General features: G+C 27.0%; 35 protein-coding genes and 1 pseudogene (1 of these 36 cut by a window edge). 15 read left to right on the top strand and 21 right to left on the bottom strand.

The genetic code is table 11. The features are described from left to right. Positions 1-125 precede the first annotated feature (125 nt). The 4 genes from thiC to ERUM_RS01645 form a co-directional block, all read right to left on the bottom strand. The gene (gene thiC, locus ERUM_RS01630) at positions 126-1793 is read right to left on the bottom strand and encodes a phosphomethylpyrimidine synthase ThiC (RefSeq protein ID WP_011154979.1); all 1668 of its coding nucleotides are present in this window, start codon (positions 1791-1793) and stop codon (positions 126-128) included. Between the two features lie 349 nt (positions 1794-2142). Next, entirely contained in the window at positions 2143-2703 is a 561-nt protein-coding gene (locus ERUM_RS01635) for a Smr/MutS family protein (protein WP_011154980.1), read from the bottom strand. Between the two features lie 145 nt (positions 2704-2848). Then, positions 2849-3247, bottom strand: coding sequence for a DNA-directed RNA polymerase subunit omega (gene rpoZ / locus ERUM_RS01640; RefSeq protein WP_011154981.1), 399 nt, complete (start codon positions 3245-3247; stop codon positions 2849-2851). An 88-nt stretch (positions 3248-3335) separates the two neighbouring features. Next, positions 3336-3659, bottom strand: a complete 324-nt coding sequence (locus ERUM_RS01645; RefSeq protein ID WP_044148631.1) for a helix-turn-helix domain-containing protein — start codon at positions 3657-3659, stop codon at positions 3336-3338. Between the two features lie 452 nt (positions 3660-4111). Here ERUM_RS01645 and leuS point away from each other — a divergent pair, with 452 nt between their 5' ends. The 6 genes and pseudogenes from leuS (at position 4112) to ccmE (ending at position 13324) form a co-directional block, all read left to right on the top strand. Next, positions 4112-6604: a leucine--tRNA ligase gene (leuS, locus tag ERUM_RS01650; protein ID WP_011154983.1), complete on the top strand. Its 2493-nt coding sequence runs from the start codon at positions 4112-4114 to the stop codon at positions 6602-6604. Between the two features lie 183 nt (positions 6605-6787). Continuing rightward, positions 6788-7081, top strand: a pseudogene (locus ERUM_RS04860) (phosphomethylpyrimidine synthase ThiC); the annotation flags it as partial. 1162 nt (positions 7082-8243) lie between these two features. Continuing rightward, a complete protein-coding gene (locus ERUM_RS01655; RefSeq protein WP_011154984.1) occupies positions 8244-9029 on the top strand; it encodes a TatD family hydrolase in 786 nt (261 codons plus the stop codon). Between the two features lie 1215 nt (positions 9030-10244). After that, positions 10245-10940, top strand: a complete 696-nt coding sequence (gene pyrF / locus ERUM_RS01660) for an orotidine-5'-phosphate decarboxylase (RefSeq protein WP_011154985.1) — start codon at positions 10245-10247, stop codon at positions 10938-10940. Positions 10941-12030: 1090 nt separating this feature from the next. Beyond that, on the top strand, positions 12031-12789 hold the full coding sequence (surE, locus tag ERUM_RS01665) for a 5'/3'-nucleotidase SurE (RefSeq protein WP_011154986.1): 759 nt from the start codon (positions 12031-12033) through the stop codon (positions 12787-12789). A 130-nt stretch (positions 12790-12919) separates the two neighbouring features. Then, positions 12920-13324: a cytochrome c maturation protein CcmE gene (gene ccmE / locus ERUM_RS01670; protein WP_011154987.1), complete on the top strand. Its 405-nt coding sequence runs from the start codon at positions 12920-12922 to the stop codon at positions 13322-13324. 915 nt (positions 13325-14239) lie between these two features. On the opposite strand, the gene ERUM_RS01675 is transcribed toward ccmE, so the two are convergent. Next, the gene (locus tag ERUM_RS01675) at positions 14240-14815 is read right to left on the bottom strand and encodes an NADH-quinone oxidoreductase subunit C (protein WP_011154988.1); all 576 of its coding nucleotides are present in this window, start codon (positions 14813-14815) and stop codon (positions 14240-14242) included. Between the two features lie 299 nt (positions 14816-15114). Between ERUM_RS01675 and ERUM_RS05240 the strand changes: the two genes are divergently transcribed. Next, entirely contained in the window at positions 15115-15417 is a 303-nt protein-coding gene (locus ERUM_RS05240; protein ID WP_011256051.1) for an NADH-quinone oxidoreductase subunit C, read from the top strand. Between the two features lie 895 nt (positions 15418-16312). Here ERUM_RS05240 and ERUM_RS01685 read toward each other — a convergent pair. From ERUM_RS01685 to ERUM_RS01730, 10 genes are all read right to left on the bottom strand, one after another. After that, positions 16313-16831, bottom strand: a complete 519-nt coding sequence (locus tag ERUM_RS01685) for a NuoB/complex I 20 kDa subunit family protein (RefSeq protein WP_011154989.1) — start codon at positions 16829-16831, stop codon at positions 16313-16315. Positions 16832-16837: 6 nt separating this feature from the next. Beyond that, entirely contained in the window at positions 16838-17209 is a 372-nt protein-coding gene (locus ERUM_RS01690; protein ID WP_011154990.1) for an NADH-quinone oxidoreductase subunit A, read from the bottom strand. A 628-nt stretch (positions 17210-17837) separates the two neighbouring features. Then, on the bottom strand, positions 17838-20717 hold the full coding sequence (gene uvrA, locus ERUM_RS01695; RefSeq protein ID WP_011154991.1) for an excinuclease ABC subunit UvrA: 2880 nt from the start codon (positions 20715-20717) through the stop codon (positions 17838-17840). A 209-nt stretch (positions 20718-20926) separates the two neighbouring features. Continuing rightward, on the bottom strand, positions 20927-21451 hold the full coding sequence (locus ERUM_RS01700; protein WP_011154992.1) for a transcription antitermination protein NusB: 525 nt from the start codon (positions 21449-21451) through the stop codon (positions 20927-20929). A gap of 4 nt (positions 21452-21455) precedes the next feature. After that, complete coding sequence (locus ERUM_RS01705) at positions 21456-21905, bottom strand: 6,7-dimethyl-8-ribityllumazine synthase (RefSeq protein WP_011154993.1); 450 nt, start codon at positions 21903-21905, stop codon at positions 21456-21458. Positions 21906-21924: 19 nt separating this feature from the next. Next, positions 21925-23652, bottom strand: a complete 1728-nt coding sequence (yidC, locus tag ERUM_RS01710) for a membrane protein insertase YidC (RefSeq protein ID WP_011154994.1) — start codon at positions 23650-23652, stop codon at positions 21925-21927. A 1064-nt stretch (positions 23653-24716) separates the two neighbouring features. Next, on the bottom strand, positions 24717-26102 hold the full coding sequence (locus ERUM_RS01715; protein WP_011154995.1) for an alanine/glycine:cation symporter family protein: 1386 nt from the start codon (positions 26100-26102) through the stop codon (positions 24717-24719). A gap of 24 nt (positions 26103-26126) precedes the next feature. After that, positions 26127-26909: a CDP-alcohol phosphatidyltransferase family protein gene (locus ERUM_RS01720; protein ID WP_011154996.1), complete on the bottom strand. Its 783-nt coding sequence runs from the start codon at positions 26907-26909 to the stop codon at positions 26127-26129. 2 nt (positions 26910-26911) lie between these two features. Beyond that, positions 26912-27595, bottom strand: coding sequence for a phosphatidylserine decarboxylase (locus ERUM_RS01725; protein WP_011154997.1), 684 nt, complete (start codon positions 27593-27595; stop codon positions 26912-26914). Positions 27596-30099: 2504 nt separating this feature from the next. Beyond that, positions 30100-33504 carry an FAD-dependent oxidoreductase gene (locus ERUM_RS01730; protein WP_011154998.1) on the bottom strand — a complete coding sequence of 1135 codons (3405 nt, stop codon included), beginning with the start codon at positions 33502-33504 and terminating at the stop codon, positions 30100-30102. Positions 33505-34063: 559 nt separating this feature from the next. Between ERUM_RS01730 and efp the strand changes: the two genes are divergently transcribed. From efp to ERUM_RS01745, 3 genes are all read left to right on the top strand, one after another. After that, positions 34064-34633 (top strand): elongation factor P, encoded by a 570-nt coding sequence (efp, locus tag ERUM_RS01735; protein ID WP_011154999.1) that lies wholly within the window; start codon positions 34064-34066, stop codon positions 34631-34633. Positions 34634-34794: 161 nt separating this feature from the next. Continuing rightward, the gene (locus tag ERUM_RS01740) at positions 34795-35565 is read left to right on the top strand and encodes an inositol monophosphatase family protein (RefSeq protein ID WP_011155000.1); all 771 of its coding nucleotides are present in this window, start codon (positions 34795-34797) and stop codon (positions 35563-35565) included. A gap of 1002 nt (positions 35566-36567) precedes the next feature. Then, positions 36568-37485, top strand: coding sequence for an RluA family pseudouridine synthase (locus tag ERUM_RS01745; RefSeq protein ID WP_011155001.1), 918 nt, complete (start codon positions 36568-36570; stop codon positions 37483-37485). A 378-nt stretch (positions 37486-37863) separates the two neighbouring features. Here the strand turns inward: ERUM_RS01745 and ERUM_RS01750 are convergent, their stop codons facing one another. Genes ERUM_RS01750 through ERUM_RS01760 form a run of 3 tightly spaced genes read right to left on the bottom strand, consistent with a single transcriptional unit; the run spans position 37864 to position 44284 of the window. Then, positions 37864-39249 carry a PleD family two-component system response regulator gene (locus tag ERUM_RS01750; RefSeq protein WP_011155002.1) on the bottom strand — a complete coding sequence of 462 codons (1386 nt, stop codon included), beginning with the start codon at positions 39247-39249 and terminating at the stop codon, positions 37864-37866. Further along, positions 39246-39527: a Sec-independent protein translocase subunit TatB gene (gene tatB, locus ERUM_RS01755; RefSeq protein WP_011155003.1), complete on the bottom strand. Its 282-nt coding sequence runs from the start codon at positions 39525-39527 to the stop codon at positions 39246-39248. Before tatB ends, ERUM_RS01750 begins: the two co-directional genes overlap by 4 nt. An 11-nt stretch (positions 39528-39538) precedes the next feature. Continuing rightward, positions 39539-44284 carry an NAD-glutamate dehydrogenase gene (locus tag ERUM_RS01760; protein ID WP_231837241.1) on the bottom strand — a complete coding sequence of 1582 codons (4746 nt, stop codon included), beginning with the start codon at positions 44282-44284 and terminating at the stop codon, positions 39539-39541. 624 nt (positions 44285-44908) lie between these two features. Between ERUM_RS01760 and ERUM_RS01765 the strand changes: the two genes are divergently transcribed. Together ERUM_RS01765 and cysS are read left to right on the top strand one after the other, a co-directional pair. Then, on the top strand, positions 44909-45541 hold the full coding sequence (locus ERUM_RS01765) for an exopolysaccharide biosynthesis protein (protein WP_011155005.1): 633 nt from the start codon (positions 44909-44911) through the stop codon (positions 45539-45541). Further along, positions 45538-46911 (top strand): cysteine--tRNA ligase, encoded by a 1374-nt coding sequence (gene cysS, locus ERUM_RS01770; protein WP_011155006.1) that lies wholly within the window; start codon positions 45538-45540, stop codon positions 46909-46911. The genes ERUM_RS01765 and cysS overlap by 4 nt, the downstream gene beginning before the upstream one ends. 967 nt (positions 46912-47878) lie before the next feature. Here the strand turns inward: cysS and ERUM_RS01775 are convergent. Continuing rightward, positions 47879-49825: a hypothetical protein gene (locus tag ERUM_RS01775; protein ID WP_011155007.1), complete on the bottom strand. Its 1947-nt coding sequence runs from the start codon at positions 49823-49825 to the stop codon at positions 47879-47881. A gap of 316 nt (positions 49826-50141) precedes the next feature. On the opposite strand from ERUM_RS01775, the gene ERUM_RS01780 reads away from it, so the two are divergent. Continuing rightward, positions 50142-51116, top strand: a complete 975-nt coding sequence (locus ERUM_RS01780; protein WP_011155008.1) for a ribonucleotide-diphosphate reductase subunit beta — start codon at positions 50142-50144, stop codon at positions 51114-51116. A 2023-nt stretch (positions 51117-53139) separates the two neighbouring features. Here ERUM_RS01780 and ERUM_RS01785 read toward each other — a convergent pair. Beyond that, positions 53140-53424, bottom strand: a complete 285-nt coding sequence (locus tag ERUM_RS01785; protein ID WP_011155009.1) for a DUF2610 domain-containing protein — start codon at positions 53422-53424, stop codon at positions 53140-53142. 5 nt (positions 53425-53429) lie between these two features. Beyond that, on the bottom strand, positions 53430-54014 hold the full coding sequence (locus ERUM_RS01790) for a hypothetical protein (RefSeq protein ID WP_011155010.1): 585 nt from the start codon (positions 54012-54014) through the stop codon (positions 53430-53432). A 70-nt stretch (positions 54015-54084) separates the two neighbouring features. On the opposite strand from ERUM_RS01790, the gene ERUM_RS01795 reads away from it, so the two are divergent. Further along, positions 54085-55104 carry a class I SAM-dependent methyltransferase gene (locus tag ERUM_RS01795; RefSeq protein ID WP_011155011.1) on the top strand — a complete coding sequence of 340 codons (1020 nt, stop codon included), beginning with the start codon at positions 54085-54087 and terminating at the stop codon, positions 55102-55104. 1105 nt (positions 55105-56209) lie between these two features. Continuing rightward, positions 56210-57671, top strand: the 5' portion of a protein-coding gene (gene dnaG / locus ERUM_RS01800) for a DNA primase (protein WP_011155012.1). Its footprint extends 317 nt past the window's final position; only the first 1462 of its 1779 coding nucleotides appear in the window; its start codon is at positions 56210-56212; its stop codon lies beyond the right edge, outside the window.

Consider the following 57671-nt stretch of genomic DNA (forward strand, 5'->3'; position numbering starts at 1 on the left):
TTATTCAGTATTTAATCGATTCATTAGAATGAAAAGTTGTACATTATATGTGTCTTGTATATTAAATTATGAGCATGGCTATTATAAGATTTATAATTAAAGGTATTGTATTGTCAAAGCTTTGTTTATTCGGTAGAGTTAAGTTGCAGCTGATGTGTTAATTTCATTGAGCAAAATTTTGGTCCGCACATTGAACAAAAATGTGCAGATTTTGCATGTTCAGAAGGTAGAGATTCATCGTGAAAAGATTTTGCTGTTTCTGGATCAAGTGATAAGTTGAATTGATCATACCATCTAAAATTAAATCTTGCATGACTTAATGCATAATCTCTTATATAAGCGGAAGGATTACCTTTTGCTAGATCAGCAGCATGTGCTGCGATTTTATATGTAATTACTCCATTTTTTACATCATTGAGATTTGGTAATCCAAGGTGTTCTTTTGGTGTGACATAACATAACATAGAAGTACCATACCATCCTATCATTGCTGCACCTATGGCACTAGTTATGTGATCATATCCAGGAGCAATATCTGTAGTGAGTGGTCCTAAAGTATAAAATGGGGCTTCTTTACAAAAGTATATCTGTTTTTCTACATTTTCTTTTATTAAATGCATTGGTACGTGTCCTGGACCTTCTATCATAACTTGACAATCATGTTTCCATGCAATATCTGTAAGTTCTCCTAGTGTCTTTAATTCTAAAAACTGTGCTTTATCGTTTGCATCTGCTATAGAACCGGGCCTTAGACCATCTCCTAAAGAGAAAGCAATATCGTAACTTTTCATTATATCACATATTTCCTCAAAATTTGTATAGAGAAAGTTCTCTTTATTATGTATAGAACACCATTGTGCAATAATAGCTCCACCCCTGGATACAATGCCAGTTAGCCGGTTGGTTGTGTATTGAATGTATTTTTTTAATACACCAGCATGTATAGTAAAATAATCCACTCCTTGTTCTGCTTGTTCAATTAGTGTTTCTTTAAAAATATTAAAATCAAGTTCTCCTACTATTCCATTTACTTTATTCAATGCTTGGTATATAGGTACTGTACCTATTGGTACAGGGCTGTTCCTAATAATCCATTCTCTAGTATTATGTATATGACTTCCTGTTGATAAATCCATTACTGTATCTGCACCATATATGATTGCATATATCATTTTATGTACTTCATTATTTATGTCTGAACTTACTGCTGAGTTTCCAATATTGGCATTGATTTTTACTAGGAAGTTCTTACCAATAATCATAGGTTCTGATTCTGGATGATTAATATTTGCAGGAATAATTGCTCGACCAGCAGCTACTTCTTGTCTGACAAGTTCTGGAGTTATTTCTGGAATTATGGTATTTGGTGTGTGTGATAGAAGTTTTTGTATTAAAGAGTTTTCTCGTATTGCAACATATTCCATTTCTGGAGTAATAATATTATTTTTTGCGTAAAACATCTGAGTTACAGGTTTATCACTTTTGGATTTTAAAGCTTTGTTATTTTGTAAAGGAAATGCTGTACTGGAATTTGTATTGATTGTATGTCTATCATAATATTCTACATCTTGCCTATCTGTTATCCAATTAAGCCGTAATTTTTTAATACCATTGTTTATATTGGTTTGTATATCTTGATCAGAATGTGGTCCTCCGGTATCATATATGAAGATTGATTCAGTATCATTGTTGAAAGAGACTTTGCGCATACCTATTTTAATATTTTTATAGATTTTACCTGGTATGTATTCTTTACGTGAAGATGGGAATATAGTATTAAGGTCAATTTTCATACTTAATTAGTCAAATGATATATACAAATATAGTATATGTCATTTTCATTTGATGTCTATAATTGTAAAAAGATTAAAGTTAATATAAAATATGTAAATAATCATGTGGTAAAATATATTGTAATTAGGTAAAAAAGTTAAGTCCATTAACTTTAATATATTATATCTTTATTTTTACTAGGCGTAATAGATCCTAAGGGTCTCTATAATATATAATAAGAATAGTTACAATATTTTCTCAATAATATTTAGATTGTTGAAGTTTAAAATAGCTGGTAAGTCAAATAAATATTTTATATGCTAAAGGATTTTTTGTGATAGTTGGTATTTACATATAAATGAATAAGTTTTATTTAGATTTCTTTTTACTTTTGATAAGCAGGTAAAATGCACCTTTTCCTCCATGTCTGCTAATAGCTTCTTTGTAGTATAATATTATTTCTGCTACTTGTTCATTATGTAACCATTTACTGAAGTTACTTTTTATACTGTTATTACCTTGATTTTTACTTCCCCATCCAGTGATAATTAGTAAACACTTTTTTGATTCATTGTAGTTTGTGATAATGAAGTTGATTAATGTACTGTAAGCTGTATCTAATGTGTATCCATGTAAGTCTAGTACATTGTCTATGTGATATTTTCCTTTGTCTATTTTCTTTTTAGTATTTTTATCTAGATTAATACCAGTTGTTATTGTTTGGTTATTGTTAAAGTCTAATGTACTATTTGTTAATAATCTATAGCTATTTATATGGTTATTATACTGTGATAACGCATTATTAGCGTAGAATTTGCTATGTTTTTCCTGTGGTTTTTTATAGGTAGTTTTATTATTGTTGATTGGAGTGATAGTTGCAACAATGTGACTCCACAATGCCATATCATCGTCATCTGAATAACTTGACATTTCTTAATAACTTTCTCATTATCATATACTTATTCTTATAAATGTTATACATAAAAAAATAAAAGAACTATAAACTTTTCTTCTTGTGTGTACTGAAAAACTTACATAATAAAATAGCATATGAGACAGTTTTTTTTGAGATAATTTATTCTTTTTGTGTTAGAAAAAAATTATCTCCATCCAAGAACTTAGAATTCTCAACATTTAACGAATTAGCTCCTAGTTCATCGAAGTTACTGGTTGCATTTTTTTGAAAAATATCTATATTATCCTTGCTCTTATGAACCACATATGAATCATCAGAGTTGATAAATTTTTCCATATATTTCCTGCATCTTTGTACTGCTAAGTTAAATAAAAGATGCACATCCAGCTGTTCATTTGCTATCTCTGTTAAGGCAATAATAGTATTCTTACTATTTTTATGCTTTACTACTGGAGATGCTCCAGAGTTTAAGTCATGAGCTCTCTGACTTGCTAAGATAACTAACTTAAACTTATTGTTAGTGCGTCCCATACACTCTTCAACTGTAAGACGTGCCATTAATATAATAACCCAACGTAAAACTAAAGCCTAATTATAACATGTATAGGGAATTATGCAATATTTAATAATCTATTAAATGTGCTAATTATTTATTTTGTAATATGACGAGATTAATAGATTCTAGAGATTTATCACTCATACTGTCTTTATTAATTAGTGCAATTTCTGAATTATTTACAGTTATTGTTATGTTTATGTCACATTTTAAGCGTAGTAAAAATATAAGTAAGCGTTCTAGAGAAAATCCTGCTGTTTTCCCGTTACTTATATGTGATATTTTTGGTTGATCTACTCCAAGAATTTTTGCAGAAGTTACCTGATTCCAATGATTATTATATGTGATATCTTTTATTAATTTAAGTATTCTGTACTTAATAGTGTAATCATTAGTTTTACTTATTGTTGTCATAATTTTGTACCATAAATTCGCAAAGACAAAATAACCTTGATCAATCAATCAAATTTAAAAAATAATACTTAGTTATTATATAAATCTAATGATATTACAGATCATATAATCTTATAATTTTTATATTATTATTTTATTTTTTATAAATAAATATTAATATTTTAAATACTTTATACTAATAAAACATGTTTATGCAGTTACAAGTTAGCAAATACTGTTTTTTCATATATACTTGATAAATTAATCCATATGTTAAAAATATTATATTAAATCACTTTATAATTTATTGATGATGAAGTATATATTTACACTTTTTGAGAGTTTATATATAAAAAAATACATTTTTTTATACGTTTTTTTAAGTAAGAGTATTTGTATTGCTTGAATTCTTGCATAAGATACTATAAAAAATTAAGTATAAATTTAATTGTCTCAATTATCAATGGTACATTATGCATTATAATTTCAAGGAAGTTGAACGAGATGTACAAGAGAAATGGGACTTTACAGTTAATGTAAAAGATGTACAGTGTTATGTTTTGGAGATGTTCCCTTATCCCTCTGGTAATATACATATGGGTCACTTACGTAATTATACGATAGGTGATGTTATTGCTAGATATAAACGTGCTTGTGGTTTACATGTATTTCATCCTATAGGATGGGATGCTTTTGGATTGCCAGCAGAAAATGCTGCATTGTCTTATAATATAAGTCCACAGGTTTGGACGAGGAAAAATATTGATAATATGAGGTCTCAGTTAAAATCTATAGGGTTATCTTATAACTGGGATAAGGAATTTGCTACTTGTGATGCAGAGTATTATAAGTATGAGCAAGAATTCTTTCTTGATTTTCTTAAATATGGATTGGCGTATCGTAAAGAATCATTAGTCAATTGGGATCCTGTCGATCAAACTGTTCTTGCTAATGAGCAAGTTATAGACGGTAGAGGATGGCGTTCTGGTGCTATAATAGAAAAACGGAAGTTATCTCAGTGGTTTTTGAAAATTACTGATTTTGCAGCAGAGTTATTGGATGATTTAAAATCATTAAATCAGTGGCCAGAAAAAGTAAAGTTAATGCAGGAGCGTTGGATAGGAAAGTCTGAAGGTGTGATCATAGACTTTCAAATTGTAGGCATTAATGAAGTTTTGCAGGTTTTTACTACATCTCCTCATACATTATTTGGAGCATCGTTTATTGCAGTATCTTTTGATCATCCTATATTAAAATATGTTAATGATGTACAGTTGATTCAGTTGATTGATAATTTTGATAGAAAAGATTTAATAGATGAATCATCTATTAATACAGTGGAAAAATTTGGGATAAATTCTGGTTTGGTTGCAAGGCATCCTTTATTGGATGTGGATTTGCCTATATATGTTGCGAATTTTGTTTTGATGAACTATGGAACAGGCGCTGTATTTTGTTGTCCAGCACATGATCAGCGAGATTTTGATTTTGCTAAAAAATATTCTTTGCCAATAAGGCAGGTAATTTTTCCTGAACAAAATGTTGATTTAGAGCAAGAAGCCTATGTTGGTTCAGGTATTATGGGATGTTCTGGGTTTTTAGATGGTATGACTGTCGATGATGCAAAGAAAAGCATGATTGAAAAACTGATATCTTTGGGAATATGTAAAAAACAAGTTTATTATAGATTGCATGATTGGGGAATATCTAGACAGCGTTATTGGGGATGTCCTATACCTATAATATATTGTAAAAAATGTGGTATAGTGCCTGTTGACAAGAAAGATTTACCAATTACTTTGCCTGAAGATATTGATTTTACAAAATCTGGTAATCCTTTAGATAATCATCCTACTTGGAAGTATACAAAATGTCCTTCTTGTGGTGCTGATGCTAAACGTGAAACTGATACTTTTGATACTTTTTTTGAATCTTCTTGGTATTTTGCAGCATTTTGTGGAATAGGTAAAGGTATAGATAAAGATGTATGTAATAAATTACTGCCAGTTGATTATTATATTGGTGGTATAGAGCATGCAGTATTGCATTTGTTATATTCCAGGTTTTTTTGTAGAGCGTTAACTAGATGTGGGTATTTTGATGTTAAAGAACCATTTTCTAGCCTTATAACACAAGGTATGGTTTGTCATTCTACGTATTTAGATAAATATGGTAACTATTTATTTCCTGAAGATGGGAAGAAGATGATACAGGAAGGTAAATATGTTACTGTTGGTAGAGCTGAAAAAATGAGTAAATCGAAAAAAAATGTAGTACACCTTGATGATATTATTGATAAATATGGTGCAGATTCTGCTAGATTATTTATATTATCTGATACTCCTCCTGAACGTGATATAGAATGGTTAGATGAGAATATAGAAGGTGTAAGTAGATATCTGAATAAACTATGGAAGATGATAGTTGATTATGATCAACTAGAGCAAAATTTTGTATGTGATAATATATCAAGTGATACTTTGGAATACAGAATTAACGTACATAAGATCTTAAATGACATTACAAATGATTTGGAATTTTATCGTTTTAATTGTGCAGTAGCTAAATTTCGTGAATTGAGTAATGTTATTTCTGAGATGATAAGATTATCAATTAATCATCATGTAGTAAGTGAAGCAATATATATTTTAATTAGAGTAGTGGAGCCATTTATTCCTCATATAGCAGAAAAGTTATGGCAAATTGTAGGGGGTCAAGGGATGTTATGTAACCAATTATGGCCTAAAGTAGATCCTCAATTGCTTATTAAGAAGAATGTTAATATTGTTGTACAAGTTAATGGAAAGTTTATAAAGGCAGTATCTGTGCCGAATGATATTGATGATGATACGTTGAAAAGTATTGCTTTAGAAGTAGCTCAGAGAAGAATAGGTAACAGTTCAGTAAAGAATATATATATAATACCAGGGCGTGTAATAAATATTGTGATTACAAAATCGTCTTAGAATATTTTACATAAGTTTTTTAATTGGAAGTTATTTTATAAGTGAAAATGAAGTTCTAGTATTCTGGTGATAATATATAGTAAAAATGTTATAAGAATAGTGTCGCAAGAAGATATATACTAAGTTTAATAAATGGTTTATATATAGTATCAAATATAACAAATATTATGCTTATAAAGTTATGTTAAAGATGTAAAAAATGGAGTAATTACATATAAAATCGCAGCACATGCTGCTGATCTAGCAAAAGGTAATCCTTCCGCTTATATAAGAGATTATGCATTAAGTCATGCAAGATTTAATTTTAGATGGTACGATCAATTCAACTTATCACTTGATCCAGAAACAGCAAAATCTTTTCACGATGAATCTCTACCTTCTGAACATGCAAAATCTGCACATTTTTGTTCAATGTGCGGACCAAAATTTTGCTCAATGAAATTAACACATCAGCTGCAACTTAACTCTACTGAATAAACAAAGCTTTGACAATACAATACCTTTAATTACAAATTTTATAATAGCCATGCTCATAATTTAATATACAAGACACATATAATGTACAACTTTTCATTCTAATAAATTTTTTTGTATAGAGTTCATTTATAAGTAATTTTGTTAATAATAATGAGTTATATTGTCAAAAATGGTGTAAAAAATAGGTACACATTAAAAAAAAATGTTATTAGGATTTTGCTAAATATTATTATCTATCCAATTAAATTTCTCAGCATATCATTTGTAAGTAAAAAATAAATTTTTTATTACTTAGTAATATATTAGAAAATGTTACTTTAAATAATTTACTGAAAAATATGTATACTAAAATGGTATATGTTATTTAAAACGATAGGTTATATATGATTTGGTATTAGATAGTCATAATTGTTTTGCAAAAAAGATAAGATAAATTTTAGTATTACATAGTGAGTTTTTTATGATTATCTACTTGGTGAAACAGTTTTTTTATATTAAGTGATTATGTTAGTCTGGACTATGTAATTTTGGTATTGTGAAAATGTTGTTTTGAAACTAAAAAATGCTGAATAAAATATATATAAATCTCATATTTAGATATATAGTTGATTTATTTTTGATATAAGTTGCTTATTTTAACTGTGTTGTTTATTATCATATTAATTTATAGCTTTTTAGCTTGTGTTAATGTTGTAGTGTGATTGCTTGTGTTTTTAAGCTATAATTACATAATATAAACATGTTGTAAATGATATATTAGTAAGTTATGGATGAATTTCATTGTGTTGGAATAAATGTTTCTACTTTACAATTCTATCTTTATGAACAACGAAGTAGTAGACATGGGTAAAAAGATGAAAAGACTGTATTTTCTATTTTTATATTTCTTGCATGGTTTTATAAAAATGTACTTGGAGTTTGTTATATGACAGCAGAAATCTATTAGCAGCAGTTATATCCTTAGGAATGAACTTAAAAAATAATAATAGTTGTAATTAGTTTTGTAGGTCATAGCATTTAATATATATTATTGTTTAGGTATGAGTGTTTTTTTATAATTGAAAGCTTATTGTGTAGTGGTGAATAATTAATTTTGTACTTGTAATGTGCGTTGATATTTGACTAAAGCGGTTTTCTTGATAGGTATGGTATAGAGATATATATGATTGTAGATTCACATTGTCATTTAAATTATTTTAATGTAGAAGAATTACCAGTTATAATATCTAATGCTGAGGCAAATGGTGTGAAGCTGATGCAGACTGTATGTACTACTCTTAGTGAATCTACTAGTCTAATGGCAATATCAGAAAATTATAAGCAGGTTTATTTTTCAGTGGGTGTACATCCTACTAATAGTGCTGGTGGTGAACTTGTATCAGTAGATGAGCTTGTAGGTTTATCACAACATTCAAAAGTTATTGGTTTAGGTGAAACTGGTTTAGATTTTTACAAATGTGGAGAAATTGTAAAGCAAGAGAAGAATTTTTTAGCTCATATTGATGCATCTAGAAGGACAGGGTTACCAGTAATTATTCATTCGAGAGATGCAGATAAGAGAATGATAGAAGTCTTAGAATCAGAAATGAATATAAAACCTTTTTTAGGGCTTATGCATTGTTTTGCATCTTCAAAAGAATTAGCAATAAAAGCTGTAGAACTAGGTTTATATATTTCTTTCTCTGGAATAGTAACTTTTAAAAATGCAAAAATTGTGCAAGAAGTTGCATGTTTTACTCCTAAGAATCGTGTATTAGTAGAAACAGATTCTCCATTTTTATCTCCTGAACCATACCGTGGACAAAAAAATGAGCCCGCTAAAACAAAGTTTGTTGTTGAATATTTAGCAAAATTATGGGATATCAGTGTTGAAGAAGTAAGTAGTTTAACAACTGATAATTTTTTTAGGCTTTTTAGTAAATGTTCTGCTCATTTTCATGCATTATAATTTTGTAATTTATGTCTTAAATTTATGAAAGTATTATCATTATAATTAAGAATTTTGAGCTTATGTTTATAGAGTATTATTTCTATTTTCATATGTAATCACTCTAAGTCTATAGGCTTATATAATGAGATAGTTATATCTATATTATCTATATTATCGAGGATCTTATGTTTAAGATGGTGTAATATTGATAAATTTATAAGTATATTTTTTATGGTTATAGATCATAAATATGAAAGTTGTGTAGTAAATGTTTATTTCAAAATAGTTGTTTGTTATTTGTAAAATTATTATGTAACTACTTTACTGTGTTTTATATTTATAAAAGCTATGTGTAATATATCTGAATATTTTGAAGAATTAGTTGAGAAAAAATTGTGTAGTCAAATAGTATAAAAAAGGTGTATATAAATTACCAATTAAATATATGTATCATATAATGTAGGATGATACAAAATATTATGTAAGTTTTATATTTATATAATATGTGATGTTTCGTAAATTTTTAAGAGGTAATAATAATTAATATATACTTTTATCGATTTCTGTGATTTTTTATAAGTTTATAGTGCTGTTTGTATGTTTTTTTAATTATAGTAAGTACGATTATTTGTAAAGTAGTTATATAGTAAAGATTAAGGTTGATATTTGATATATTATCTTGAGAACATATTTATTTTTTATGAAGATAATCTAGTGAAATTATTTTTGTATTATGTGTAATTTTTGTAAGTATTATTTGGTAACGTTTTACAACAAATGAAAGATTAAGTTTATATCTTGTTATTGTAAGTTTTAAACTATGTGATAGTTGGATATTCAAGTAGTTTGTTTTTTATATGTAACTTTAGTAATGTTATTCTTAATGTAGAATATAATTGATATAAATATTATTGAGTAGCAGACTGGAATTAAATTTATGTATTATTTATCAGTATCAAATTGTGTAATAGTTAAGCTTTCGAATGTTATTTAAAAGTGTACTTATTTTTTTGAAATGTTAAGTTGCATATTAATGCTATATAATTAAATATAGAGTATTGTGTAATAATAGAATTGTCAAATTATTTCTTGTTTGAATATTAGGTTCATGTTTTAAGTAATTCACTAAATTTGTTATTATTGTTATTATAGGATATGTTTAGTGATTTCAGATGTTAGAAGTGTAAAATATTTATAACTGTTTGTACTTTTTTATATATTTAGAGAGTTTTTATGAAGCATAATCCAATTATTTGTGCATTGGATACTCATGATATACATAAGGCATTGCGATTGACAAAGATGTTATATGGAAAAATATCTATGGTGAAATTAGGATTGGAATTCTTTGTAGCACATGGAATATCTGGTGTACAGAGAATATCTGATTGTGGAATTCCAATATTTCTTGATTTAAAGTTACATGATATTCCTAATACTGTGAGTCGTGCTGTATCAGTAATTAAGTCTTCAAATATTGCTATGCTTACTATTCATATTAGTGGTGGTCAAGAAATGATAAAAAGAACCATGGATGTTATATTTGATAGTATGCTTAAGATAATAGGTGTGACTGTACTTACAAGTATTGATGTTTGTGATTTAAAGGAAATAGGTATTGGGAATTCTACAGTGCAACAAGTTATTTTATTATCAAAACTTGCTCAAAAAGTAGGATTATATGGTATAGTTTGTTCTCCTCTTGAAGTGAAGGAGGTTCGTGCACAATGTGATAAAGATCTAAAAATTATAGTTCCAGGTATAAGATTAGGAGATAATATTGATGATCAGAAAAGAACTGATTCTCCTAAAAGTGCAATATTGTCTGGAGCAGATTATTTAGTGATAGGGCGCCCAATTACTGAAAATACTGACCCTGTAAAAGTAGTTGATATTATTCTTTCATCAATAGCGGATTTACACAATTAAGAGTTGCGATTTATTCCACTGTAGTGTGTTATGTAATAAACAGAATGTCTTAATAAGTTGCTTACTATTCTATAATAATAAATTATTATTTATGATATCTAATATCAATAGAAATTTAATCATATGATCAATTCATTAATTAAATTATTTATTCAGTAATTCAATGATAGTTTTTAGTTGTTATGTATTTTGTTGAATAAAGATAAGCCTTTGTTGTGTTGAAGTTTGAGAATAAGCATATATTGCAGAATATGTTATTAAATGTAATTTTGATTTTTTTATATTACATAATAATCAGTATATCTAGTAATAAATTAGCTATAGTATATAATAGCTTGTTTATATGCTTTTTATTGTGATAAAATAGACTATATAATTAACATGTTATTATAATATACAGGTGTTTTATCATTGAATATCTTGATAAGCAGTGTGTATTTTTTTGATAGATTTACAGAAAGTAAACTATAAAGTTAAAATTAGCCGATAATAAATTAGTAATAGTATATAATAGCTTGTTTATGTACTTTTTATTATGATAAAGTAGACTATATAATTAACATGTTATTATAATATACGGGTGTTTTATCATTAAATATCTTGATAAGTATTGTGTATTTTTTTAATAGATTTACAGAAAGTAAACTATAAAGTTAAAATTAGCCAGTAATAAATTAGCTATAGTATATAATAGCTTGTTTATATGCTTTTTATTATGATAAAATAGACTATATAATTAACATGTTATTATAATATACAGGTGTTTTATCATTGAATATCTTGATAAGCAGTGTGTATTTTTTTGATAGATTTACAGAAAGTAAACTATAAAGTTAAAATTAGCCTTTGTAGTTTTAAGTATTGAATTTGTTATTAGTTATATCGTTTTCTGTGATAAGTAGTGATTATTTAAATATGTTGTAGAGTTATTAAGTTTTTTTATTGTATATTAGTATTTATGATCAGTTTGGACAAAAGTATATTTATCTAGATATATATTGAGAACTAATTATAATAGAATCATTTTATGTAACATTCTATAGTAAATGTTATATTTATAATCTTAATTTAATTGAGGAATAAAGGTACCATGAGGGTATTATTGAGTAATGATGATGGTTTTCATGCAAATGGCATAAAAGCACTAAAGGAAATAGTAATAAAATCTGGTATTGCATCTGAGATATGGGTAGTTGCTCCATTAAATAATTGTAGTGGTTCTGGAAGATCAGTAGGATTAAATGTTAAAGTGCAGGTTTCTAAGGTAAGCGATACTGAATTTATTGTTGATAGTACTCCGTCTACAAGTGTTTTTCTTGCATTAAGAAAAATCATGAATTATAAACCTGATTTAATTTTATCTGGTATAAATCATGGGGTCAATATAGGAAATGATGTCTGGTATTCTGGAACTGTGGCGGCTGCAGCAGAAGGGGCTGCTATTAATATTCCATCAATTGCTATTAGTCAGGAATATGATAACAAGAGTGGAGAAATAAATTGGGTAAATCCACAAAGATTTTTAAAACAGATTATAGAAATGTTAATGAATGTTTCATTTTGGAATAAATCTACTGTTATGAATGTAAACTTTCCATTAATGCCAGCAAAGGGAATCAAATTTACGGATCAGGGGAAATATGTACCATGTAATGAAATAGAAAAAAATGAAAGTTCTGATGATAGCAATGTCTCTTATACAATTACTAGAATAACCCCAAATAAAAAAAATAGAGCACAATGTGATGGTAGTATTAAGGCTATTGATGAAGGATATATCACAATTACACCATTAAAATTTGATATGACAGATTTTGATGTTTTAACATCTTTGAATTCACTTAAATAAGAGTTATAGTACATGATTTTTCTAATTCTTGCATACATTATAAGTTTTAGCTTGTTACTTGGGTTAAGTACTTTTATAATTCTTGGTTATAGCAAAAGTAAAAAAGATTTAGAAGGTATAACTCACAAAGATGAAACGAAAATATAGGAGGTTGTTTGTTGTTATTATAACACTTAGTATTTTTGCTGGGTCAGTTGTTCTTGTATTGGGTAAATTAAAAAATAATGTGTCGTTTTTTTATACACCCACTGAGTTATTGTCAAGTAGCTTAATTAATAGACCTAATATTAGAATAGGTGGTATGGTAGTAAAAGGTACTGTACAAAAATATGATGATTCTATTGTTTTTCATATCACAGATTTAAAAAATTATATTAAAGTAGTATATAAAGGAATATTGCCTCCTTTGTTTTCAGAGGGTAGTTGGATAGTAGCAAAAGGAAAAATGGTAAATGGTAAGTTTATTGCAAGTGAGATTTTAGCTAAGCATGATGAGAATTATATGCCTAATAAATATAAGACCAATGATTTGTAGAAATGTTATTAATTGATCTATGAATTACTATTTTACAAGCTTTAGGATTTTGCATTTATGATTGTATATAAGAAAGTAGTAATATAACCTAATTTGAATATTTATTTGTAATGATCCAAATTATGATGAGTTATTGATAATTATCATATTATGTGGATATTAATTTATGAAAATGTAGTGTTTATATAAAGTAAAAGTGATATTTTTTACATTAATGTAATTCTAATCTACTGTAGTTACAATGTTTATATTATTATGGATATATTGGTGATTATTATGCTTATTTCTGTGTATTGTGTTGAATGATATCACTATGTTTATGGTAGTGTTAAACTTATGTAGCGATTATGTTGTTAATTAGTAAATAGGCATGCTATAAACATGTAATACAGATATCTAAGATTAATTAATATGATACTTGATATTGTGTACTCATCAATAAGTTACTTTTTTATATACCTGATTATTTTGATATTAGTTAATGCTTATAATAATTCTACCTTTATGATAAAAATTAAATAATAGTGGTATTACAAGTTTTATGATGTTAAGCATGATAAATATAATACTTTATGTAGTGCTTGATAAAAGTATTATAGATTAATATTCAAAGCTATAAAATAATTAATTCTTTATGTTTAACTATGTATCTATGGAATTATTTATGTATTTCTTAGAGTAGCTTTTGGGGTTATTTTAGTTATTTTGAAAGTATAATGATTATATAGTATTGAAATTATGTTCTAAATAAAGAATGTATTTGTATAATATTATTTATGTATTATTGTAGTTATTGGTAGTGTGTATAATATAATTTTTAAATTAATTTTCATTAACATAACACTGTTAAATAAAATTTGTACTACAATTGTGTTGTAATATAGACAAAAATATATAAATGTAGAACTACTTATATTAGGGTTTGTGTTCTTTCCATGGAGATAGAAAATCAAATGAGCGAAAATCTTGTTGTAGGTTTACAGGTTCATATATTACTTCTTTTTTTGCTATGTCATATCGTACTTCTTTATATCCACTTAAAGGAAAATCTTTAAGCATAGGGTGACCAGAAAATCCATAATCTGTTAAAATTCTTCTTAAGTCTGGATTGTTAGTAAATAATATCCCATACATATCGAATGCTTCTCGTTCAAACCAACCTGCAGCATTAAAGATATTAGTAATGGATGTGATATTTTCATTTTCATGTAATGAAACCTTACAAAAGATTCTTATATTATTAGCTATACTTAATAATGAATAGATTATCTCAAATCTAGCTTCTCTATGTGGGTAATCAACTATAAAAATATCAATAAGAATTTGAAATTTACATATTCTGTCGTTACATAGAAATAAAATATGATTATGAATATCTTGTGGTGTTGAGTAGAATTCTAATGTTGTACTATCTTGTGCAATGCATTTTACGTTTAAACATGTATTAATATGTGTCATAATCTCTTCAAGAGTATTATCTATATCTGACATTATATACCTATTTGATAGTTAAATTTATACAGATGTAAGTTTACTATACCTTATTTTTCTAAATTAAGATATTACATAGTGTTTATATTTAATTATTTGATATGCCTTGTGTATTTTAGTAATCAATGTAATGGTCAAGATATTATGATAGGATATCATTAAATCTACTACAACAAGAATAGTTTTGGATTGTGATTTAATTATGTATTTATTTTATAGAGCAGATAGTTATGAGTTATTTATTGTATACCTATATATGGTTAATAATAATGTTTTAATTTAGATGATGTGTAGTCAAAATGATAGCTAATAATATAAGAATCTTTTGTAAGGTTTCATTACATGAAAATGAAAATATCACATCCATTACTAATATCTTTAATGCTGCAGGTTGGTTTGAACGAGAAGCATTCGATATGTATGGGATATTATTTACTAACAATCCAGACTTAAGAAGAATTTTAACAGATTATGGATTTTCTGGTCACTCTATGCTTAATGCTTTACCTATTTACAAGTATTGTTGGATACTAGACTTATATTTATATAGTTATTTTAAAATTTATTGTATTACGTGGTTGTATATTAGGGCTATATTTTAATGTCTGTATTATATAAGATATTATGTTAGTAAAAGTATTATGGATTAATATTCAAAACTATCAAAAAATTAATTTTATGTTAACTATGTATCTACAGAATTATTATGTGCTTGGTTTTAGAGTAGTTTGTGGAGCTGTTTAGTTATTTCAAAAGTATCATATTGTATAGTATTGAAATTGTGTTTTAGAAAAGAATGTTGTAATAGTACGTATTGTTTGAGAAGAGCTGTTATTTTGTATGGTATGAATTCAATTTATATATAGTGAGAAATTTTATGTTGAATAGTATTATTACTTTAATACTTTATCTAGTATACATTTATAGAAATTACTGTAACAGGATTACATTTATGCATTACCAGAACTACTAGTTCGTTGATGTAATATCAATAGTTATTTTATTGCCTATATGGGTAATATTGTGAAGTATTTGTAGTTAATTATGTCCATTATCTCAATCTTCTGATTTTATTATGAATATTTATGATCATTGTTTAAGAAGAATTACAGTAATTTTGTTACTAGGTAGTATTTTGAAGTAATTAATGATTATTATGACTTCAGTACTTTAGTTTTATGTGTATTTATTGTTTAATAGACATTGTATTATAGAATATTATTCATACAGTAAAGATTGAAAAATTTGTACTTTATTTATCTGTAGTCCAACTTTATACATTATATTTAATAGTAATGTATCTAAGTGGGTAGATTATTACTTATGGTAATCTGATTATACAATAAGTTTTCTGGAAATAATCACTAATTGTTAAGTTGTTATATAGTGTTTTGATGATTAAATTTTAAGATTAGTAAACTTATGAAAAATTTTTATGATATAGCTTTTTCTATTTAAAAAGGTATATGTTTAACTATTAATTAATAAGTACTTTTTTTAAGTGGAAGTAGCAGTTCTATTGATTTTTTGTTGTAAACATAATATTCCATATAATAGTGCTTCTGCTGTAGGTGGGCATCCTGGAACATAGATATCTACTGGTACAATGCGATCACATCCTCTTACTACTGAATATGAGTAGTGGTAATATCCTCCACCATTAGCACAACTTCCCATTGAGATGACATAGCGAGGTTCTGTCATTTGATCGTATACTTTACGTAATGCAGGTGCCATTTTGTTTGTTAGTGTTCCTGCAACAATCATGACATCTGCTTGTCTTGGACTTGCACGAAACATTATGCCATATCTATCTAAGTCATATTTGCTTGCTGCTGTGTGCATCATTTCCACTGCACAACATGCTAATCCAAATGTCATTGGCCATAAGGAATTTGATCTTGCCCAACTTGAAACATAGCTCATGAGATCTGAGAGTTTAGTAACCATGAACCCACGATGATTATAACTTTGCCAGAATTGATTATGTAAAACAGAATTATGCTTATTTATCATATAAAATTACTCCCATTCTAATGCACCTTTACTCCACTCATATATGAATCCTATGATTAATATTACTAAGAAAATCATCATAGACCAAAATCCACCTATACCTATATCTGAAAGACATATAGACCATGGAAATAAAAATGCTATTTCAAGATCAAATATGATGAATAGTATTGCTACTAAGTAGAACCTAATATTGAAAATTTTTCTTGAATTACCAAGTGGTGAAAACCCACACTCATAAGATGAAAGCTTACTGGAATCTGGATTTCTTGATGCTAATAGCATTGGTAGTACAGAAAATAAAAATGATATGAACCCTGCTATTCCCAAGAAGATTAATATAGGTAGGTATTCAGTAATATTAAACATTTGTGTCATATTATATACATTGGTAAATAATTCAATACTTATAGAGTTTCTACTATATGTCAATTTATTAACATATATTACACACCTCTTACCATTAAATCATATCACTAATTGTAAGTGAAGTATAATACATAATTATTATAAAAACAGGAAATAACATTTACTGTTAATTTTGTATGACATGTTGGAACAATTTACATTATTTAATTACCTATTTATGATAATGAGTATCACAACTATGTAACATAGTTGCAAATATATTAATATTATATATTAAATACGTAAAGATATTTTATATATTTTTTACTAGATGATTTTACCATGTTAATGTGTTATAACACGTGTATTCTATAGTTAAACTCTAGTTTTTAATAACATAACTTTAATGATATTTATTTTTTTAGTTAAAGAGAAATGATAAAAATGTTGTATTTTTTTGTTTACTATTTTTTAATATTTTTCTCTGACTTGTGTCGGTTAATATACTATTACAGTAATTAATTCTATGTGTTGCCATGGGTTTTTACTAATACATGTTTAGACAATTATTTAATTATTAAAAAATATTATGTTATTACAAACACTATCCTATGTCTTATATTGTATTTAAAATTGATTATAAAAGTTAATTTGTATTTTATACTTGTAAGTATTGTTTTAAATATTGTCCAGTTATACTTTGAGGGTTTTCTATTATTTCCTGTGGAGTTCCAGTTGCTATAATTCTACCTCCTTCATCTCCTCCATTTGGGCCCATATCTATTATATATTCTGCTGTTTTTATTACATGTAAATTATGTTCAATTACTATTATTGTATTTCCTAAATCACAGAGTGTATGTAAAACATATAGTAAGTTATTTATATCTGCAAGATGTAATCCTGTAGTTGGTTCATCTAATATGTATAGGGTTTTACCTGTAGCTCGTTTTGATAATTCTCTAGATAACTTTATTCGTTGTGCTTCACCTCCTGATAACGTATTAGATGTCTGGCCAATTTTTATATAACCCATTCCTATGCTACGTAAAGAATCTAGTTTCTCTTTAATTAATGGTAAGTCTATGAAAAATTCGTATGCTTGATCAACTGTCATGTTTAATACATCAGCTATTGATTTTCCTTTATATGTTATTTCTAGTGTTTCTTTGTTATAACGTTTACCTTTGCATTGTTCGCATTTTACATGTACATCAGGTAAGAAATGCATTTCTATTTTTATTTGTCCGTCACCTTTACATGTTTCACATCTTCCTCCTTTTGAGTTAAAAGAAAATCTGCTTATATTATATCCTCTTGTTTTAGATAGTGGTAATCCAGCAAACCATGATCTGATATAGGTAAATAATCCTATGTAAGTTGCAGGGTTTGATAAAGGAGTTCTTCCAATAGGTGATTGATCTATTAGAAGTATTTTATCTATATGTTCTAACCCTGATATAGATGTACATTTATTGTGTATCCAGTTTATGTTATTTAGTTTATTAATAGCATATTTATATAAAGTATTATTTATTAAACTAGATTTTCCGCTACCTGAAACTCCAGTAATACATGTTAGAGCATTCAGAGGAATCTGTGCATCAATATTGCGTAAGTTGTTTTCTCGTGCTCCAGTGATTTTAATCCATTGATCGAAAGTTTTATTTTTTTTGAAATATGGTATTACTTTTTTTTTACTTAGATATTGTCCGGTGATGCTATTGGTATTGTTGAGTATATCTTTTAGTGTTCCACTTGCTATTACATGTCCTCCATTTTGTCCTGCTCCTGGGCCCATGTCTATTATATAGTCTGCATTTTCCATTGTTTCTTCATCATGTTCGACAACGATTACTGTATTCTCCAGATCGCGTAGTTTTTTTAAAGTACTAATTAACAATGCATTGTCTTTTTGATGAAGGCCGATTGATGGTTCATCTAATACATAAATTATTCCTGTGAGTCCTGATCCAATTTGTGATGCTAGTTTTATTCTTTGACCTTCTCCGCCGGATAATGTTCCTGACTCACGGCTAAGTGTTAAATAACCTAGTCCAACATTTTTGAGAAATGTTAATCTTCTAATTATTTCATCGAGTAATTTTTGTGAAATATCTCTTTGTTGACCAGTAAGTTGGGATAATAAGGCTTGACACCATGATATTGCTTCTACTACAGATAGTTTTGTAATTTCTCCTATATGTTTATTATTGATTTTTACTGATAAGGCTTCAGGTCGCAATCTAAAACCTTGGCATGTACTACATGTGTTTATAGATAAATATTGTTCAGCTATCCTTTCAGTTATTATATCTTTTTTATTATTTAATATGTTTATTATGCCCTCAAATTGTCTGTTCTGAGAATATTTATATTCTTCGTTGTGATAAGATATAGGTATTGGTACTCCATTGGTACCAAATAAAATAATATCTTGTATATTATTGTTAAGTTCTTTCCATGGTTGTGTTATATCAAAGTTATAATATTTTGCTAAGGATAGAATGATATTTGCATAATGATAGCTAAAATTAGAATTAATTTTATGGTGAAGGATTTGTAAATTAATTGGGCCAATGGGGTGTATAGCTCCTTCTAATATTGATAAATTGTCGTTGGTTATAATAAGATTTTTATCGATACTGTAAGTTTTTCCTGTTCCTTCGCAGCTTTTGCATGAGCCATATGAAGTATTAAACGAAAATAATCTTGGTTCTATTTCTTCGATGTTAAAATCTGTTTCAGGACATGAAAAATTTTCTGAAAAAGTTAGTATTTGATTTTGATGATATTTTTGATTGTTATAGCTTTCTGGTAAATTTAGTATTTCTACATGAATTATACCATTTCCTATTTTTAATGCTGTTGTTATGCTATCAGCTATACTATTGAGAGAGCTTTCTGATAGTATTGCTTTTTCTATAATAACACAGATATTATGTTTTTTATTTCTATCTAATTTAGGTATATTATTAATGTCGTGTATAGTACCGTTGATCTTTAGGTATTGATAATTTTGTTTTTTTATTTCTAGGATTTCTTTTTGATGTTCTCCTTTTTTGTTTCTGATTAATGCTCCTAAAATTAGAATTTCTGTGCCTAGTGGTAATTTTAATACTTGATCTATTATTTGATGTGTAGATTGTTTTGTTATTGGTAATCCAGTACTAGGAGAATGTGGGATACCTATCTTAGAGTACATCAACCTTAAATAGTCATAAATTTCTGTAGCAGTTGATACAGTTGATCGTGAATTTTTTGATAAAGGTCTTTGGGTAAGTGCAATTGCTGGTGAAAGTCCTGTTATTGATTCAACATCTGGTTTTGTACATGAATCAAGAAACTGACGAGCATAAGATGATAGATTTTCTACATATCTACGTTGTCCTTCAGCATATATTGTATCGAATGCTAAACTTGATTTTCCAGATCCACTGACTCCAGTTATTACAATTAGTTTATTTTTAGGTATATCTATACAAATATTACGAAGATTGTGTTCTTTAGCATTACGTATACTAATAAAATTAGCCATATTTTACATTACCATCATGACTGTCAGATTAAAATTAAAGATATTATAATATATGAAGAATGGTAATTGTTCATCTAAATTTTTATATAAAAGAAGACATATTTTTATTATATACTTAATTTACCTTTAATGTTTATATTTTTAATAAAATATTCTATTCATAATGCACATGTGCCAGCATTTTTTTATTATTATAATAAAAAATGATATTAACTATTGTTAAGTATAGTATGACTTTCTGACTTTTCAATCGGAAAGTTTATAACATCACTATTCAAAGGACATTCTATTAGTTTTGCTTGATTTAATATAGCGTTAATAAAATTTACTTCTGTTCTTTCTAATATCTGACTTGCTATATTAACATACTCATTTATAATAATAATTTTATCTGTTTTAGAACACATTAGCTCACAGATTGCTGTTTTAATAATAGATAAACTAATTAAATTTATACGGTCTATTGACCATTTTTCATTTAAAAACCCCGCAATATTTGAGTTGATATTATTAAATGCTATTAGCATTGTACTGATTATTTTAAGCAATAACTGATCATCTATATACATTAGATTTAATACTTCTTTCATTTCATATAAGTAGTCAATTAAATTATCAAGATCATTTATAGTATAATTGTTAAATGTCATTGCATAGGTACCTTGTACAGCAAGAAACCTTGTTGTTGTTTTTTTTGACTGCCAAAGTGATTGATAGTGTATGTTATCTTTCATAATTTTAGCGTACGAATTTTTTATGTAATGTGACCATAGCTAATGCTGCTTTAGCAGCTTTTCCCCCGACATTTTTTTTATTCATATCTGCTCTTGCTAATGCTAGTTCTTTAGTTTCAGCTGTAATTACTCCAAAGCCCATAGGAACAGCATGATTGGTAGCAATTTCACTAAGAGATAAAGTTACTCCTTTAGAAACATAATAATAATGATCAGTTTCTCCTTTTATTACACAACCTAAGGCAACATAGCCATCATAATGATACTTGTCACTTAGTATTGCAAATGTTATAGCTGCTGGTATTTCAAAAGATCCTGGTACATATACTACATCATATTCTACAGGTTCTGTATGTTCTTGAAATACGGCAACTGCTGCGTTTAACATAAGTTCTGTAATTTCAGGATAGAATTGTGATACTACAACTAGCATTTTTATTTTATTGTTAGGCATATTAACTCTTTTTTAGTTATTATAAATCATGTTTTAAATTAAACTTTCTTCCTATATAAGCTTTTATTATTAATTGTTGTATTATAGTAATAGAATTACTACATATCCAATAAATAATTAGCCCAGTTGGAAATGAAGAAAATATAAATATGAAAACATATGGTAAGAATTTTATAAAACTTGCTTGAATTTTATCTTGATCTTGAGAGGAATGAGTAGAGGTATTCATTTTTTGTTGAATAATCATGGTAATTCCTAATATTACAGGTAAAATCCCAATACAAATTGGAGGATTAAAATTTAATAAACCAAATAGAGTTAAAACATTTGCAGTATCAAAATTTGATAAATCTTTTACCCATAAATAAAAAGGGGCATGTCTCATTTCAATTGTTACAAATAATACTTTGTATAATGCAAAAAAGACTGGTATTTGTATTAGTATAGGAATAAATCCAGACATCGGACTAACATCATTCTTTTTAAATAAAAGTGATACTTCTTTGCTCATTTTAGTATTATCATTTTTGTATAATTCTTTTATTTTTAAGATTTCTGGTTGCAAATATTTTAATTTGAACATTGAAACATAAGACTTGTAAGATAGAGGGAACATTATGAGCTTTATTACTATTGTAAGTAATAGTATAGCTAAACCAAAATTTCCTATAAGATCATAAAAATATTCTAATAAAAGGAAGACAGGTTTTGTAATAAAATAAAGTATTCCAAAATCTACAGCTTTATCAAATAAAGAAATATTTAAATCTTTTTTGTACTTATCTAATAGTTTTAGTTCTTTAGCCCCAGCAAATAAATAACTAGTACTACTTGCTGTTTTATTTGGATAAGCACTGTAACTGTCATGGCTAAAATCTACTTGAAAACGATCTTCATTATTATATTTACCATGTTTTACATGAAAGCTTAACTTACTCTTTTTTTGTAATATGTTTGGTATTAATGCTGTGAACCAATACTTATCTGCAATACCAACCCACTGATTATCATCAGTATTTTGTTGACTGATTTTAATATTCCTTTCTTTTATTATATTTTTATATGTCCACTCTTTTAATGTATATCCAAAGCTTCCTACAGCTCCTTCATGTGAAATCCAATAAGATTTTTCTGTAGTATGTCTTGCTCTATTAATCCTCCCGTAAGGAATTAAATTAACGACATTATCTGTATTATTGATGATAATTTGTTCTATTTTAAACATATAATAATCATCAAGAGTAACTTTTATTTGAAATATCACCCCTTGTTGATTGTCCCATGTTAAGGTAACAGTATTGTTTGGAGATAGAACAGATTTATCTGATGTCCAGGTGGATAGTTGATTTGGTACTACTATTTTATGTTGTGGATCTATCCATCCAAACTCTATAAAGTAAACACCTTCTGTATTTTCTGGTGATAATAATATTATCCCATCAGAGCTACTATCTGGTGTAATATGGTAATTTTTAAATACTAGATCATCAAGTTGCGCACCTTTTAATGAAATAGATCCATTAATTTCTTTGTTTGATAATTTAACTCGTAGATTTTGAGTACTGTCTATAATTTCATTACGTGACCTATATGTGAGTACATTATCGATTTCTGGAATCATGGAGCTAGAGTCTTCATCTTCTACAACATGTTGTACTGTAAAAAATTTCTCATATACAAGCCTCCACCCCATCATAATCAATACAGATAAAACGACAGCGAACACTAAATTGCGAATTTCTAACATATTGTATAAGTGAGTACTTAATGATTTTCAGTGTAGCATATAGCTTTTTTTAAATCAATAAAGCAATATTAAATATATTTTAACTGTATTTATTTGTTTAATATTATTGCTTTATCTTACTAGTTTGGATGTAAAACATCTAAATATGTTATATTAGTGATAATTAGTATGATAAGAAGTATGTAAATGATATCAATTAAATTGTCTATGTTATATGTTGAAATATAGATTTATATAAATTATTTATGTTCTAAAATTCTCTTCACCTATAGTATGTTATGTATTCTGTGATTCTTCATCATTAATTATTAGAAGAGGCGGGTAATTAACATAAGTGTGTTAAAAATTTGTGATCTTTTTTTGTGCTTGTTACTGATAATGTATAGTATGTTTTTGTGTATTAGTGTTGTTATTTTCTTAAATGGTTATATTGCTAATTGGTTTATATTAAATGTGAGTATAGCTTAGGTCGCAGACTAGTTGTTCAGTAGTGATAATTGTATATTATTGATGTTGTGATTATTATGGTTAGCTATGTTTAATTAAGTATCTGATGTTGTAATAATCTTTATTTACTAGTATTCTCTATATGAATGGATAATGTCTAAATAGATATATGGATTACTAAATTAAGTTGATTTTTTAGATATTGTTATAACAAGTAAATATACTAACTATGATTATACTTATGACTTAACGTTATTATAATTATTAGTCGGGTAAATATTGTTAGAAGTGTAAAAAGTAAGTTTTCTGGTTATATATAAGTTAATATTTTCTTGTTTATAGATAATACATTGTTATTTTATTAAGTTTATATATCTGTTATTTCAGCGACTTAGGTGTTGATATAGTAAGAATTCTTCTTAAATTTGTATCTTTTATAAGCACAAATTTCGTTTTTTACTTATATTTTGTTAAAAGTGTTGTAATTGATTGAGTATTGTAGTGGGTATACTTGAAAGTTTTTGACTGATAATTAATAGTATCTTCTTATAATAGCTGATTTATTGTATTTTTATATATCTGTTTTATAACCACTTAAATAAGGTAAAATAATCATTTTAAGTTTTTATTTTTTGTAAGTATAAGTTGAGTTCTTTATTTATATCTTTACTTAATAGTATTATAGTTAGTCCATTAGGTATGGTGAGAAATATAAAAAGTAAGTCTCCTAATTGTGATATAGAAATAATGTTTTTTGATAATCCACTAGTGATGATAATAATAATAATTAAGATTCTGCATAATATGATACTATAATTGCTTTTTAACAGGTATTTCCATGATATTTCACAGTAATAAGAATATGTGATGATTGAAGAAAATGCAAAAGCAAATACAATAAATGGAAATATTATGTATTCACAAATTGGAGAAGTATTAGAGAATATATTGCTAATTTCAATGATATCATTACTGTTACTTAGTGTATATGATCCAGTTAACACTATTACTATTCCTGTAATAAATGATACAATTACTGTGTCAATGAATGGCTCAAGCATAGCAATACATCCTACTCTTACAGGTTCAGTTTCGTGTGTAGATGAATGTATTATAGGGGAGGTTCCAATACCTGCTTCGTTTGCAAAAACTGATCTTCTAACTCCAGCTATTAAAGAGCCAACTACTCCTCCAGCGATGCTATTTCCATATATCATGCTATGGAACATTGTTTGAAATGTAGGAATTAACTGGTCAATATGTCTTATAATGACTGATATGCATATAGTAATGTATAATATGACCATAATAGGAGATAATTTTGTCACAACCTTTGCAATGCGTGTTATCCCTCCTACTATTACTAATCCACTCAATAAAGTTAGTATTAGAACAATAGTGCTGTTGTTTACTTGTTTAAAAGTATTACTTAATAGAATAGATGCCTGATTTGATTGAAATGATATTCCTCCAAATAACATAGCTACTATCATAATGATGGCGTATATATATGATAATGCTTTTCCTGTTTTAATGAAACCTAATTCAGATAAACTATATCTTATGTATTGAAAAGGACCTCCTATACTGGATTTATCGGTTAATATACGGTATTTGAAACCTAATGTGACTTCAGCAAATTTTATTGACATACCTAATATTCCAATCAGTACCATCCATAAGACAGCACCTGGTCCTCCAGTAGAAACTGCGATTACTACTCCTGATATTGTACCTAATCCTATAGTTCCAGATATTGCAGTAATCAATGCTTGTATATTAGAAATTGTATTATTAGATTTGTTATTGGATGGATTAATTAAAATGTATAAAGCATGTTTAAAGAGTTTTATATTAATAAATTTAAATCTTAAAGTACAAAATGTTCCAAGGCATATTACCCATAAAATAATTAAAGGAATCTTAAATATTGTAAAAGTGAGAACAGAGTCTAACGTATTTAATATATAAGGGAAAAAATCTGTAAACATAGAGTTTATCATATGATTATGATATAGCTAATCTAATCATATGTTTTTCTTATTTTTATTTTTGTACATAAGATATATGTATACAATACTACTTACAGGGATTGATAGTATGTACATTATTCCAACTACTGGAAAAGTTAACCATGGTTTTGTTATTGCAAATACAATGAATATGCCTAATAGTACAATAAAAATATAAATTAAATTTTTTGGTATATATAAATGTTTTGCAGAAAAAGTAGGAATATTACTTACTGATAAAAATGCAATAATAGCAAAATATACTGCTATCTTATTATGCTCTAGTAAATTTTCCACTAACCAGTGATTATCATGAAAATAAAAAGTAAGCATTATTGGAATTAATGATAATATTGCTCCTAATGGAGCGGGTACTCCTACAAAGAAAAACTTATGCCAGTCTAATTCTTTTTCTTCTTCGTATAATGACATGTTAAATCTAGCAAGTCTTATAGACATACATATCACAAATGTCATAACAAGCATCCATCCTATTACTTTTATTTGTCTGAGAGACCAAAAGTATAATAAAAACGCTGGAGCAGCACCAAAATTTAAAAAATCTGCAAAAGAATCAAGTTGAGCACCAAATCCACTAGTAGAATTAAGTAACCTGGCAATTCTTCCATCCATACCATCTATAACTGCTGCTATTATGATAAATACAATTGCAGATTCCCATTTACCGATAAACGTAAATTTTATAGAAGTTAGGCCAGCACATAACCCCAACAAGGTAATTAAATTTGGAAACAATCTTGCAATAGGGAAAAACTTACCACTTTGTTCTTCTTTCATATTTATATAAATTTTGCTGTTAATTGTTTATGAGGGTAATCTTCTAGATATGCAAGAATAGTTTCTCCACCTATTACTGTTTGTCCTTTGAAAGCTGATATGTGGATATTTAATGGCAAATATATATTGACTCGACTTCCAAACCTGATAATACCAAATCTTTCTCCAGAATTAACATTCTGACCTTCATAAGCATTGCATACTATTCTTCGTGCTATTAATCCAGCTATTTGATCTACAATTATTGTGTGATGATTGACATTGGATTCTATTACTATTCTTTGCCTTTCATTTAACTCACTTGACTTATTAAGTGAAGCTGAAATAAATCTTCCTGGTATATATTCTGTAGCTTTGATAGTACCAGATACAGGAATTCGATTTACATGAACATTTAGTACATTTAAGAAGATACTAATGCATAATACCTGCGTAGAGTTATCTATTGGTGAATTGACTTGTTCAATGTTTAGTATTATACCGTCAGCTGGACTGATAATTAAATGATCTCCTTCAGGAACGATACGTATAGGATCACGGAAGAAATATATACATAGTAGTGATGCAACTAGAAAGATTATACCTAAGCTGCAAGAGATTGCGAAACCTATACAAGATAAAAGAAAGGATATCATTATGATGATATACCCTTCTTTATGGATATTGTGAATTAAATTACAAAGCATTATTTAACCTCAGGCCTTTTTCAAAAATTATATACATTGCAATATTTTATGCAATTACTATTTGATAAGGTACTGTAGAATCATATAGATAAGTGATAACCTGTTTATTGTATACTTATTTAAAGTATTGGTATTTCATAGTAATATGATATTTTTTTAAGATGTAATTTGTATTTATATTCAATAACGTACTTGTAGCATATTATTATATTAAAGTTGATATTATTGATATAATGTACTTTTACTATATAAGTAGAATGTTAGTTAATAATATGTATTAATTTAAATATGTGTTTAAGCATGTTAAATTTTAATTATTTCAAATATAATTAAGTTATCAAACAATTTGAAGAGTATAAGAAAATTTGTTGTAATTTAATTTTCTATAATATCACACTAGAACTTTTAATTAGAATTTTATAAGTGTGTGTTTAGAAAATTTAATATTCTAAATCATACACAACATCTATTCTAAAAATATAAAAGAGCATACAACACGGGTTTATTTTATGTAAATAGTGTAATTTTAATATAGCAGTATAATTATATTGTAAACACTAATCATCATAATTTGTTCATCGGTTGTTTTGTAACATTGATGAAGATTCATTATACTTATGTATATAAATAGGAACATTAGTAATCTTAGATGATTTGTATCAGAACAATTACTTTTTTTGAATTTGTTTTATTTTAGAATTCTGTAGATTAACCTTATGTCATGCATGAATCTATAGTTTATGCACTTGCATATAAAACATAACTTGAATTACAAAGGGTTTTTTCACTAGGTTAGAACTTATTTTAGCAATTTTTTGTAGCGATACATCAAAAGTATATTACATAATTTGCATTTCTATTCTAGAAAAAAAACATGTATATTAAATTTATTTAAGTGGTGTTATGTTAGTATCAGTATTGATTTATTTATCTATAACTCTATTCTTTTAAAGCTTGTATTTGGATTATTGCATTCTTTTGTTTACGGAGTAATTGTTATGCATAAATAAATTACCTCTTTTGTACATATGTTTGTGTGTTTATTATCTATTATTTCATATTTGTATACAAAGGTGTTGTCTTGATAATTAATTATCAAAGTTGGTTTTTATGATTGTATGTATAATTTTTGTGTATCAAATTATAACATAATATGAGAGATTAATACTATCATTAACTACATAAATTTATGTAATTATATAATAATTGTAGTATTTTTTTTAGCTTTAGTTGAGTTATAATAAATGACTAATAGTAAAGTATGGTTTGTTTAAGCTTAATATGGTGCTCTATCGTCTTTGTTATTTGAATGTGTTGTAATTATATAAAATAGTTATTTGAAAATTAGATATGTTGTTGTGTATCACTATAAAAAAATGTTACATATCAAAGTTTAAAGGTTATTAATGATTAGCAATATCTACTGTAGTACTAAAAAATATCAAATTACAATTCCAATGTTTTAATAAACCCTAAGCTACAAGAAATAGAAGAAATTCCGATTGAGGTTTTGTATTGTTAGGATTGTAAAGTGCATATATTTATATAAGCCTTCTTTTAGAAGGATATTTTAATTGAAAAATACAAGTTACGTAATGCTTTATTTATCTTCATAGATGACAGCATTGTTTGTTGTGATCGTTTAAGTTTATTTATTATCCTATTATTGGTGGTGTTATTAAATAGTAGTTTATCTATTGTACTATACATTTTTTATGTAATGATTTAAAATTGACATGATCCATAAGTTATAAGTGATATTTAAATTTGTATATAAAGTTATTTGGTGTTTTGTATTGATAGTTTTGCTAGACAATAGTTTACCACTGTGTCATATATTTTTTATGTTATGTATTTTGCTTTAATTTTTTATATAGAAACTAGAATCTACATATGTTTGCAAATATAAATTATATTGATGGCTTATATACAATTTTGTTGATTATTTAACATTAAAATTTATTTTATATCTTGTGTTGGTAGTTTTACCAGACAATAGTTTACCCATTGTGCTGTACATTTTTCATGTAATGTATTTTGCTTTAATTTATTGTATAGAAACTAGAATCTACATAATCTGCAAACCCTAAATTATATTGATGACTTATATACAATTTTGTTGATTATTTAACATTAAAATTTATTTTGTATCATGTATTGATAGTTTTGCTAGACAGTAATTTACCCATTGTGCTGTACATTTTTCATGTAATGTATTTTGTTTTAACCTGTCATGTAGGAACTTGAAATTTACATGGTATGCAAACCCTAAATTGTATTGATGGCTTATATACAATTTTGTTGATTATTTAGCATTAAAATTTATTTTGTATCATGTATTGATAGTTTTGCTAGACAATAATTTACCCATTGTGCTGTACATTTTTCATGTAATGTATTTTGTTTTAACCTGTCATGTAAAAACTTGAAATTTACATGGTATGCAAACCCTAAATTGTATTGATGGCTTATATACAATTTTGTTGATTATTTAGCATTAAAATTTATTTTGTATCATGTATTGATAGTTTTGCTAGACAATAGTTTATCCATTGTGCTGTACATTTTTCATGTAATGTATTTTGTTTTAACCTGTCATGTAGGAACTTGAAATCTACATAATCTGCAGGTTGGTCTTGGTTTTTGCAACTATATATAAAATATTCTTCTTTTGTAATTGGATTGATGTGTTTTTGTAAACACTGAGCACATATTTCTTTCATCATGCATTGCATAGGAGAATTAATAGAGGCAATAACTTTTATATCTTGTTTGAAAAAATGACGATATTGATTAAATATAGCATAGGATACGGCATCCATCATGTGACTTGATCCAATCATGATAATTCTGTCTATAGAATGTAGTGGTATATTAGTGCCTTGTGATGTATGGTTTTGGTATTGTTCAATAGCTTCAATAATATTGCCATGATAAGACTGGTCTTGTGTTCTTCTTGGTTCTATTCTTTTTTCATTACAGCACCATATAACATTACTTGATGATTTTTCAATAGAGGATGGTTCAAAGATATCTTCTGTTTTTTTGTATCCTGCAAAATATAAAACTTTACAATTGTGTGATAATAGTGCTTGACCTATTGAAAATAAAACAGCATTTCCTACGCCTCCACCTATTAACATGACATTTTTATTACTAGGAATTTCTGTCGGTGTGCCGGTTGGTCCCATGAAAATGATAGGTTCGTTTTTTTTAAGATAATTACATAGATGACTAGATCCTCCTGCATTTAATACTATAGTTGAGATTGTTCCTTTATCTTTATCAACAGATACTCCTGTTAATGCTAAACTTTCTATAGATAATTTGGTGTTTTCTATATTTAGGCTATTATATTCAAAATTTTGTAATCTATAGAATTGACCAGGTTTAAAGTTAGCTGCTGCTAAAGGTGCTAAAATGGTAAGTTTTGTTATATTTTTTGTGAGATATTCTACATCTAGTATGTATGCCTTTAGCAAGTGATTTACTGTTTTGAGAAAGCAATCATCTTTTTTCTGTGGGTATTCTTTTAATAATTGTGTTATAGTGGAATATCCATTTTTAGCACTTGCCATGGCTTTCACTACGCTTCCTCTATATGGTAAATGTAAGTCTCCAAAAATACTGATTTTTCTATCGGTAGATATGAATATACTGTCTTTTTTTGTGAATTTAGATGATGAGATTATGTCTCTACTATTACCTTCTAAATCAAAGGTATGAGTGAAATCTTTATTTAATGACGATAACTGTTGACTTTCTTGTATACTAGTTAAATTTGGTTTAGTTCCTGTAGCTAATATAATAGTTCTTGCTGGGAGTGTTTTTTTATTATTATCTTTGCTGGTGAACTTGATATTACTGATGTGATTGTAATCATCGAGTATTATTTCATATGGTTGTAAACATTCTATGAAATATACTCCTTCTGCTAGTGCATTTTTTATTTCTTCGCTATTTAATCTATAACTTGGAGAATCAATTAGGTTATTTCTATAAACTATAGTAACTCCTCCCCATGATTTTAATAGTTCCATAATTTGTGGATGTCTATTTTCTGTATTGGATAATATTCTTTCATTTCTGATTTGTATTGCATGATTTAAAAACTCATTTGCTATATTTTTTTCTTCTTCTGTCCAGTTTTTTTCTATGTAAGATTTACCGTATGTTTTTACTAATGTTTCGTATCTAAATAAAAATTTTTCTACTTGTACTGGATAGTATGCAAGAGCTTCTGTTGCTGCATCAATTGCTGTGAGTCCTCCACCTATTACAATAATTGGCATTCTAATTTGTAGATTTGCAATAGCATTATTCCTGGCAGAGCCAGTTAGTTGTAAAGACATTAAAAAATCTGATGCTGTACGTACTCCACGTGCTAGTGAGTTTTTTAGGTGAATAAGATTTGGACTACCTGATCCAGTAGCAAGAGCAATATGATGAAATCCTATATCAAAAGCATTTTGTGTTGTGATTGTGCTTCCGAACCTTACTCCTCCATGCATTACGAAATTTTCTCTTCTTTCAAGTATTAATCTTGCTATTTTTAAATAGTTTTTATTCCATCTTACTGTGATACCATATTCAGAAACTCCTCCAAATCCGTAAGGTGTTCTTTCACTTAAATTTTCGTACAGTTCTTTTTTTACGTTTTTGATTAAATTAAATTGTGTTCTTTCTCCAAATTGAGTTATTCCTGAAATATGTTGAGGTAAAGGTTCAATTTTTAAACCATCTATTGCTACAACAGTATGTCCGTCATTAAGTAAATGGTGTGATAAATTGATTCCTGCTGGTCCTAAGCCTACTACTAGTACATTTTTCTTTGTATTAGTGTGTGGTAATGGATGTTTGAAATTTATAGGATTCCATCTGGTAAGTAGTGAATATATCTCAAATCCGTAACTTAGAGTCAATACATTATCTATTACTTGAGTTTCAATTAGTGGTATATCGACAGGATCTTGTTTTTGATAAATACATGATTTAGTACAATCATTACAAATATGATGTCCTGTTAACACACATAAGGGGTTGTCAATCATTACAATTGCTAGTGCTGCTATGGGATATCCTTGAGATTTAACGAAATTCATTTCTGATATTTTTTCTTCTAAAGGACATCCATGTAATTCAGTAGATAGGATTGATTTTTTGAATGAATGGTTATTTTCTAATAAACCTTTTGAACAACTATCTTTGTTTTGTTTGTGACAAAATATACAGTAATGGGTATTATTTAATGCTTGGTATAAAGTAGGTGGTTTATGAGTAAGATTAAATCCATCTCTGTATTTAATGTGTTTTGATGTCATTACATCTGATTTGTGTATGTTCTTTATCTTGACAGGTACTAAGTTGTGAAAATCTATTTTATTAGGAGTACTAAATAAAATATTATTGTTTGCTTGAGAATGTACCATATATGCAGCGTATTGAGCTGCAATGTCTAAATCTATTTCATATTGTTCTTGATTTTCAAACCATAATAGTACTTTTTTAGAGAATTCTTTTTCTTGAATTGGTAATGAAAAAATTTGAGAAATTTTATTTGTGATTTCTTCTATATTCAAGTTATTAATGTTGGGATATTTTTTTAAAGCATAACGTTGTACAAATAATCTTTTACATTTGTATATTTCAATAAATTCTTTATGGATGTTTTTTTGTAGTATTACTTCATCTTCAATATTGAACAATTGTGATATAAAATCTTCAACTACATATGAAAGTTCTATTATAGATGATGTATTATTATGATTAGTATTACCTTGTCGTGCTAAAATTAGTGTTTGATATAAACTTTTATCATGAGATTGTAAATATGATAGAAATATATTATCTAGTTCTAATAACTTTTCTCTAGTATATAGATTTTGTGTTGTTAGCTCAAAATTTATCATATTTTTATGGTATATATTCTATTAATAAAAGTAGATTGTTGTGGGTAGCTATTATGATGAATTATGTAAGCAATGTAACATATTAATTAAAATGTGAAAATTCTATATTTATATAGAATTTTAGGGCCTTATATTTATATAAGGGCATTTTACTAATGTTTAAATGTGAATATTTACAGAAAGTATTATGTTGTTATATAAGTATTAAGTAGATTTAACATGTGTAAATTTACTACTAGGATTGTAGTAATCTGATTTCAGATCTATATAAAATTGCCAGTTGTTTTATTGATCTTTATTATGATGCATTATTAAATGTATCAGAGTTTGTTATATCTATAGATATTTTGATGTTAATGTATCTCGTTATTAAGACAGAATTATATGTATTTATATAATGAGTGGTGAATGTTATTAAGGTAATGTAGGATATGTAATTGGTATAACATAGTAAGATTAATATTATTGAAATTGATATTGTTACTATCTGTTTATTTTTCTTGAAATACTTATTCTTTAAGAATAGAATTTCGCAGTTATACTTAATATTTAATAGGAAATGGCGGAAAGAGGAAGTGATATCAGGCCTGGGTATGTACTTGAGCATAACAATGCTTTATACTTAGTGGTGAAGATTATGCATACTCAACCTGGTAAAGGTGGTGCTTATATTCAAGCTGAGATGAAAAATCTAAAAACTGGTGCAAAGCAATATGAGAGATTTCGTGCAGATGGTGATATAAAACGAGCAATTCTTGATGAAGCTGATTATCAGTATATTTATGGTGATGACTCAATGCTAACTGTTATGCATCTTGGTAATTATGAACAGATTACAATTAAAAAAGATATATTAGGTGATAAAAGTATATATTTAAAGGATAATATGGTCATTACATTGTTATCATATAATGGAGAAATTATATCTGCTAAGGTTCCAGATTATGTTACTCTTCAAGTAATTGAGACTGAAGCTGTTATAAAGGGTCAGACTGTATCTTCTTCTTCATATAAAGTAGCTATGTTGGAAAATAATCAACGTATTAATGTTCCTACATTTATTAAGTCTGGTGATAAAATAGTTGTTTATACTCCAGATGATAGCTATTATGAGCGTGCAAAAGAATAGATAGTTTATATTTTTATAGAAAAATATGTTAATTTGATATTTGTTTGGTTGCTACATATTTATTGAAAGCAGCTATAAGGTAGGTAACGGTTAGGTGATTTATCGTGGTTGTATCTGTAGTAGATTTATGAAATGAAAAAGGTTATAAAAGGGTTATATATATGTCTGTGATTTTTTCTTCTACTACTAACATTATGCTCAAGTCGGTGCGACAATCATCTAGAGCGCTAGCTAGGGATTTTAGTGAAATTCGATATATGCAATCTTCTTATATGACTGCAAGTAATTTTATGAGGTCTGCTTATCTTAGATCAAAAAAAGTCATTACTGAAGGGTTACATAATTATAGAAGAGATTATGGAATGATTTTTGATGACAGTAGAGATATATCTGATGTTGGAGAAAATTTTTGGTTTGTTAACCCAATAGATAGTAGAACTAATTTTATAAATTATTTGCCATATTTTGCTACATTAATTGCATTTTTTCGTCATGGTGAACCAATTGCTGCTATTATAGATGCACCGGCACTTAAAGAAACTTTTTATGTAGAAAAGGGTGTAGGAGCTTTTTCAGAGAATGTACAGTCTCGTTATATAAAAATGCATGTAGGAAATAAGCAAAGTATTAGTAGAAGTGTGATTGATTTTGTTATTACAAAGTCTAATGTTAATATTATTGATAATCAACTTAGTTCTCAGGCTGTAATAATACGTGCTATGGGATCTATGGCTTTGGGGTTTTCTTACTTGTGTACAGGGTCTTATGATGCATTAGTTTATTCTAACGTTAATAAATATCAGGCAGCAGTAGGTAAATTGTTTGTTGAGGAAAGTAAGGGGAAGGTTATGTGTAGCGATGGTTTGTTTATAGCTAGTAACTTTACTTTATGTGATTATTTAACAAGAAAGTTTTATGGTAATAGTCAGTAAAGTTATATTATATAATAACTTTATGGTTTCTTTATTAATGTTATCCTTGTTAGAGTAGTTAGTTTATAAGAAATTTTCTATATGCATACAGATCAGTAATATTAGTTTATTAAATAGTTATAGTCTCTAGTTATTATTTGCAGTATTTTTTAAATAAGTTTGTTTTTTAGTGGTATGGTTATTGTGAAATATTTGATAAATTAAAGTTAATAAGTAACTAGATTGATATGTATTACATAATTTGCTATGTTGGGATTAATATAGCATACATATAATACATTGCTACTTTATATAAACTAATGAACTATTATAAAATAAACATTAAGTCAATGAGATAAGAATATATATATTTATTTGTGCTTATTATTTCATCAAGTAATATTATAAGTAGTAGATAAATTCTTACTGCAAAAAAATGATTAATCAAGAATGTAACATAATATTTACAAAAACATTGATTAACTATTCTTTGTAATATAAATAACTTTTTGTCACTGAATATGGAAATATTAAACATCTATTAAAAAAAATGTTTTAATAGCTATTAGATTTCTACATGCTTAAATTTAAAATAGCTGTCTACAAAACCATATTAATTAGAAGTTTTCTATATGTATCGTTTATCATATTATTGTAGATATTGGTATCATGATTGACAAAGGATAATTGTAGATTTTTCTTACAACAATTTTTATCATTATTTATTATTCATAAATTGGTTGAGTGTAGTAATTTGTAAACTAATTGTAAATGTTTAATCTAAATTACTAAAGATTATCTTTATATATTAATTAATATTATAAGTATAACAGTACTATGCTTTATTATCGTGTATAAAAGTTGTAAATATGTTATTCTTAAAAATATGTGGTGTATTATAATTACTGGTGCATGTCTAATAAATATTCAGTTCAAGTTAATACTAAGTAAATAGAAAAAAGCGTGTAATTTTGATGCTTTGTCATAGTTAAATGAGATATATTATACTAATTGTGAACATTTATGGGTAAATATTATACTATACAAGAAGATAATCTAGGTGTTAGGATAGATAGGTTTATTAGAAAAGAATTAAGAATTCCTCAGTCACTAATTGAAAAATTTTTACGTAATAGGATAATTTTACTTGATGGCTTAAAAGTAAAGTCTAATACTAAGCTTAATGTTGGTAATGTAATTTATGTGCAAAATGAATGTATAATTAGTAAAGAAAAGAAGGATAAAAAAGTTTGCAAATTCGCTAGTGAGTCTTTAGTAAAACTAATTTGTGATAATATCGTGTATGAGGATGATAATGTTTTAGTAATAAACAAGCCTTCAGGGGTATCTGTTCAAGGTGGTAGTAAAGTTAAAATCAGTATAAGTGATGTATTAGATAGTATTAGAATTGGAGAATCTATGAAAATAGTTCATAGATTGGATAAGAGTACTAGTGGAATTTTAATGTTAGCGCGTAATGCTAGAGTCTCTAGGCTTATTATGAACGAGTTTAAAGATAGAAAAGTTAAAAAAAAATATTTGGCATTAACATGTGGAATACCTGATGATGATTTTGGACAAATTGATTATCCCATTGTTAAGAAGAAGCATGGAATTACTCTAGAGAAAAATATGTCATTTATGCAGCAAGCTGTTACCATGTTTTCTACACTCAGGAAACTGCCAAATGATATTGGATTACTTGACCTACAACCGATCACTGGAAGAAAACATCAGATAAGAATACATCTTTCACGTATTGGATGTCCAATTGTTGGTGATGTCAAATATGGAAAAATTTGTGATAGTATATCAAATGATTATTTACAATTACATGCATATTTTTTGTCTATTAATATAGATGGTAAAGAAATATCAATAACTATACCCATGCCGTCTTATATGCAAAATATAATTTTACAACTGGAAAAGTTATTATAATTTTGTATATTAATAAAATATATCTTTGTCTGTTTAGTATGTTGAATTGTGCAACATATGATGTTGTATTTGTACATATGTAGTGTATTTTCTTTATATTTATTTAGGTATTAATTTGTAATATAAAAAAAGAAAACACCTTGTTAATAAGGTATTACAAGTAATTATAGTAGAGAGTTTTTTTAACTTATTAGTATGGAAATTGTTTTAATTGTATCTTACTGAAATAAACCATATAAATAATGTTTTTATAGTTTATTATATATAATAATTTCCTAGTGTTTATGATATTCTATATGTTCTTAGTTATGAGATAATACAAAAAATTATTAAAATGTAGAGTAATTATTTGACTATTACATTTGAAATAATTATATGTTAAGTGTTTATTACAGGGTCAGTTACAATTTTATTTCTGCCTGTGTTTTTTGCTTCATATAAACATTTATCAGCTCTATCTATTAATTGTTTTATGTTATTAATATCAGAATGTAACATTTCTGTGATACCAATACTAACAGTTTTATGTATATCTCCTATGCTAGTTTTAAAGGGTGTTTCTCCTACTAGTGAGAGTATTCTTAGTCCTGTTTGATATGCTGTATTTATATCTGTGTCAGGTAGTACTATAACAAATTCTTCACCTCCAAATCTTGCTAATAAATCTGTTATGCGTATATTGTCGGATACTCTATTTTTAAATTGTCGTAGTAATTCGTCTCCTATGGTATGACCAAATGTATCATTTACTTCTTTGAAATGGTCAATATCTAGTATCATTAAAGATATAGTCTTATCTTTACATAATGATTCAGTAATCATGTTATGAAAGTGCATGTCAAAGTAACGTCTATTAAAACATCCAGTAAGAGGATCAGTTATTGCCATTGTCATATTAGTATCTACGTTAATCCTTAAGGCATCTTGATATCTTTTTCTTTTTACTTGTACATTAACTCTTGCTATGAGTTCGTTACTATCTACTGGGGTTGTTATATAGTCATGAATTCCTATATCAAATGCTTTAGTAAGTAGCTTTGTGTCTTCATTTTCATCAAGTAAGACTAGAATAGGTGTATAACGTGTTTCAATTTTGTTACGTAAATGTGAACATAGTCTTAATCCGTCTCCAGAAAACTCTAAGTCAATGATTATAAGATCGTAATTCTCTATGTTGCTTAAATTGAGAACTTGTTCTATATTGTGTGAGACTACAGTTTGTTGAAATGATTGTTGTAGTATGTTATTGATGTGTTCAGATCTTAATGTATCTTCGTCTGCTATTAAAATATTAGCATCATCTATTTTATTGGCATAGTTCATTATACTATCATTTAATACACTCATTTCAGTGTTTGTTTTGCATCGTAATCTTAACTCATCTATTACCATTTTGAATCTTGTTAATGACCTAATTCTTGCAAATAATGCAATGTCATTTATAGGTTTTGTTAAGAAATCATCAGCACCATGACTAAGACCAGTAGCTCTGTTATCTGAAGTGTTGTCAAGAGCTGTTACCATAACTACTGGAATATGGATGGTTGTAGGATCTGATTTTAATCTTTTGCAAGTTTCGAAACCATCCATTTCTGGCATCATCACATCTAGTAATATTATATCAGGATGCTTCTCTTGAGCAATCTGTATGGCATCCATGCCATTTGTTGCAGTCAATACGTTATAATATTCATTAACTAGTTTAGCTTGCAGTAACTTAATGTTTGCAGCTAAATCATCTACTATTAATACTTTTGCAGTCATAAGTCTTCTTTTTTCTTGGGATTATTTTTTGTTACATAACTATCGTATGTTTTACCATCATTTCCTATTATTTTTTTAATAACTACATTGTTGTTATCATCTTCTGTGTCATTAATATAAATTTTTTTTAGGTAATGAAAAATTTCTTCTTTTATCTCTATAAATTTTCTGTAATAGAATCCTAAATTTTTAGCTAAGAAAGGTAACTTTTTTGGATCAATTACCAAACATGCTACTAAAATTATTACAACAATTTCTGATATACCTATGCCAAACATTACAATTTATTTTACCTAATGAACATATCAAGTGATTTTATTATTAGCATTAACTTACTTAAATCAAGCTGATTTGTATTTATTTCATTTAAAAAATTGTAATATCTATTTAATTTATCTTGGTTTTTACTATGCCATTCTTGAATTGTATCATTAATGATATCACAATCTTTATCTAATTTAAGTGCTAGTGATAAAGTAGGTTTTGCTTGTCTTATAATATTTTCTGTTATTATATACTGGTAGTCGTTTAATTCATCAAGCAGGTTCCTAATAGCAACACGTTGCCAATATGAAGAGCTTAATTCCATATCTCTTGCAAGATCACGTATACGATTAAAGTTTAGTAAAGATCTGAGTTGAAAATATAGTTTTCCTACAGTTAGTATTGGTAAATTAGAACTGTTTGTGAGGTGTATTATATCTAGGGATACAGTAAGAAATTTTAGCGCAGTAATCTTTTGTACAACTGATTTATCTATGTTATGCTTAGTTAGAGAAGAGAGAGTATTATTATATACTTCTAAATATTCATTATATAAAATATTAGTTATATTTTCTTCTATGATACGTATTTGAGATGATAACTCATTTAATTGTGTATCAATGTTTACAAATTTAGAAGAATTTCTCATAAACCAAAAGGTTATTTGTCCAACAAATCTTTGTACTTCTCTAATTAAGGTAGTATATATACTAATGTGAATTTTGCTATCTAATGCATCTAATGCTTCCCATACTTCGTATAGATTATATATATGAGTGGTTATAATATATATTTTGATTACATTTTCAGCTGTAATACCAATATTTTCAATAATATGGTTAACAAAAGTACATCCCATTCTATTGACTATGTCATTTACTATACATGTTACTAAAATTTCTTTTTTTAGAGGGTGTTGTCTTATGTAAGGTGCAAAATTATCTCTTATATATTGTGGAAAGTAGGACAATAAATACTGGGATTCATATAAATTTGATAAACTACTTGAGTGATTAAAGATATTAGATACCATTACTTCATTTTTTAAGAACATTCTAGTATATGCGATAAGAATAGCAATTTGAGGGCAGGTAAAACCTTTCTTTTCAGAAGTGATTTTTATTATATCTTCATCACTTGGTAAGAACTCTATTTTTCTGTTCAGGATTTTAGTTTTTTCTAAATATTTTAATAGTCTATGATGTTGTTCTATTCTATCTTGAGCCTGTATACACTCTAGCATTAAAGCTTTTGTTTCTAATTTATTATGAGATTCAAGAACCATAGATGGTACATCATGCATAATATCGTCTAGTATTTTATTACGTTCAGAGATAGTAATGAAATTACTCTTTATTGCTAACCTTAGACATATTTTTATATTGATTTCAAAATCAGAACAGATTACTCCTCCAGAATTATCAGTAAAGTCAGTATTAATTTTTCCTCCATTCCGTGCATATTCTATTCTTCCAAGTTGTGTAGCTCCTAAATTACCGCCTTCTATTATCATTGCTGCTCTTACTTCACATCCATTGACTCTTAAAAGATCATTAGCTTTATCTGCAACTACTGCATTACTTTCCTGTGAAGATTTTATATATGTGCCTATTCCTCCGTTCCATATCATGTTAACTTCGGCTTTGAGTAGATATGTGATTAAGGTATTTGGAGATATTTGATCCTCTGTAATATTAAGTAGGTTTTTTATTTCAGGAGTTAGTTCTAACATTTTAGAATTTCTACTGAAAACTTTTCCACCTTTTGAAATATAGTCTTTGTTATAATCTTCCCATGAAGAACCAGGAAGGTGGAAAAGGCGTTTACGTTCTAAGAAGCTTTGTTCAGGGTTAGGTGATGGATCAATGAAAATATTCTTGTGGTCAAAAGCCCCAACTAAATGTATTTTATCAGATAATAACATACCGTTTCCAAATACATCTCCAGACATATCACCTATACCAATTACTGTAAATGGTTCAGTGTATATATCTTTATCCATAAGCCAAAAGTGTCTTTGTGCAGCAACCCATGCTCCTTTTGCCGTGATTCCAATTTTTTTGTGGTCAAATCCTATTGAGCCACCAGATGCAAAGGCATCTCCTAACCAGAAGTTATATTCTTCAGAAATCTCATTTGCATAATCAGAAAATGTGGCAGTTCCTTTATCTGCTGCTACTACTAAATATGGATCATAATCATCGTATTTGATAATATTATTAGGTGTTACATATTTGTCATCGATGATGTTATCAGTAATGTCTAATATTCCTCTCAAGAAGTTTTTATAACATTCGATAGCGGTGTTTTTAAGTAAAGAGGGATTTTTAGGTGCACGTTTTAAAATAAAACCACCCTTAGAACCTACTGGGACAATGACAGAATTTTTTGTCATTTGTGCTTTCATTAATCCGAGTATTTCTGTACGAAAATCTTCTGTCCTATCAGACCACCTAATTCCTCCACGTGCAACTTTACCGCCTCGCAAGTGTATAGCTTCAAATGAATTAGAATAGACATATATTTCTCTAAAAGGACATGGTAAAGGTATATTTGGTACTTTGCTTGAGTCAAACTTTATAGATAAATATTCTTTTCCTGTATAGTAGTTTGTGCGTAAAATTGCTAAAATAAGTGCGTATATGCATCGTAAAATGTGATCATGTACTACATCTGTTACTTCTGAAAGTAGATCATTAATTTTTTCTTTGATAGAAACAGACTCTTTATTATTATTTTGCTCTGGGTTAAATCTAGATTCGAACAATCTAATAAAATTATATATGATTTTTGGATATTTTGTGGCAACTTTTTGAATATAGATCTGACTATAGTTGAATGATATTTGTTTTAGGTATCTACTTAATGCTCTGATGAGCATTACTTCTTTCCAATGCAAACTTGCTAATATAATTAGGCTATTAAAGTAGTCATTTTCTATTTCTTTAGCAAATACTTTTTTTAGTGTAGTTTCAAATTGTTCTTTTATGTTATTGTGATTGAAAGATTGCTTGGTATTTGACAGTATAAAGTGATGTAAATATATAGTAATTTTGGCTGTAATAGTGTAACTATGGTGTAAAATTATACTTGTTCCCATTTTGTTTACTATACTTAGTATTTTTGAAAGTTGTAAATTACTTTCTTGAGGGATATATATTTTTAATTGATAATGAACACTATTTTTAACCAAATAAAGATCTGCTTCACTTGTATTATACTTATGGACCTGTTCTAGCTTAATAATATCATGGTATGCGCTTTTTGGATTAAAATACTCATGGTAACTTGGTGGAAATGCTGTGAGATAGTGTAAGAAAGGATTAATTGATCCTAAATTACAACACATGACATCTTGTAATTTGTGTTCCCACTTTCTTGATGCTGCGATTAACTTTTCTTCAATTTCTAGTTCTGATATATCATTGAAATGGTTATCTTGTGCTTTTAATATAAATTGTAGCCTAACAAGATTATATTCATTTAACATATTATAGTGGTGGTTAACAACCTGAGCGGTAAGCATTTGCTCTAAAATGTAGCTCATTTTGTTTGCAAGTTCAGTACTTGCTAAATCTTTTGGGATAAAAATTATACAATTTGCAAAACTATTATTTTTGTCTTTTATTATGAAAAGCTTGATTTTAGGATTATTAGCTAAGGATAAAATTCCCATTGAGATTTGAAATAACTCTTCCTCAGAGAATTGAAATAATTCATCTCTAGATAACCTTTGTAGAATATCAAGTAATGCTTTATTGCTGTGCCCACCTTTGGTAAACCCTGCTTTATCTTCAACAGCTTTTATTTTACTCCGAATTAGTGGAATAGAAGTTGCGTCTTGGAATGAAATTATGGAAGCAAAGAAACCATAGAAGCGGTGTTCTTTTTCTATAATATTGTTTTTATTGAATATTCTAATTCCTATACAGATCATGTACTCATGTTTATGTACTGTAGATAAGATGTTAGATTGAATAATATATACTTGGTCTTTATTGTCAGTTGCTATTTCTGCATGGTTAGATATATTAGTTCTTTGTAGTCCAAGATTAGCTGTAGCATTAAGTGTTAGTTTATTTTGATTGATAATATACTCTTCATATCCTAAAAAAATAAATTTATCTTTTTTTAACCATTCTAAGAATGTGATTGCTTCTTCTATAGTGTTATTTTGTGACCTTACACTAGTTAATGCTTTATCAAAATATTGTAACATTAATTGCCAGTCGTTAACACAATAACTTACTAATTGTAGATTTTTTTCTATATCGTATTTTAGAGATTTTTGAGATTCTTCATCAATTTGACTAATAATAAAATATACAATTGATTCGCTCATTTTATTATTTGATGATGATTGTGCAGGTGATATATTAGATATCTTATGTTTTGTACGTTCAATATTTAATACGGCATTAGTATAGTGATATATTGATGCGTTATGTCTTTTTATTGTAATAATTATAGAGTCTATTATAAATGGTGAGTTATCATTTATTATTTCAATAATAGTTGTTTTTTTTGTTATATCATTATCTTGTTTATCAGTATTAAATATTTGTATCTTACTTTCTTTAGGTTGCTTTTCTTTGATTAACTCAAATAGTGTACGTGCGATAAATAATAAAAAGCTAGGATTAAGTGTAATGTCACTACTGTAATAGTAGCTATAAAATTGTTTTATGAAATCTTGAAACAAATTGTCGTCTTCCTGTGTTATTAATTCTAGGACTGAATTAATAATTTTTTGATTAAAATTATTGTGCATTCTTTTGGTTGTGCTAGTTAACAAAATAATAGTAGAGCATCTTCCTTAAAATAATATTATCTTGTTTAATATGCAATTAATTATTTTAAGTATATTACGTACTAGTATTTATGATAAGTCTTGAGAGTATTGATTTTGATGTATTTTCGAGCATACTGTAATATATATGCTTTTATTTTTTACAAATGATATGTGTTCTGTAATTATTAATATATTAATATGTCACTTAAAGAGGATTACTTGGAGTATATTAGGTCACTGGTAGTGTTAAGATGTATTATCAGATTAATTTCTAAGCTATGTGGATTACAATTAAGATTGTTTTGTAATGCTTTACTTATAGATAAAAAGATTTTATGAATTAGCTCGTAAAAAGTTGTGTTTGATGTTGTAATTTAAAATATGATATATAAATTTACAGTAAGTTAAAATATATAATGTATGTTAACAATTATAACATAAATGTATATATTCTATAATAAAAACGTTTGTACATTCTTAAAAGAAATTTATAGTGTAGTATTTTAAACTTGTAGATGGTACGAATATATAGTAAGTTATTTATTAATTAATTGGTATGTTTTTTTTAATATGTAATCTGTGGTTTTGGGATGAGTTGTAAATATGTCGCAAAAGGATAATAAAGCGGTTTCAGATTTATTGGAAGAAGTAACAAGTAATGTAGAAGCGGATAGAATTACTATATTTGAATTAAAATCTGTTCTTCATTCTCGTGGTTTTGGTGTATTGATGTTGTTATTCTCATTACCTCTTGCTATTCCAATTCCTGTTCCTCCAGGATATACCACAATTTTCTCGATACCTTTAGTTTTGTTTGCTGTTCAAATGTTATTTGGCTTTCAAACTCCGTGGATTCCTAAATGGTTAGGGAACAAATCTTTTAAGCGTACAACTTTAGCTTTTATTATTGAAAAAACTGCTCCTATATTAAGAAAAGCAGAAAAGCTTACGAAGCCTCGTTTTTTATTTTTATTTAATAGTTTTGGTGAAAAACTTATAGCATTTATTTCTCTAATATGTGCTGTATCGATAGCTATACCATTACCTCTAACTAATTTTATTCCAGCTGGTGGTGTGTCAGTTATGTCTTTAGGATTGCTTAGTAAAGATGGTTTGATGGTGATAATTGGAATGATTATAGCTTTTTTTGGTATTACTGTAACTTTTATGGTGATGATTTTAGGGCCAAAACTTGTTATAGGTATGTTCTCTTTTCTATCAAAGTTTACAACATGATAATATATAATACGTTAACTAGATCTAAAGAGCTTTTTGTTCCTTTAGATGTTAATAATGTAAAGATTTATGTTTGTGGTCCTACAGTATATGATTTTGCTCACATAGGTAATTCGAGATCAATAGTTATATATGATATATTATTTAGATTGTTGAATGTGTTATATCCTAAAGTTACTTATATTCGAAATATTACTGATATAGATGATAAGATTATTAATGTTGCTCAGAATAATAATCAAAATATATATGATGTTACTGCAAGGTATATAAAAGCATTTAATGAGGATATGGGTAGATTAAATTGCTTAAAGCCAACTTATGAGCCAAGGGCTACTGAAAATATAGATGTAATGTTGGCTTTAATCGAAAAACTTATAAATTATGGTCACGCATATATATGTGATAATACTGTATTTTTTGATATTGAATCTTATCCTGCATATGGTAAGTTATCTGGACGTAATATAATGGAGCTTATTTATGGAAGTAGAATAGATATTGAGGTAGGTAAAAAACATCCCGGAGATTTTGTTTTATGGAAACCGGCAACTGATATTGATAATAAACTAATGAGTTGTTGGCCAAGTCCTTGGGGAGTTGGTAGACCAGGTTGGCATATAGAATGTTCAGCTATGAGTTATAATTATTTAGGAGAGAATTTTGATATTCATGGTGGCGGTGCTGATTTACAATTTCCTCATCATGAGAATGAGCTAGCACAAAGCTGTTGTGCTTTTCCTAATAGCTATTATGCAAAGTACTGGATTCATAACGGATTTTTGACAGTTAATCATGAAAAAATGAGTAAGTCTTTAGGTAATTTCTTAACGGTAAGACAGCTATTAGATTCTGGAATTAGAGGTGAGGTAATTAGGTATATATTCCTTAGTACTCACTATAGGAAACCTTTAGATTGGAATGATAATGTTGTTTCCAATGCACAGGAATCTCTTAATCGTATATATATGGCTTTGAATGTTACAGATGAGAGATTATTGTTAGATGATGTGGAAGTATCAGATGAAATAATCAGTTGTTTGAAAGATGATATGAATACACCAAAGGCTATTGCAGTATTACATGAAATGGTAACAAGGATTAATAAAGCTTCTGACATAGATAAAAAAGTATATTTTATAAAGGTTTTAATTAAAAGTGCTAATTTTCTAGGTATATTATATCATTCTTGGCAGGAATGGTTTAAGGTTGATAATGATCAAGACATTATTCAATTAATACATGAAAGAAAAATGGCAAAGACAAATGGTGATTTTAGAAAGGCTGATAGAATACGTCAGATTTTATTAGATAAGGGTATAGTGCTTTCTGATAACAAGGATGGTACTACACTTTGGTATAGGAGTTGATATGTTAGTAAGATATTTGTTAGTAGTTATGTCAAGATATTTATCTATAAAGTAGAATAGTCTCTGTTCCTAAGTAGAAAATATTGTATATGAGATAATTTATAAATTATTATATATACTTTATTGAGTATGGGTATGTTATTTTCTATAATAGGCGTGATACTATATTTTGAGGGGTTATTTAATTTTTGGTTTAATTATTGATTTTTCATAAGTGATTTATTTAGTATTCAAGTTGTAGAATTATTACCTTTAAATTATGGAATTTAGTGTGACAGAGAATAGTTGAATTTTTGGATGCATATTATTGTTTATAATACATATATGATTTGTGAATATGATTGGATATGTGTTTAAATTCTTTTAGTAAGATAATGTGCAAATTCTGTATTTATATAGAATTTTAGGGTCATATATAATAGGTAGTTTCTTCTTTAATCTTAGGATATCTTTTGTATTTTTTTTATTATAAAAACTTATAACTCCTATAAATGGGTATTGGATAAATAATGTTATAGGTATAAAAACTCAAAAAATATCATTTTGTAAATTAGAAATTTAAGTTAAGTGAAATAAAGATTTTATTGCATAAAAAACATGTAGCTTAATATAAACTATGTACTTAATAAACACTTTATATATTTAAAACTTTAAAGAATATTGTTTTTTTAATTAAAAAATCTTTAGATTAGATAAATAGGTATTGAAATTTTCAATTACTATAAATAGTAAAATTATGTCATCTTATTTTTTACTTTTTTTAATAATCTATAAGATTTGTATTTAGCACAAAGACTTCATCTACTTTTATAGTTTAGGGTTAAATACATATCTAAGTTTTAAGCTGAAAAATAAACATAGTAAAACATCAAAACATTGTATTTAATATATTGTTCTATATATTTTTAAACTCAATCTACTGTTTTCTATATAAAGGTAACAAACCATAATGAAACTTATATATAATTTATGTTTTGCGAGATGCTAAAGTTTTGGTGTTACAAGAAGTTAGTTTATCAAACCATGATATTGAGTTATGTATTGATATTGCATCTGATGTAGAAGTAGTAATATTGGATTTACTAACTTTGCCATAAATTGTGACATGCCCAAGTGAAGATACAATACGGCTGTTATCTATTGCTAATGCATTTGACCGATGAGATATATTACCAACATAAACTGAACCAAAGTTTGAAATAAGTTTAGAATTGTGAGTTACTGGGCCAATAACTGTAATATTACCTGTATTTGTAAATATTTCTCCAGAAAATGGACATTCTATAGTAACATTTGCATCATGTAGTAATAATATTACAAAGTTTCTGGTACTTTGAATAATTACTTCTGTGATCCCATATTTATCTAATACTGTTCCATTTTTTGTGGCAACATTCATATATCTTCCTATTGTAGGAGTTAATTTCTCAATAATAATTGTATTTTTTATTCTCGTAATTCCAGCACTTTTTGGGTTAACATTGTTACTAAAAAACTCACTTGGTAATTCTGAATCTGTTGCGTGATTGTCTGTTAGGCTTAATATATTAGGTATAGTATTATTATTAGTAATAGGTAATGGATGATCTTTTAAATCTAATGATATGACAGTAGCTGTGAGTTGTTCATCTGGGTTATGTAGTTCTATTTTTAAATTTGATATATTTCTCTGATAATTTGTTGAATTCAAAATTGTATCCCTACTGATTTCAAAGATTTGTGATTTTTTTTCTTTATTTACGGAACCTACAGAGCTGCTTGTTATTTTTGTTAATATAGAATTATATTTAAGTGATAAGTATGTGTTATGGTTGTTAATTTCAAATATACTAGGTATTGTATGTTTCCGATTAAGTATTCTTCCATTGATTATAACACGACCAAATAAAGAACATATACGAGAGCTTATTTCTCGTTCATTATGTGGCATATTGTTTTTAATTATAATTGTACCATATATGCTATAAACTTTACCAAGTACTTCTTTCCCGTATATAGTAATGTTACTTGTTTCTGATAATACGGTTACATACTCTGGTATATCACAATAAATACGTATATCAGTTCCTGGATCTGATATAGGAATTATATCATGTGTTATTTTTGAAATTACCATTCTTCTTGTTTCACAATATCTATATATATTTTGTGGCAGGGTATAGTCTACTTTTGGATTTGATGTTACGATAGTAAATAGACTTTTTAAATATTGTGCATAATTAAAGAATATTTTATTTTTTAATCCTTTGCAAAATTTTTCTTCTAATGTTTCTTTAAACAAAGTAACAGCAGCTTCTTGTTGATCATCAATTGATCTGTGACCTGTTAATGATGTTTGTTGAGTGTTGTAATATTCAATAAGTGTTTTTAATGTAAAATAGTGTACATGCTGTCTTAATGGATTAGTATATGATATCTTAATAGAACATGTTTTGGTGCCTGGAGCATTTACTGTATTGCTTATAGCATTAGTACTTTTATCTACAGATACGTTAATTATATATTGGTGATATAATATATGTAATTCTTTAATATCATTCCACATATCTTCTGAAGTTCTTTTATCCAAAAGAGGTGGTAATGAATATAAGCAGTGATTTGGTTCTGCTCTTAAAGATTCAGACCTGTCAATTATTGTAGACTCTGCAAGAAAACTATGGACAGAATTTTTGTATCCAGAAAGAGTATCTAGTACTGCTTTTTTAAATGAATGAAAATCTGAATGTAGACCTAGCATTGCTATAATAGACAATGGTATAGCATTTCCAGGATCTAGTAGGTTATATACATATAAGTTATCTATAAGATTCTTTATATATATTTTTAATTGTTCCTCTGTTATGTGAATCTGAGAGTCTGCAAATATTTCAAGTGTTTCACTTGAGATACTCGATTCTTGAGAATTGCCTAGCATAGCATTACATAAATATATTAATAAATATTAGCTAATTTATAATTATAAATAATTTTATATGCAATATATTTTTTTTAATAATTAAGTGATAATTTATAAAAAATATCAGTATCTTATATAAAGAAAAATATTATATTTATAATTTTTATAACTATTTTATACTAGATTTACCATATATTGACTAATAATAATTTAAAATTTTATCTAATGATTATTTTAATATTCCTAATCTTTTAAGTTGCTTTTTCTATCAAATAGTTGTTATAGTTCTGCAAGCAACTTTGTTATACTTAAGTAATTTTTGGTAACATTTAAGATGTCATTACTAGATTCTAGACCAATTTATAAACCGTTTAATTATCCCTGGGCGTATGATGCATGGTTATGTCAGCAGAGGATACACTGGTTGCCTGAAGAAGTGCCTCTTGCAGATGATGTTCAAGATTGGAAGACTGTACTTTCTGATAAGGAAAAGAACCTTTTAGTACAAATTTTTCGTTTTTTTACACAGGCTGATATCGAAGTTAATAACTGTTATATGAAACATTATTCAAATATATTTAAGCCAACGGAAATATGTATGATGTTATCTGCATTTTCAAATATGGAAACTATACATATTGCTGCTTATTCTTACTTATTGGATACTATTGGGATGCCAGAAATAGAGTATCAGGCGTTTTTGAAATTTGAGGTTATGAAAAAGAAATATGACTACATGCAACGGTTTGAAGAGTGTAGAAAGAATGACAAAAGGCATGTAGCAAAAACTTTAGCAGTTTTTGGTGCCTTTACAGAAGGTTTACAATTGTTTGCTTCATTTGCAATTTTACTAAATTTTCAACGTTTTGGGAAAATGAAAGGCATGGGACAAATTATTGCTTGGTCTGTTCGTGATGAAACATTACATACTGAGTCGATAATTAGATTATTTAATACTTTTATTCAAGAAAATTATGAAATATGGGATGATGATCTTAAAAAGGAATTGTATGAAGCATGTAGTGTTATTGTAACTTTAGAAGATGAGTTTATTAACTTGGCATTTGCTTGTGGTGATGTTGAAGGTTTGTCTGCTCAGGAGGTGAAAGAATATATAAGATATATTGCAAATAGAAGGCTAATACAGTTAAATTTAGAGCCTATATACAGCGCAAATAAGAACCCTTTGCTGTGGTTGGATGAAATTCTAAATGGTGTAGAGCACACTAATTTCTTTGAAAATAGAGTAACAGAGTATACACGTGCTGCTACTGAAGGAACGTGGGAAGAAGCATTTGAAGATCATTAGTCAAATGATTGCTTTAGTTCTTGTTGTATAGTATATGATGCTTAATAAGTTTGTTAAGTTTTTGTTTTTTGTATCTATATGTATCAAATATTTTTTATATAATGTGTATTATATATAGATGGTAGTCCTAATACTTATGTTTACGTTTGTAATGCTCTTCAAGGATTCAGTAATAGTATGAATATTTTTACTTTAAAATATCAAGATTTGCTGTTTGTTACTAATGAGTGTTATTGTATATTAATACTTTGTCTTATTGGTGGGTCTATAATATATAACCTAGAAAATGTTATTGGTTGTTTTAGGTAATTATAGATCTATTGTTTAAAAATTGAACATATGGATTAGTTTTTTATAATTTGAGATTGTTTTTAAATAGTATTCTTCCTGATATGTAGTTCTTTTTGTTTTTAAGTAATTTTATAATGTATTTAATATGTAGGTTAATTTACTTTTAGTAGTACCATATGACTTATAAATATTGATTTACTAATAGGTAATCAGCATAAAGTGTATTTCTTTTTATTAATATAATATTGAAAGTAAAGTTTAATATTAGTGAACTTTCTATATATAAAAGTAGTTTGGTTATAATTTTGTGATAATACATTTCTTGATGAATTGGTATTATACCTTTCAGTATAGTTTTGAAGAGTAATATAGAGTACACTATCATTCTGTTGGTGTATGAATGTTTTTGTATGTTTAGGTATTTAATTTATAATTTATATACAATTTTCTAGTATTGTATTTCTAATATTATATGAGATATTTCCCATATAATTTTAAAAGGTTTGTATGTAATATATGTTAAACTAAGTGAGTTTATGGATTTCTCAATATATAAATAATTTAAGTGTACTCATATAACTTATTATGCCATTTGCAATGAGTAACCAGTGTTATTTCTATAATGTGTGGTATTTTCTTATTTTACATGGTTTTGGTTTTATTATACTACTTTTATTATTAACTATTATAAGTATCAAAAGTGTACCTATATAACTTATTATGCCATTGCAATGAGTAACCAGTGTTATTTCTATAATGTGTGGTATTTTCTTATTTTACATGGTTTTAGTTTTATTATAGTACTTTTATTATTAACTATTATAAGTATCAAAAGTGTAACCATATAACTTATTATGCTATTGAAATGAGTGACCGGTGTTATTTCTATAGTGTGTGGTACTTTCTTATTTTATATGGTTTTGGTTTTATTATACTACTTTTATTATTAACTATTATAAGTATCAAAAGTGTACCCATATAACTTATTATGCCATTGCAATGAGTGACCAGTGTTATTTCTATAATGTGTGATACTTTCTTATTTTACATGGTTTTGGCTTTATTATACTACTTTTAGTAGTAACTATTATAAGTATCAAAAGTGTACCCATATAACTTATTATGCCATTGCAATGAGTAACCAGTGTTATTTCTATAATGTGTGGTATTTTCTTATTTTACATGGTTTTGGTTTTATTATACTACTTTTATTATTAACTATTATAAGTATCAAAAGTGTACCTATATAACTTATTATGCCATTGCAATGAGTGACCAGTGTTATTTCTATAATGTGTGATACTTTCTTATTTTACATGGTTTTGGTTTTATTATACTACTTTTAGTAGTAACTATTATAAGTATCAAAAGTGTACCCATATAACTTATTATGCCATTGCAATGGGTGATTAACGTTATTTTTATAATGTGTATACTACTTTCTTATTTTACATGGTTTTGTTGTGATACTTTATTATGATTATTATGGTCAGTATCAAATCTTGCTGTATAAAAATTGTTTTACTGTTATTTAATAAGAAATTGTCATATGGTACAAATAATAGTTGTAGGTATATAATAACAATATACTTTGTCAATTAATGTTTGGTTCTTCAATTTGGTTCATGTATTCAATATTTTGTATTGCGATTTATAACAAGTCTTTTGTAAATAAAAACTTATACTAGTACATGCATAGATGTAGAAAAACCAAACATTAATTTATCAATAATTATTGATTGTCTGAGGAATCTTTATTATTTTTATGAGTAGCTACTGTTAATGCATATACACATAGATCTGCAAAACAGATACCATTCTTTTGTGCAAGTGCATATAGTTTTGACAAACTATCTTTAATTTTTTCTGGTATATTCCCTCCACGTTCTTTTGCTAGCCAATTATCTTGGTGTTGAATTGGATGGTTTTCTGGTTTTGGTTCTCCAATATATATTGCAAATGGTGAATTTTGCCCATTGAAATTACATGGTACAATAAATTTTTTTATTCCTGGCATTTGTACTACCTTGAACGACTAGTGGTATTTTTTTTGTATTGTTGTGTTCTAGATAATATTGCTTTGGCAATGTGTCTTTTTACTCTTGATTCTGGTGCAACTGATACTCCTTCATTGACTAGACTTTCTGCAATTAACAAAATTTCTTTTAATAACTTTATATCATAATTTACTAAGTTAAGGAGTAAAGCGTATGCTGTCTTGTAACTTATTTCATCTTTGCTTGATATAACATTAGTGTCAATGTTGGTTTGTTCTTGATTTTTAATGTAATGATTATTGGTAATTTGCTGTATGTCTTCGCATTCTATTTTATTAGATGTGCTGTCTATTATGGTATTTGATATATGACACTTAGGAAATTGGGTGTGAGTCATATTATGAGTCTCTGAATTATTTGAATTTCCTGTATTATTTTGGTAAGGTATTGAAAAGGTATAGTTAATACTTTGTATATTTTCTTCTTGAGAAATAAAATTAAAATCATTCTTTATTTTAGTTGAAGTGTTATAAAAATTACCACTTTTGTTGCCTAAATTTCCTAAATATTCTTGGTTTACTTTATTTTGAAAGTTAGTGTGTAATATCATAATGTCCAATGTAATTTACAGCCATATCTATTACTTATATCATAACCACATAAATAAGACATTAATAATTATGCATTCTTACTTAAAAAAAGTTATTTTTGATAATGGTGGTGCTATATCAGTTGAACAATTTATGAGGATTGCTCTTTATGATATGAATTGTGGTTATTATATGACACAAATGCCATTTGGTGTTTTTGGAGATTTTGTTACTTCTCCTGAAATATCTCAACTATTTGGGGAAGTAATAGCATTATGGGTATTATTGTATTGGGAAAAAATGGGATCTCCCTCAAAATTTGTTTTATTGGAACTAGGACCAGGCAGAGGAACATTAATAAGTGATATTATTAGAGTTCTCAAGAAATTTAAACAGTGTTATTCTGCAGTTGATATTTATCTTCTTGAGGTTAGTCCTAAATTACAAGAAGTGCAGTATAATACTTTACAAGATGTAGGTGAAAAAGTACTATGGTGTCGAAATATAAATAGTATTCCGAATTATCCTATACTAGTTATAGCAAATGAATTTTTTGATGCTTTGCCTATTAAACAATTTATATGTATTAGTGATTCTTGGTACGAAAGGTATATTACAGTAGAAGATAATAAGTTTAGATTTATTAATAAATTAATAGATAAAAATTTTCAAATACTAAATGTAAATAATATTAACGACCCGATTATAGAAGTATGTGATGATGCTATATCAATTATAAAGTTAATAGAGCATAAAATTTTACAAAATAAAGGTGCTGCAGTAATTATTGATTATGGATATATAGATCCTCCATATAAGAGTACTATGCAATCCGTGAAAAACCATCAATATAATAATATATTTGAAAATGTTGGTAATAGTGATATTACTGTGCATGTGGATTTTACAGCTTTAAGGAAAAGTTTATCTTTTTTAAATTCATATATTATGACCCAAAGAGATTTTTTGTACAATTTTGGTATTAGGGAAAGGTTACAAATCTTAATTGAAAATGCTACAGAAGTTCAACAACAGAATTTAATGACTGGATTTTTGAGATTGACTGAGAATATGGGTAGTATGTTCAAAGTTTTGTTGATTAATCCTTAACAAATTAATACATGTATTTTACAATATACTAGTTGAATGTAATAGTGTTTATATTCTTTATTTATAGTGCTGTATATTAATTTTTTGAATAGTTTTCCTAAAATAATGTTGTAACTTACTTAGCTTTGGGTAGTAGAGATTATATAGGTAGTTGTTTATATGAGCATATATATCTTTTTTATATAGTTCTAGGTTAATTTTTTGGATAATCTCCCTAAAGTCATGTTGTAATCTAATTAGTTGTGGATAATGCAAGTTATATAGTTGGTAGTTTAGTTATGAATGTGTGCATATTTTTTTTATTTATAGTGTTGTATATTAATTTTTTGAATAGTTTTCCTGAAATAATGTTGTAACTTACTTAGCTTTGGGTAGTAGAGATTATATAGGTAGTTGTTTATATGAGCATATATATCTTTTTTATATAGTTCTAAGTTAATTTTTTGGATAATCTCCCTAAAGTCATGTTGTAATCTAATTAGTTGTGGATAATGCAAGTTATATAGTTGGTAGTTTAGTTATGAATGTGTGCATATTTTTTTATTTATAGTGCTGTATATTAATTTTTTGAATAGTCTTCCTAAAATAATATTGGAACTTAATTAGTTGTGAGTAGTAGAGATTATATAGGTCATTGCTTATATGAGGATATGTATTTTTTTATATATAGTTTTGTAGTTAATTTATTAACACTATTTTATTTAAAGTGTATCGCAATATTAGTTGCCTAAGTTGGTTAGCTGTGAAAGTTACAAATTGATATATGATGTTATGAAATAAGTGAAAATTTTTTTGTAATGTTATTATATAGATCATAGATAATATAAAATTATTAATGTATTAGCTTATATAACCAATAAAATGTATGTATATTAAAAATGCTATAAAAAACTGATGACAATAAATAATACTTAATATTTTATCTTATTAATATAGGTAAGAAATTATATTTGAAGTGGTAGTTTTTACTCTTTTTATTACAATACGTAATTCAAACTTATATTACTAAATATATCTGTAATTTTTTATTATCAATTACTAATAATGTTCATACTGCCTTATATGAGATATATTATATTTAAGGCTAGATTGTATATTATGTAATATGAGTATTATAGATCTTATAAAAAGCAAGGTAAAGTTATCTGATGTAGTTGGTCAAAGGGTAAAACTAACTAAAAGAGGTAATAATATTATTGGATTATGTCCATTTCATAATGAAAAGACACCATCATTTACTGTCAGTGACGAGAAAGGGTTATATTATTGTTTTGGATGTGGAGCAAGTGGTGATGTTATACAATTTACATGTGATATTAATGCATTGGATTTTAAAGGTGCAGTAAGTTATTTAGCAGAAATGTATGGTATTGATGTACCACAACATACAGATAATCAAATAGGCTTAATACGTCTTTTAAATGAAGCAACAATATGGTTTGAAAAGCAATTATATTCTAATAGTTTTGCATTAGAATATGTAAAAAATCGTAGAATTACTGATAATACAATAAAAAAGTTTAGGTTAGGGTATGCTCCAGCACATGGGTTAGTTAAGTATTTGTTATCTTGTGGGTTTAATATTGATGATATAAGGAAGACTGGATTATCAAATGTAAATGATCAGGATTATTTTTACAATAGAATTATGTTTCCTATTTGTAATTCTGTAGGAGACGTTATAGGTTTTGGTGGTAGATCTATTATTAATACACAAAATCCTAAGTACTTGAATTCTAAAGCAAGTGTTTTTTTTCAAAAACGAGAGAGCCTTTATGCTGCTCATATTGCTGTTCGTGAAGCAAGAAAGGCTGGAAAGATTATAGTGGTAGAAGGATATATGGATGCTCTCATACTTCATCAACTAGGTATTGGTAATGTAGTTGCCTTGCTAGGGACATCTATGACTTCTGAACACTTGACGTATTTGTGGGATATATCTACAGAAGTCATAGTTTGGATGGATGGTGATGTTGCTGGAAAAATGGCATGTGTAAAAGCTGCCTCTCTTGCTCTATCTTTGATCAAGTCTGGGTGTATTATAAAGTTTGTTAATCTCGATACATGTGATGATCCTTATGATATTTGTATCAATAAAGGTATTACTGATGTGATGGCTATTTTAGATAGTGCTAAGTTACTTTCAGAGTTTATTTGGGATTATGAATTATCTAAGGTTACTAGTGGTAGTGCTATAATGCCTGAACAATGTGTTATGTTAGATGCTAGAATGAAATATTATATTAGTAAAATTAATGATAGTAATATTGCAAAATATTATAAGAAATATTTTTACAATCAAGTTCGTAATCTTCAGCAGTACTCAAATAGTAAATCTCAGATTTTTGATAGTAATGGTTTAGTGAAAAAATTGGTAGTTAATCAGTTTGATAATATGACTACTGAATCATTTTCAAAAGAATATAACCAGTTAAGAGCCATTAATATAATTATGGAATTTCCAGAATTACTTGATAATCCAATTATTTTTGATCAGTTTACTAAATTTCATATTAGTGATAATAGTCTTTATGAGTTACAACAGCATATTTTAAATATTAAAATTG

The organism is Ehrlichia ruminantium str. Welgevonden, assembly GCF_000026005.1.
Lineage (GTDB): Bacteria > Pseudomonadota > Alphaproteobacteria > Rickettsiales > Anaplasmataceae > Ehrlichia > Ehrlichia ruminantium.

What these genes read in the sequence shown, in the direction of transcription:
- ERUM_RS01685 (WP_011154989.1), bottom strand. Translation starts at nt 16,831, where the DNA reads ATGATAAATAAGCATAATTCTGTTTTACATAATCAATTCTGGCAAAGT.
- ERUM_RS01720 (WP_011154996.1), bottom strand. Translation starts at nt 26,909, where the DNA reads ATGAAAGAAGAACAAAGTGGTAAGTTTTTCCCTATTGCAAGATTGTTT.
- ERUM_RS01745 (WP_011155001.1), top strand. Translation starts at nt 36,568, where the DNA reads ATGGGTAAATATTATACTATACAAGAAGATAATCTAGGTGTTAGGATA.
- rpoZ (WP_011154981.1), bottom strand. Translation starts at nt 3,247, where the DNA reads ATGGCACGTCTTACAGTTGAAGAGTGTATGGGACGCACTAACAATAAG.
- ERUM_RS01780 (WP_011155008.1), top strand. Translation starts at nt 50,142, where the DNA reads ATGTCATTACTAGATTCTAGACCAATTTATAAACCGTTTAATTATCCC.
- ERUM_RS01725 (WP_011154997.1), bottom strand. Translation starts at nt 27,595, where the DNA reads ATGCTTTGTAATTTAATTCACAATATCCATAAAGAAGGGTATATCATC.
- ERUM_RS01690 (WP_011154990.1), bottom strand. Translation starts at nt 17,209, where the DNA reads ATGACACAAATGTTTAATATTACTGAATACCTACCTATATTAATCTTC.
- ERUM_RS01795 (WP_011155011.1), top strand. Translation starts at nt 54,085, where the DNA reads ATGCATTCTTACTTAAAAAAAGTTATTTTTGATAATGGTGGTGCTATA.
- ERUM_RS01785 (WP_011155009.1), bottom strand. Translation starts at nt 53,424, where the DNA reads ATGCCAGGAATAAAAAAATTTATTGTACCATGTAATTTCAATGGGCAA.
- ERUM_RS01775 (WP_011155007.1), bottom strand. Translation starts at nt 49,825, where the DNA reads ATGCTAGGCAATTCTCAAGAATCGAGTATCTCAAGTGAAACACTTGAA.
- ERUM_RS01675 (WP_011154988.1), bottom strand. Translation starts at nt 14,815, where the DNA reads ATGTCAGATATAGATAATACTCTTGAAGAGATTATGACACATATTAAT.
- ERUM_RS01705 (WP_011154993.1), bottom strand. Translation starts at nt 21,905, where the DNA reads ATGCCTAACAATAAAATAAAAATGCTAGTTGTAGTATCACAATTCTAT.
- ERUM_RS01645 (WP_044148631.1), bottom strand. Translation starts at nt 3,659, where the DNA reads ATGACAACAATAAGTAAAACTAATGATTACACTATTAAGTACAGAATA.
- ERUM_RS01655 (WP_011154984.1), top strand. Translation starts at nt 8,244, where the DNA reads ATGATTGTAGATTCACATTGTCATTTAAATTATTTTAATGTAGAAGAA.
- ERUM_RS01700 (WP_011154992.1), bottom strand. Translation starts at nt 21,451, where the DNA reads ATGAAAGATAACATACACTATCAATCACTTTGGCAGTCAAAAAAAACA.
- efp (WP_011154999.1), top strand. Translation starts at nt 34,064, where the DNA reads ATGGCGGAAAGAGGAAGTGATATCAGGCCTGGGTATGTACTTGAGCAT.
- uvrA (WP_011154991.1), bottom strand. Translation starts at nt 20,717, where the DNA reads ATGGCTAATTTTATTAGTATACGTAATGCTAAAGAACACAATCTTCGT.
- ERUM_RS01715 (WP_011154995.1), bottom strand. Translation starts at nt 26,102, where the DNA reads ATGATAAACTCTATGTTTACAGATTTTTTCCCTTATATATTAAATACG.
- ERUM_RS01635 (WP_011154980.1), bottom strand. Translation starts at nt 2,703, where the DNA reads ATGTCAAGTTATTCAGATGACGATGATATGGCATTGTGGAGTCACATT.
- pyrF (WP_011154985.1), top strand. Translation starts at nt 10,245, where the DNA reads ATGAAGCATAATCCAATTATTTGTGCATTGGATACTCATGATATACAT.
- tatB (WP_011155003.1), bottom strand. Translation starts at nt 39,527, where the DNA reads ATGTTTGGCATAGGTATATCAGAAATTGTTGTAATAATTTTAGTAGCA.
- ERUM_RS01760 (WP_231837241.1), bottom strand. Translation starts at nt 44,284, where the DNA reads ATGCACAATAATTTTAATCAAAAAATTATTAATTCAGTCCTAGAATTA.
- ccmE (WP_011154987.1), top strand. Translation starts at nt 12,920, where the DNA reads ATGAAACGAAAATATAGGAGGTTGTTTGTTGTTATTATAACACTTAGT.
- surE (WP_011154986.1), top strand. Translation starts at nt 12,031, where the DNA reads ATGAGGGTATTATTGAGTAATGATGATGGTTTTCATGCAAATGGCATA.
- ERUM_RS01730 (WP_011154998.1), bottom strand. Translation starts at nt 33,504, where the DNA reads ATGATAAATTTTGAGCTAACAACACAAAATCTATATACTAGAGAAAAG.
- ERUM_RS01790 (WP_011155010.1), bottom strand. Translation starts at nt 54,014, where the DNA reads ATGATATTACACACTAACTTTCAAAATAAAGTAAACCAAGAATATTTA.
- cysS (WP_011155006.1), top strand. Translation starts at nt 45,538, where the DNA reads ATGATAATATATAATACGTTAACTAGATCTAAAGAGCTTTTTGTTCCT.
- yidC (WP_011154994.1), bottom strand. Translation starts at nt 23,652, where the DNA reads ATGTTAGAAATTCGCAATTTAGTGTTCGCTGTCGTTTTATCTGTATTG.
- thiC (WP_011154979.1), bottom strand. Translation starts at nt 1,793, where the DNA reads ATGAAAATTGACCTTAATACTATATTCCCATCTTCACGTAAAGAATAC.
- ERUM_RS01750 (WP_011155002.1), bottom strand. Translation starts at nt 39,249, where the DNA reads ATGACTGCAAAAGTATTAATAGTAGATGATTTAGCTGCAAACATTAAG.
- ERUM_RS01765 (WP_011155005.1), top strand. Translation starts at nt 44,909, where the DNA reads ATGTCGCAAAAGGATAATAAAGCGGTTTCAGATTTATTGGAAGAAGTA.
- leuS (WP_011154983.1), top strand. Translation starts at nt 4,112, where the DNA reads ATGCATTATAATTTCAAGGAAGTTGAACGAGATGTACAAGAGAAATGG.
- ERUM_RS05240 (WP_011256051.1), top strand. Translation starts at nt 15,115, where the DNA reads ATGATAGCTAATAATATAAGAATCTTTTGTAAGGTTTCATTACATGAA.
- ERUM_RS01740 (WP_011155000.1), top strand. Translation starts at nt 34,795, where the DNA reads ATGTCTGTGATTTTTTCTTCTACTACTAACATTATGCTCAAGTCGGTG.